This window comes from Arenimonas sp. (assembly GCF_022842045.1).
GTDB lineage: Bacteria > Pseudomonadota > Gammaproteobacteria > Xanthomonadales > Xanthomonadaceae > Arenimonas.
Window position 1 is genome coordinate 1 of record NZ_JALHQI010000019.1, and the last position, 44,872, is coordinate 44,872.

General features: G+C 71.1%; 41 protein-coding genes. 17 read left to right on the plus strand and 24 right to left on the minus strand.

The window, feature by feature from the left end; all coding sequences use genetic code 11:
- Window positions 1-862, minus strand: an 862-nt coding sequence (locus tag Q0C12_RS05980; protein WP_290887581.1) for a 5'-3' exonuclease H3TH domain-containing protein, incomplete at its 3' end; no start/stop codon positions are given.
- A gap of 100 nt (window positions 863-962) precedes the next feature.
- Between Q0C12_RS05980 and Q0C12_RS05985 the strand changes: the two genes are divergently transcribed.
- From Q0C12_RS05985 to Q0C12_RS05995, 3 genes are read left to right on the plus strand one after another with little or no spacing between them, the layout of a single operon-like run.
- The gene (locus Q0C12_RS05985) at window positions 963-1,280 is read left to right on the plus strand and encodes a DUF2782 domain-containing protein (protein WP_290887584.1); all 318 of its coding nucleotides are present in this window, start codon (window positions 963-965) and stop codon (window positions 1,278-1,280) included.
- Window positions 1,271-1,792: a TRAP transporter small permease subunit gene (locus Q0C12_RS05990; protein ID WP_290887587.1), complete on the plus strand. Its 522-nt coding sequence runs from the start codon at window positions 1,271-1,273 to the stop codon at window positions 1,790-1,792. Before Q0C12_RS05985 ends, Q0C12_RS05990 begins: the two co-directional genes overlap by 10 nt.
- Window positions 1,789-3,171 (plus strand): TRAP transporter large permease subunit, encoded by a 1,383-nt coding sequence (locus Q0C12_RS05995; RefSeq protein ID WP_290887590.1) that lies wholly within the window; start codon window positions 1,789-1,791, stop codon window positions 3,169-3,171. Before Q0C12_RS05990 ends, Q0C12_RS05995 begins: the two co-directional genes overlap by 4 nt.
- Window positions 3,172-3,235: 64 nt before the next feature.
- On the opposite strand, the gene Q0C12_RS06000 is transcribed toward Q0C12_RS05995, so the two are convergent.
- From Q0C12_RS06000 to Q0C12_RS06025, 6 genes are all read right to left on the minus strand, one after another.
- Complete coding sequence (locus tag Q0C12_RS06000) at window positions 3,236-4,330, minus strand: TRAP transporter substrate-binding protein (protein ID WP_290887593.1); 1,095 nt, start codon at window positions 4,328-4,330, stop codon at window positions 3,236-3,238.
- A gap of 51 nt (window positions 4,331-4,381) precedes the next feature.
- Window positions 4,382-6,556, minus strand: coding sequence for a DNA helicase II (uvrD, locus tag Q0C12_RS06005; RefSeq protein ID WP_290887596.1), 2,175 nt, complete (start codon window positions 6,554-6,556; stop codon window positions 4,382-4,384).
- Between the two features lie 29 nt (window positions 6,557-6,585).
- Window positions 6,586-7,149, minus strand: coding sequence for a TIGR00645 family protein (locus tag Q0C12_RS06010; RefSeq protein ID WP_290887599.1), 564 nt, complete (start codon window positions 7,147-7,149; stop codon window positions 6,586-6,588).
- 12 nt (window positions 7,150-7,161) lie between these two features.
- Complete coding sequence (locus tag Q0C12_RS06015; protein WP_290887601.1) at window positions 7,162-7,380, minus strand: hypothetical protein; 219 nt, start codon at window positions 7,378-7,380, stop codon at window positions 7,162-7,164.
- A gap of 88 nt (window positions 7,381-7,468) precedes the next feature.
- Window positions 7,469-8,512, minus strand: a complete 1,044-nt coding sequence (locus Q0C12_RS06020; RefSeq protein WP_290887603.1) for a saccharopine dehydrogenase NADP-binding domain-containing protein — start codon at window positions 8,510-8,512, stop codon at window positions 7,469-7,471.
- A gap of 1 nt (window position 8,513) precedes the next feature.
- Window positions 8,514-9,311 carry an SDR family NAD(P)-dependent oxidoreductase gene (locus tag Q0C12_RS06025; protein ID WP_290887606.1) on the minus strand — a complete coding sequence of 266 codons (798 nt, stop codon included), beginning with the start codon at window positions 9,309-9,311 and terminating at the stop codon, window positions 8,514-8,516.
- Window positions 9,312-9,411: 100 nt separating this feature from the next.
- Between Q0C12_RS06025 and Q0C12_RS06030 the strand changes: the two genes are divergently transcribed.
- Genes Q0C12_RS06030 through Q0C12_RS06045 form a run of 4 tightly spaced genes read left to right on the plus strand, consistent with a single transcriptional unit; the run spans window position 9,412 to window position 14,025 of the window.
- The gene (locus tag Q0C12_RS06030; protein ID WP_290887609.1) at window positions 9,412-10,173 is read left to right on the plus strand and encodes a glucose 1-dehydrogenase; all 762 of its coding nucleotides are present in this window, start codon (window positions 9,412-9,414) and stop codon (window positions 10,171-10,173) included.
- A 9-nt stretch (window positions 10,174-10,182) separates the two neighbouring features.
- Entirely contained in the window at window positions 10,183-10,869 is a 687-nt protein-coding gene (locus tag Q0C12_RS06035) for a glutathione S-transferase N-terminal domain-containing protein (RefSeq protein WP_290887612.1), read from the plus strand.
- A 25-nt stretch (window positions 10,870-10,894) separates the two neighbouring features.
- Complete coding sequence (locus Q0C12_RS06040) at window positions 10,895-11,809, plus strand: MBL fold metallo-hydrolase (RefSeq protein ID WP_290887615.1); 915 nt, start codon at window positions 10,895-10,897, stop codon at window positions 11,807-11,809.
- Complete coding sequence (locus Q0C12_RS06045; protein ID WP_290887617.1) at window positions 11,809-14,025, plus strand: S9 family peptidase; 2,217 nt, start codon at window positions 11,809-11,811, stop codon at window positions 14,023-14,025. Before Q0C12_RS06040 ends, Q0C12_RS06045 begins: the two co-directional genes overlap by 1 nt.
- A 20-nt stretch (window positions 14,026-14,045) precedes the next feature.
- On the opposite strand, the gene xth is transcribed toward Q0C12_RS06045, so the two are convergent.
- Genes xth through Q0C12_RS06065 form a run of 4 tightly spaced genes read right to left on the minus strand, consistent with a single transcriptional unit; the run spans window position 14,046 to window position 20,176 of the window.
- Entirely contained in the window at window positions 14,046-14,825 is a 780-nt protein-coding gene (xth, locus tag Q0C12_RS06050) for an exodeoxyribonuclease III (protein WP_290887620.1), read from the minus strand.
- Window positions 14,826-14,870: 45 nt separating this feature from the next.
- Window positions 14,871-16,019, minus strand: coding sequence for a beta-aspartyl-peptidase (iadA, locus tag Q0C12_RS06055; RefSeq protein WP_290887622.1), 1,149 nt, complete (start codon window positions 16,017-16,019; stop codon window positions 14,871-14,873).
- Entirely contained in the window at window positions 16,012-17,421 is a 1,410-nt protein-coding gene (locus Q0C12_RS06060) for a hypothetical protein (protein WP_290887625.1), read from the minus strand. The genes iadA and Q0C12_RS06060 overlap by 8 nt, the downstream gene beginning before the upstream one ends.
- A 4-nt stretch (window positions 17,422-17,425) precedes the next feature.
- A complete protein-coding gene (locus Q0C12_RS06065) occupies window positions 17,426-20,176 on the minus strand; it encodes a TonB-dependent receptor (RefSeq protein WP_290887628.1) in 2,751 nt (916 codons plus the stop codon).
- Window positions 20,177-20,479: 303 nt separating this feature from the next.
- On the opposite strand from Q0C12_RS06065, the gene Q0C12_RS06070 reads away from it, so the two are divergent.
- The 4 genes from Q0C12_RS06070 to Q0C12_RS06085 all read left to right on the plus strand — a co-directional run bounded on the left by Q0C12_RS06070 (window position 20,480) and on the right by Q0C12_RS06085 (window position 24,127).
- Entirely contained in the window at window positions 20,480-22,234 is a 1,755-nt protein-coding gene (locus Q0C12_RS06070) for a hypothetical protein (RefSeq protein WP_290887631.1), read from the plus strand.
- Window positions 22,234-22,383, plus strand: coding sequence for a cytochrome b/b6 domain-containing protein (locus Q0C12_RS06075; RefSeq protein WP_343212439.1), 150 nt, complete (start codon window positions 22,234-22,236; stop codon window positions 22,381-22,383). Before Q0C12_RS06070 ends, Q0C12_RS06075 begins: the two co-directional genes overlap by 1 nt.
- Window positions 22,384-22,446: 63 nt before the next feature.
- Window positions 22,447-23,463 (plus strand): low-specificity L-threonine aldolase, encoded by a 1,017-nt coding sequence (ltaE, locus tag Q0C12_RS06080; protein ID WP_290887634.1) that lies wholly within the window; start codon window positions 22,447-22,449, stop codon window positions 23,461-23,463.
- A 31-nt stretch (window positions 23,464-23,494) separates the two neighbouring features.
- Complete coding sequence (locus Q0C12_RS06085) at window positions 23,495-24,127, plus strand: methyltransferase domain-containing protein (RefSeq protein WP_290887636.1); 633 nt, start codon at window positions 23,495-23,497, stop codon at window positions 24,125-24,127.
- Window positions 24,128-24,152: 25 nt separating this feature from the next.
- Here the strand turns inward: Q0C12_RS06085 and Q0C12_RS06090 are convergent, their stop codons facing one another.
- Genes Q0C12_RS06090 through Q0C12_RS06105 form a run of 4 tightly spaced genes read right to left on the minus strand, consistent with a single transcriptional unit; the run spans window position 24,153 to window position 29,642 of the window.
- Entirely contained in the window at window positions 24,153-25,583 is a 1,431-nt protein-coding gene (locus Q0C12_RS06090; protein ID WP_290887637.1) for an MFS transporter, read from the minus strand.
- 19 nt (window positions 25,584-25,602) lie between these two features.
- Window positions 25,603-27,645, minus strand: coding sequence for a M3 family metallopeptidase (locus tag Q0C12_RS06095; protein WP_290887640.1), 2,043 nt, complete (start codon window positions 27,643-27,645; stop codon window positions 25,603-25,605).
- 39 nt (window positions 27,646-27,684) lie between these two features.
- A complete protein-coding gene (locus tag Q0C12_RS06100; protein ID WP_290887642.1) occupies window positions 27,685-28,227 on the minus strand; it encodes a protease inhibitor I42 family protein in 543 nt (180 codons plus the stop codon).
- Entirely contained in the window at window positions 28,224-29,642 is a 1,419-nt protein-coding gene (locus tag Q0C12_RS06105; RefSeq protein WP_290887645.1) for a coniferyl aldehyde dehydrogenase, read from the minus strand. Before Q0C12_RS06105 ends, Q0C12_RS06100 begins: the two co-directional genes overlap by 4 nt.
- A 58-nt stretch (window positions 29,643-29,700) precedes the next feature.
- Here Q0C12_RS06105 and Q0C12_RS06110 point away from each other — a divergent pair, with 58 nt between their 5' ends.
- Both Q0C12_RS06110 and Q0C12_RS06115 read left to right on the plus strand, forming a co-directional pair.
- Complete coding sequence (locus Q0C12_RS06110; protein ID WP_290887648.1) at window positions 29,701-30,228, plus strand: gamma carbonic anhydrase family protein; 528 nt, start codon at window positions 29,701-29,703, stop codon at window positions 30,226-30,228.
- Between the two features lie 31 nt (window positions 30,229-30,259).
- Window positions 30,260-30,643 (plus strand): hypothetical protein, encoded by a 384-nt coding sequence (locus Q0C12_RS06115; protein WP_290887651.1) that lies wholly within the window; start codon window positions 30,260-30,262, stop codon window positions 30,641-30,643.
- A gap of 7 nt (window positions 30,644-30,650) precedes the next feature.
- On the opposite strand, the gene Q0C12_RS06120 is transcribed toward Q0C12_RS06115, so the two are convergent.
- The 5 genes from Q0C12_RS06120 to Q0C12_RS06140 all read right to left on the minus strand — a co-directional run bounded on the left by Q0C12_RS06120 (window position 30,651) and on the right by Q0C12_RS06140 (window position 33,814).
- On the minus strand, window positions 30,651-31,469 hold the full coding sequence (locus Q0C12_RS06120; RefSeq protein WP_290887654.1) for a transglutaminase domain-containing protein: 819 nt from the start codon (window positions 31,467-31,469) through the stop codon (window positions 30,651-30,653).
- On the minus strand, window positions 31,466-31,696 hold the full coding sequence (locus tag Q0C12_RS06125; protein ID WP_034212656.1) for a DUF350 domain-containing protein: 231 nt from the start codon (window positions 31,694-31,696) through the stop codon (window positions 31,466-31,468). The genes Q0C12_RS06120 and Q0C12_RS06125 overlap by 4 nt, the downstream gene beginning before the upstream one ends.
- A 32-nt stretch (window positions 31,697-31,728) precedes the next feature.
- Complete coding sequence (gene aroE, locus Q0C12_RS06130) at window positions 31,729-32,571, minus strand: shikimate dehydrogenase (RefSeq protein WP_290887658.1); 843 nt, start codon at window positions 32,569-32,571, stop codon at window positions 31,729-31,731.
- 1 nt (window position 32,572) lies between these two features.
- Window positions 32,573-33,562: a porphobilinogen synthase gene (gene hemB, locus Q0C12_RS06135; protein WP_290887661.1), complete on the minus strand. Its 990-nt coding sequence runs from the start codon at window positions 33,560-33,562 to the stop codon at window positions 32,573-32,575.
- 93 nt (window positions 33,563-33,655) lie between these two features.
- Window positions 33,656-33,814, minus strand: a complete 159-nt coding sequence (locus Q0C12_RS06140) for a DUF3309 family protein (RefSeq protein WP_290887664.1) — start codon at window positions 33,812-33,814, stop codon at window positions 33,656-33,658.
- Window positions 33,815-33,937: 123 nt separating this feature from the next.
- Here Q0C12_RS06140 and Q0C12_RS06145 point away from each other — a divergent pair, with 123 nt between their 5' ends.
- Genes Q0C12_RS06145 through Q0C12_RS06155 form a run of 3 tightly spaced genes read left to right on the plus strand, consistent with a single transcriptional unit; the run spans window position 33,938 to window position 38,958 of the window.
- Entirely contained in the window at window positions 33,938-34,780 is an 843-nt protein-coding gene (locus Q0C12_RS06145) for an ABC transporter permease (protein ID WP_290887667.1), read from the plus strand.
- On the plus strand, window positions 34,777-36,279 hold the full coding sequence (locus Q0C12_RS06150) for an ABC transporter ATP-binding protein (protein ID WP_290887670.1): 1,503 nt from the start codon (window positions 34,777-34,779) through the stop codon (window positions 36,277-36,279). Before Q0C12_RS06145 ends, Q0C12_RS06150 begins: the two co-directional genes overlap by 4 nt.
- Before the next feature lie 51 nt (window positions 36,280-36,330).
- Window positions 36,331-38,958 carry an EAL domain-containing protein gene (locus Q0C12_RS06155; protein ID WP_290887674.1) on the plus strand — a complete coding sequence of 876 codons (2,628 nt, stop codon included), beginning with the start codon at window positions 36,331-36,333 and terminating at the stop codon, window positions 38,956-38,958.
- Here the strand turns inward: Q0C12_RS06155 and Q0C12_RS06160 are convergent.
- Both Q0C12_RS06160 and Q0C12_RS06165 read right to left on the minus strand, forming a co-directional pair.
- Window positions 38,955-39,929, minus strand: a complete 975-nt coding sequence (locus Q0C12_RS06160; RefSeq protein ID WP_290887676.1) for an NAD-dependent epimerase/dehydratase family protein — start codon at window positions 39,927-39,929, stop codon at window positions 38,955-38,957. The two genes, Q0C12_RS06155 and Q0C12_RS06160, sit on opposite strands and share 4 nt — an antisense overlap.
- A 4-nt stretch (window positions 39,930-39,933) precedes the next feature.
- Window positions 39,934-40,728 carry a hypothetical protein gene (locus Q0C12_RS06165; protein WP_290887680.1) on the minus strand — a complete coding sequence of 265 codons (795 nt, stop codon included), beginning with the start codon at window positions 40,726-40,728 and terminating at the stop codon, window positions 39,934-39,936.
- A gap of 54 nt (window positions 40,729-40,782) precedes the next feature.
- Here Q0C12_RS06165 and Q0C12_RS06170 point away from each other — a divergent pair, with 54 nt between their 5' ends.
- Window positions 40,783-42,411 carry a sensor domain-containing diguanylate cyclase gene (locus Q0C12_RS06170; protein WP_290887683.1) on the plus strand — a complete coding sequence of 543 codons (1,629 nt, stop codon included), beginning with the start codon at window positions 40,783-40,785 and terminating at the stop codon, window positions 42,409-42,411.
- On the opposite strand, the gene Q0C12_RS06175 is transcribed toward Q0C12_RS06170, so the two are convergent.
- Both Q0C12_RS06175 and Q0C12_RS06180 read right to left on the minus strand, forming a co-directional pair.
- On the minus strand, window positions 42,374-43,555 hold the full coding sequence (locus tag Q0C12_RS06175; protein WP_290887686.1) for a hypothetical protein: 1,182 nt from the start codon (window positions 43,553-43,555) through the stop codon (window positions 42,374-42,376). The two genes, Q0C12_RS06170 and Q0C12_RS06175, sit on opposite strands and share 38 nt — an antisense overlap.
- Before the next feature lie 97 nt (window positions 43,556-43,652).
- A complete protein-coding gene (locus tag Q0C12_RS06180; protein WP_290887689.1) occupies window positions 43,653-44,792 on the minus strand; it encodes a hypothetical protein in 1,140 nt (379 codons plus the stop codon).
- Window positions 44,793-44,872 lie beyond the last annotated feature (80 nt).

A 44,872-nucleotide genomic window follows, 5' to 3' on the forward strand; every position in this document is an offset into this window, starting at 1 on the left:
CACGCGCCGGCGCGCCGGCGCCGCCGTCCAGTTCGCGCAGTGCGCTGCCGAAGCCGCAGCGCGTGTAGAGCTCGCGCAGCGCCTCGACGTCACGCGGCCGCAGGGTGAGGTCGGACGGCGCCTGCCCGAGCGGGACGTCGGTCTTGATGGTCACCAGCTGCTGGCTCAGCGGCAGCCGGTCGAGCGCCGCGCGCAGGTTCTCGCCGATCTTGCCGCCGATCTTGTCGGCGCTGGCGATCACCGCCTCGAGCGTGCCGTACTCGCCCAGCCACTTGGCCGCGGTCTTGGGGCCGCACTTGTCCACGCCGGGCACGTTGTCCACGGTGTCGCCCATCAGCGCCAGCAGGTCGATGACCTGGTCGGGCCGCACGCCGAACTTCTCCATCACGCCGGCGTCGTCGAGCACGCTGCCGGTCATGGTGTTGGTGAGCGTGATGCCCGGCCGCACCAGCTGGGCGAAATCCTTGTCGCTGGTGGAAATGGTGACCGGGATGCCGGCGGCGTGGGCCTGCAGGGCCAGCGTGCCGATCACGTCGTCGGCCTCGACGCCCGGCACGCACAGCAGCGGGAAGCCGAGCGCCTGCACGATCTGCTTCATCGGCTCGACCTGGGCGCGCAGGTCCTCGGGCATCGGCGGGCGGTTGGCCTTGTACTGCGGATACATCTCGTCGCGGAAGGTCGGGCCGGAGGCATCGAGCACGAAGGCGGTGTAGTCGGGGTTCTCCTTCAGCGTGGCGCGCAGCATGTTGACGATGCCGTACAGCGCCCCGGTGGGCGTGCCGTCGGGCGCGGTGAGCGGCGGCAGCGCATGGAAGGCCCGGAACAGGTAGGACGAGCCATCGATCAGGACGAGGCGGGACATGGCGGGGCCTTTCTGGACGAGGCCCCGATTTTAAGCCCCGCGGGCCTTGAGCGCCCGCGCCGCATTTGCCATCCTCGAAGGCCCGCGCGAGGACACCCCCATGGCCATCCTGCTTCCCCTGCTGCTGGCCCTGTCGGCCCAGGCCGAACCGGCCCGCGACGAGGCCCCCATCCCCGAGAAGGTGCAGGCACCCGCACGCGCCGACGACGAGCTGCCCGAGGTCGCGATCCGGGTCGAGCGCAACGGCGACCGGGTCGAGGAGTACCGCCAGAACGGCGTGCTGTACATGGTCAAGGTCACGCCGGAGCGCGGCCCGCCGTACTACCTGATGGATACCGACGGCAACGGCCGCTTCAACCGCGACGAGCGCGATCCGCGCATCCAGCCCGTGCACTGGGTCATCTACGAATGGGATTGAACCGGGTGGCGATGCTGCTGCGCGCCGTGGATGCCGTCAATGAAGCCGCGGGCCGGCTGGCCGGCGTGCTCGCGGTCGCGCTGGTGGCGCTGGTGTTCGGGCTGGTGCTGGCCCGCTACGCCTTCAACGCGGGCTCGGTGGCGGCGCAGGAGGCGGTACTGTGGCTGCACGCGTCCCTGTTCCTGCTCGGCCTCGGGTACACGCTGCGGCACGACGGACACGTGCGGGTGGATGTGTTCTCGCAGCGCTGGTCGGCGAAGGCGCGCGCCCGGGTGACGCTGGCGGCGACGCTGGCGCTGCTGCTGCCGTTCTGCGTGTTCATGCTGGCGATCAGTTGGGATTACGTGGCCGCCAGCTGGTCGGCGCGCGAAGGCTCGCGTGACCCGGGCGGCCTGCCCGGCTGGTACCTGCTCAAGTCGCTGCTGCCGCTGTCGGCGGCGCTGCTGTTCCTGCAGGGCGTGGCGCTGGCGCTGCGTTCGCTGCCGGCGGCTTTCGCGCGCGAGGCCGGATGAGCCTGCACGACCAGCAGATCCTGATGCTCGTGTTGCTGCTGCTGGGCCTGTTCGCGGGCCTGGCCAGCGGCTTCCCGGTGGCCTTCGTGCTTGGCGGCGTGGCGCTGCTGGCGGCGGGCGCGGGCCTGCTGGCGGGCAGCTTCGACCCCAGCTTCCTCGAGGCCTTCCCGAACCGCGTGTTCGGCGTGATGACCAACGAGACGCTGGTGGCGGTGCCGCTGTTCGTGTTCATGGGCGTGATGCTGGAGAAATCCCGCATCGCGGAGTCGCTGCTCGAGGCCGTGGCCTCGCTGTTCGGGCAGAAGCGCGGCGGCCTGGTGGTGGCGGTGCTGCTGGTCGGCGCGCTGCTGGCGGCGTCCACCGGCATCGTCGGTGCGACGGTGGTGGCGATGGGCCTGATCTCCCTGCCGACCATGCTGCGCCACGGCTATTGCCCGCGCCTGGCCAGCGGCGCGATCTGCGCCTCGGGCACGCTGGGCCAGATCGTCCCGCCCTCGATCGTGCTGGTACTGCTGGGCGACCAGCTGGGCAATGCCTACCAGCAGGCGCAGCTCAAGCAGGGCATCTTCGCGCCGGAGTCGATTTCGGTCGGCGACCTGTTCGCCGGCGCGCTGGTGCCGGGCTTGGGGCTGGTCGGGCTCTACCTCGCGTACGCACTGTGGGTGGCCTGGCGGCAGCCGGCGCGCGCGCCCGCCATCACCTCGCTCGCGCCGCGCGGCAAGCTGGCGCTGGCGAAGGCGATCCTGCCGGCGCTGTCGCTGATCCTGCTGGTGCTGGGTTCGATCCTGGGCGGCTTCGCCACGGCCACCGAAGCGGCCGCGGTGGGCGCGGTCGGCGCAACGGTGTTCGCGGCGATATACGGGCAGCTCGGCTGGGCGCGCCTGCGCGAGGTGTCGGAGCAGACGGTGAAGGTCACCGCGATGGTGTTCGCAATCCTGCTGGGTGCGGCGCTGTTCTCGCTGGTCTTCCGCGGCTATGGCGGCGACGACCTGGTGCACGAGGCGCTCACCGCGCTGCCGGGCGGCAAGTGGGGCGCGGTGGTGGCGGTGATGCTGCTGATGTTCGTGCTCGGCTTCGTGCTCGACTTCATCGAGATCGTGTTCGTGGTGGTGCCCATCGTCGGGCCGGTGCTGCTGGCGCTGGGCGTGGACCCGGTGTGGCTGGGCGTGATGATGGCCATCAACCTGCAGACCTCGTTCCTGACGCCGCCCTTCGGCTTCGCGTTGTTCTACCTGCGCGGCGTGGCGCCCCCGGGGCTGGCCACCGGCGACATCTACCGCGGCGTGCTCCCCTTCATCGGGCTGCAGCTGCTGATGCTGGCGCTGGTGGCCGCGTTCCCCGCCCTGGCGACGGCGCTGCCGGACTGGCTCTACCGCTGATCAGGGCGTTGCCTGGCCGGGCAGCGGCGGCAGGTGGCGCCCAGCGCCGCGGTATCCCGCAAGGTCAGCCGCGGGTGGCGTAGTAGGCCTCTTCCGACACCGCATGCCAGGCCTTGGCCTGGGCGCGGAAGGCCTGCATGGAGTCGAGCGCGCGGCGCGCCAGCGGATCGGCCGCGGCGGTTTCCTCCAGCACCTTGTCCGAGGCGCGGCGCAGCGCCAGCAGCACGTCGTCGGGCAGCTGGCGCAATTCGACGCCATGTTCGCGCACCAGCACGTCCAGCGCCTGCTGGTTGCGCGCGGTGTACTCGGCCAGCATCGCGTCGTTCACAGCGCGGCAGCACAGCGCGACGATCTCGCGCAGGTCCGGCGGCAGCGTCTCGTAGGCGGCCTGGTTGACCATGCACTCCAGCGTCGGGCCCGGCTCCTGCCAACCCGGGTAGTAGCAGTACTTCGCGGCGCGGTGCAGGCCAAAGGCCAGGTCGTTGTACGGCCCCACCCACTCGGCGGCGTCGATGGCGCCGGACTGCAGCGAGCTGAAGATCTCGGCGCCCGGCAGGTTGACCGGCGTCGCGCCCACGCGCGCCATCACCTCGCCGCCCAGGCCGGGGATGCGCATTTTCAGGCCCTGGAGGTCGGCCAGCGCGGCCAGCGGCTTGCGGAACCAGCCCGCCATCTGCACGCCGGTGTTGCCCGCCGGGAACGGCACCAGGCCGAAGGGCGCGTAAAGCTCGCGCCAGAGTTCGAGCCCGCCGCCCTCGTAAAGCCAGCCGTTCATTTCCTGGGCATTGAGGCCGAAGGGCACCGCGCAGAAGAACGGCGCCGCGGCGGCCTTGCCCTTCCAGTAGTAGCTGGCCGAGTGGCCCATCTCGGCCGTGCCGCGGCTGACCGCATCGAACACTTCGAAGGCCGGCACCAGTTCGCCGGCGCCGTAGACTTTCACCGTGAGGCGGCCGCCGCTGGTGGCGGTGATCATCTCGGCCAGGCGCGCGGCGCCGGTGCCCAGGCCCGGGAAATTCGTCGGCCAGGAGGTGACCATCTTCCAGACGAACTTTTCGGTGGGCGCCGCACCGGCTTCGCCCGCCGGCTTGGCACCGCAGGCCGCCAGCCCGGTCGCCACCGCGGCCACGCCGGCACCGCGCAGGAGTTCACGTCGCTTCATGGTTCCAGTCCTTTCCCGACAAGGCGCCAAGTATGCCCCAGCCCCCCCGGCTCAGGCTGGGGTGAGGTTGGCGTAGCCGAGGACCAGCCACTTGGCGCCGCCGCGCTCGAAGTTGACCTGCACGCGGGCGTGCGGACCGCTGCCCTCGGCGTCCATCACCGTGCCCTCGCCGAAGCTGGGGTGGGTGACGCGCTGGCCCAGGCGCAGCGAGGGACCGGACGCCACGTCCAGCGCCGCCGCGCGCGGCGGGCCGTAGGACGGGCGGCTGACGCTGACCTTGGGCCGCACCTCGCGCACCAGCGCCGGCGGGATCTCGCGCAGGAAGCGCGAGGGCGTGCCGTACATCTCCATGCCGTGCAGGCGCCGCGATTCGGCGTAGGTGAGCACCAGCTTCTGGCGCGCGCGCGTGAGGCCGACGTAGGCCAGGCGGCGCTCTTCCTCCAGCCGCCCGCTTTCCTCGATGGACTTGCCGCTCGGGAACAGGCCCTCCTCCATGCCGACCAGGAACACCTGCGGGAACTCCAGGCCCTTGGCGCTGTGCAGCGTCATCAGCTGCACGCCGTCCTCGCCGGCCTCGGCCTGGCCTTCGCCGGCCTCGAGCGAGGCGTAGCTGAGGAAGGCGACCAGCTCGCTCATCTCGGCGCTGGCGTCGTCATCGCGGCGTTCGAAGCGGCTGGCGACCGAGACCAGTTCGTCCAGGTTCTCGGTGCGCGAGTCGAGCTGGCCCTTCGACTCCTGCGCGTAGTGCGCGCGCAGGCCGGAGGTAGCGATGACGTGGTCGAACACCTCGTGCAGCGGCTGGTCGGCGGTGTCGGCCTGCAGCGCCTCCACCAGGTCGGCGAAGGCGCGCAGCGCGTTGCGGGCGCGGCCCGGCAGCGCGCCGCCCTCCGACAGCGCCACGGCGGCCTGCCAGAGTGGGACGGCCTGCTCGCGCGCGTGGCGCCGCACTTCGTCCAGCGTCTTGCCGCCAATGCCGCGCGGCGGCGTGTTCACCGCGCGCTCGAACGCCGCATCGTCGCTGCGGTTGGCCATCAGGCGCAGATAGGCCAGCGCGTCCTTGATTTCCATGCGCTCGAAGAAGCGCTGGCCGCCGTACACGCGGTAAGGCAGGCCGGCCTGCACCAGCTGTTCTTCGATCGCGCGCGACTGGGCGTTGGAGCGGTACAGCACGGCGTTGTCGCCGGCGCTGCCGCCGTCGCGGATCCAGGCCTGGATGCGCTCGATGACGAAGCGCGCCTCGTCCACCTCGTTGTAGGCGGCGAACAGGTCGATCGGCTCGCCCTCGCCGTCGGCCGTCCAGAGCTGCTTGCCGAGGCGGTCGGGGTTGTGGGTGATCACGGCGTTGGCGGCGGCCAGGATGTTGCCGGTGGAACGGTAGTTCTGCTCGAGCTTGAGCGTGCGTGCGCCCGGGTAGTCGCGCAGGAAGCGCTGCACGTTCTCGACCTTGGCGCCGCGCCAGCCGTAGATGGCCTGGTCGTCGTCGCCGACCACGAACACTTCGCCGGTGTCGCCGGCCAGCACGCGCACGAAGGCGTACTGGATCGAGTTCGTATCCTGGAACTCGTCCACCAGCAGGTGGCGGAAGCGCTGCTGGTAGTGGTGCAGCAGCACGGGGTGCTCGAGCCAGAGCTCGTGCGCGCGCAGCAGCAACTCGGCGAAGTCCACCAGGCCCGCGCGCTGGCAGCGGGCCTCGTAGGCTTCGTAGACCTTGAGCATGGTCTGGCCGTAGAAGTCGCCGCCGGCCGGCTGGATGTGTTTCGGGCGCCGGCCCTCGTCCTTCTGCGCGTTGATCCACCAGGCCATCTGCCGCGGCGGGAAGCGGCCCTCGTCGAGCTCGAGGTCGGCGCTGATGCGCTTGAGCAGGCGCACCTGGTCGTCCTGGTCGAGCACCTGGAAGGATTCGGGCAGGCCGGCCTCCTGCCAGTGCAGGCGCAGCAACCGGTGCGCCAGGCCGTGGAAGGTGCCGATCCACATGCCGCGGGCCCCGTTGCGCAGCAGCGCCTCGACCCGGCCGCGCATCTCGGCGGCGGCCTTGTTGGTGAAGGTGACGGCGAGGATGCCGTGCGCCGGCACGCCCACGACCTCGTTCAACCAGCCGATGCGGTGGGTGAGCACACGGGTCTTTCCCGAACCGGCACCGGCCAGCACCAGGGCATGGCCCGGCGGCGCGGAGACGACCTCGCGCTGGGCCGGGTTCAGTTCATCGAGCAGGTGGGAGACATCCATGGCGCCATTCTACCGGCGCCGCCGGAGGTTCAGTGCTTCTTGCTGACGGACACCGACTGCGCCATGAGCTTGTCGGTCCAGGCGATGCCGATCGCCGACAGGATGAAGATGGTGTGGATGATGGTCTGCCACATCACGCCCGCCTCGGTGAACTTGGAACCCGGGGCACCCAGGTCGCCGATGGCGATGAAGGTCTTGAGCAGGTGGATCGAGGAGATGCCGATGATGGCCATCGCCAGCTTCACCTTGAGCACGGAAGCGTTCACGTGGCTCAGCCACTCGGGCTGGTCCGGGTGGCCCTGCAGGTTCAGGCGCGAGACGAAGGTCTCGTAGCCGCCGACGATCACCATCACCAACAGGTTGGAGATCATCACCACGTCGATCAGGCCCAGCACCAGCAGCATGATCAGCTGCTCGGTGAGGCTGTTGGCGCCTGCAATCAGGTGCCACAGCTCCTTCATGAACAGGAACACGTAGACGCACTGGGCCAGGATCAGGCCCAGGTACAGCGGCAGCTGCAGCCAGCGCGACGCGAAGATCAGGGTGGAAAGCGGGCCGAGCTTCGGCGCCGCGCTGGATCCAGGCTGGTTCATGGGTTCGTCCGTTTACTTCTTGCTGGCCACGCCGACCACGACCGCGATGGCGCCCGCGCCAAGCAGGATCCAGCCGAGGTTGATGGGCGGGGTCTTGGTGTCGGTCTTGCTGATCTCGATCGGGCCGATGTCGGCGACCTTCTCGGTGCTCTGGAACTTGAACACGCCGCCGGCGATGAGGCCGCCGATGACGAGCAGGATGACGCCGATGACGATGGCGGGCATGCGCATGGTTCTACTCCAGGGTTGGCCCGGGGACCGGGCACGCGAAGGGTAGAGGCAACGCGGGGCGCTGCCAAGCGCCGCCGCCCGCCGCCGTTCAGTCCAGCGCCACCCCGGGCAGGGACAGTACGTAGTCGGCACCCATCAGGGCCGAGGGCGTGTAATAGCCCCCCTTCGGCGCCGGGCCGGCCAGCAGCCGGGCGACGATGCCCAGGGCCGCGGTGACGGTGATCTCGTAGCCGTTGGGCGTGCGCATCCGGCGCTTGACCTCGTTGCCGGCGGCATCGCGGGCCTCGCCCCAGACCACGCAGCCGGTCTTGCCGCGGGTGGCATCGGACGGGCCGCGAACGCGCTTCTCCACCTGCTTCTTGAGCAGCGACTGCACCGGGCCCAGGCCCAGCAGCGGGCCCAGCAGGCGCAGGCGGCGCAGCTTCTTGGCCGTGTCGGGCGGAACGCCCATGTAGACCTCGACGTTGCCGATGCCGGTGGACACGTAGGCGGTGTAGACGTCGCCCCAGGGAATGGTCATGGCGAAGCGCTGCTCGCCGTCGCGCTCGAAGGTGCGGGTCTTCCAGGCCAGCGGCACCCGCGTCATCTCGCCGTTGATGCGCGCGCGGCCGCCCTTGCCCAGGCCCTCCACGCTGGTCTTGGCGGTGCCGGGGCTGGGGCCGCCGCCGGCCTCGAAGGCCAGCACCAGCGAGTCGGCCGTCGGCAGTTCGCGCTTGAGCTGGGCCGCCAGGCAGTCGGTGGGCACCACGTCGAAGCCCGAGCCCGGCAACACCACGATGCCCCTGTCGCGGGCGCGGGCATCCTGCGCGTGGCAGTGCGCGAACACGTCGATCTCGCCGGTGATGTCGAGGTAGTGCGCACCCGCGTCCAGGCACGCCTCGAGCATCGGCGCGCAGGTGGCCGAAAACGGGCCGGCGCAGTGCATCACCAGGCCGATGCCGTTGAGCCCGCAGCGCAGCGCCTGTTCGTTGTCGAGCGCGAAGGCGCGCACCGGCAGGCCGTGCTTCTTCGCCAGCGGCTCCAGCGACGCCGCGCTGCGGCCCGCGAGCACCGGGCGCAGGCCGCGCTTGACCGCCTCCTCGACCATCATGCGGCCGGTGTAGCCGTTGGCGCCGTAGATCATCCAGTCCATGTCAGTGCCCCGCCGCGCGCGACTTGACCATCTTGAGCAGCTGGCGGAAGTAGGTTTCCGGCAGCCAGCGCTTCAGCCGCCAGCGCATCGGCTCGCGCTTGGTGGGCAGCACCAGGAACTCGCCGCGCCCGAGCGCCGCGAACACGTGGTCGGCGACCGAGTCGAGCGTGTCGGGCGAGGTGTCCATCATCCGCGCCGCGAAGTCCTTGAGCTTGGGGTTGCCCTGCCAGCTCTCGAGCAGGTTGGTGCGGAAGAAGGCCGGGCACAGGACGCTGACGGCGACGCCCTTGTCGTGCACCTCGGCGCGCAGCTGTTCGGACAGCGCGACCACCGCAGCCTTCGACACGCCGTAGCTCATGATGCTGGGCGCGCCCGCGAGGCCGGCGAAGCTGGCGGTGTTGACCACGTGGCCGCGGCCGGCGGCGATCATGCCCGGCAGGAACAGGCGGCAGCCGCGCACCACGCTGAGCACGTTGACGTCGAGCACGGTGCGCCACTCGGCCATCGTGGTCTCGACCATGGCGCCGCCGGTGGCCATGCCGGCATTGTTCACCAGCACGTCCAGGCCGCCCCACTCGCGGGCGACGGTTTCGTGCACCTGCTCCATCGCCTCGTCGCTGGCGACGTTGGCGGCCATGGTCAGGTGGCCACTGCCGGGCAGCGCGGCGCGGGTGAGTTCGGCGCGCGCGGCGTCGATGTCGACGCAGGCGACGCGGTCGCCGGCCCTGGCGTAACGCATCGCCAGCGCCTGCCCCAGCCCGCTGCCCGCTCCCGTGATCAGTACCCGACGCTGCGACATGGATCGTTCCCCCGGTGTGAGCCAGGCCTCGACGGGGCCTGTGCTAGATTCGGGAGCATACCAAGCCGTACGTCAATCACACGTTCCCGTGGAGTCCACCGTGTCCGATCCGCTTTTCGACCTCTCCGGCAAGACGGCCCTAGTCAGCGGCGCGTCCCGCGGCATCGGCGAGGCCATTGCCCACCTGCTGGCGGCGCACGGCGCCCACGTCATCTGCACCAGCCGCAAGCTCGAGGGCTGCGAGGCGGTGGCCAGCCAGATCCGCGCCGCGGGCGGCTCGGCCGAGGCGCATGCGGTGCACGTCGGCGACCCGGCCGCGATCGAAGGCCTGTTCGGGCAGCTCGACGCAGCCGGCCGCGCCGTGGACGTGCTGGTGAACAACGCCGCCGCCAACCCCTACTTCGGCCCGGCCATCGACATGACGCTGGACGCCTACGAGAAGACCGTGGAGGTGAACCTGCGCGGCTACTTCTGGACCACCGTGCAGGCCGCGCGCCGCATGAAGGGCCGCGGCGGCAGCATCGTCAACATCGCCTCGGTGAACGCCGAGCGCGCCGCGCCGGGGCAGCTGGTGTACTCGATGACCAAGGCCGGCATCGTCAACATGACCGAAGGCTTCGCCAAGGAACTGGCGCCGCTGGGCGTGCGCGTGAACGCGGTGCTGCCGGGCCTGACCGACACCAAGTTCGCTTCGACGCTCACCGGCAACCCCAAGATCATGGCGATGATGCTGCAGCTGATCCCGCTGGGCCGGATGGCGCAGCCGGGCGAGATCGCGCCGGCGGTGCTGTTCCTTGCCTCACCGGCATCCTCCTACCTCACCGGCGTTTCGCTGCCGGTGGATGGCGGCTACCTGGCCTGAGGTGCGGACGTGATCGACCTTTACTATTGGCCGACGCCGAACGGCCACAAGATCACCCTCTTCCTTGAGGAAGCCGGCCTGCCCTACCGCATCGTGCCGGTGGACATCGGGGCCGGCGACCAGTTCAAGCCGGAATTCCTGGCGATCTCCCCCAACAACCGCATGCCGGCGATCGTGGACCACGCGCCGGCCGACGGCGGCGAGCCGATCAGCGTGTTCGAGTCCGGTGCCATCCTGCAGTACCTGGCGGATAAATGCGGCCAGCTCCTGCCCCCCGCGGTGCGCGAGCGCAAGGCCGTGCTGGAGTGGCTGTCGTGGCAGCTGGGCGGCTTCGGGCCGATGCTGGGGCAGAACCACCACTTCACCCGCTACGCGCCCGAGAAGGTGCCTTACGCCATCGAGCGCTACCAGCGCGAGACCGCGCGGCTGTACGGCGTGCTGGACCGCCATCTCGCCGGGCGCGGGTTCATCGCCGGCGACGCACTGTCGATCGCGGACCTGGCCTGCCACCCGTGGGCGAACGCGCATGCCTGGCACCACGTCGACCTGGCCGACTACCCCGAGGTTCGGCGCTGGCATGCCGCGCTGGCGGCGCGGCCCGCATTCGTGCGCGCCTATGCGCTCGAACAAACCTACAAGCGTCCCGCCGACATGACCGACGAGATGCGTCGCAACCTGTTTGGGCGCCCCGCCTGAACCCCTGACCGCTCCGGAGCCCACCATGCACCGCACCGCCCTGCTTCCCGCCGCGCTCGCGGCCCTGCTGCTGGCCCTGCCGGCGGCCGCCCAGGATTTCTCGAAGGTCGAGGTCGAAAGCACGAAGGTCGCCGAGGGCGTGTATGCGCTCAAGGGCGCCGGCGGCAACCTTGGCCTGGTGGTGGGCGCCGACCGCGCCTTCCTGATCGACGACCAGTACGCGCCGATGGTGCCGAAGATCCGCGCCGCGATCGCCGCAATCACCGACAAGCCGGTCAGCTTCGTGCTCAACACCCACTGGCACGGCGACCACACCGGCGGCAACGAGGCCTTCGCCGAGTCCGGCACCCTGGTGGTGGCGCATGACAACGTGCGCACGCGCCTGTCCTCGGACCAGGTGATGGCCGCCTTCGACCGCACCGTCCCCGCCGCGCCCAAGGGCGCATTGCCGGTGATCACCTTCAACGACCAGGTCACCTTCCACGTTGGCGGCCACACCGTGCGCACGATCCACATCCCCAGCGCCCACACCGACGGCGACGCCATCGTGCACCTGCCGGAAACCAACGTGATCCACACCGGCGACCTGGTCTTCTACGGCCTCTACCCGGTGGTGGACTACAGCAACGGCGGCAGCCTCAAGGGCATGGCCGACGCCACCGCGAAGCTCATGGAAATGTCCAACGAAGACACCCGCTTCATCCCCGGCCACGGCCCGGTGGTGATCACGCGCCGGCAGCTGGCCGAGTACCTGCAGATGCTGCGCGTCGTGCACGCGCGCCTCGAGACGCTGATCGGCGAAGGCAAGACGCTGGACGAAGTGATCGCGGCCAGGCCCACCGCCGAATTCGACGAGCAGTGGGGCAAGGGCTTCCTGCCGCCCGAGCGCTGGGTGCGCATCAACTACCAGGGCATGGCCCCGGCCAAGGACGCGAAGTGATGAAGAGCCTGCTGCTGGCCACGATGATGTCCCTGACCGCCACCGCCACCGCACAAGACAAGCTCAGCCTGGAGGCGATCACCGGCGGTGCGCCGCTGTCGGGCCCGAGCCTGATGAAGCCGGCGATTTCGCCGGACGGGTCGCGCGTCACCTTCCTGCAGGGCAAGGCCGCGGACCGCTTCCAGCTCGACCTGTGGGAGTACGCCATCGCCGACGGCGAGCGCCGCCTGCTGGTGGATTCGGCGGTGGTGCTGCCGGGCGACGAGGTGCTGTCGGACGAGGAGAAGGCGCGGCGCGAGCGCCAGCGCATCGCCGCGTTCCGCGGCATCGTCGAGTACCAGTGGGCGCCGGACGGGAAGTCGCTGCTGTTCCCGCTGGGCGGCGAGCTTTATCGCTATGACCTCGGCGAGGGCGTGGCCGACCCGGTGCGCAAGCTGACCTCGGGCACGGGCTTCGCCACCGATCCGAAGGTTTCGCCGCGCGGCGGCTACGTCAGCTTCGTGCGCGACCGCAACCTGTGGGTGATCGACCTGGCCACCGGCCGCGAGCGCGCGCTCACCACCGACGGCAGCGAGGTGATCGGCAACGGCGTCGCCGAGTTCGTGGCCGACGAGGAAATGGGCCGCCACACGGGCTATTGGTGGGCGCCGGATGATTCCGCCATCGCCTTCGCGCGCATCGACGAGTCGCCGGTGCCGGTGCAGAAGCGGCCGGAGGTGTACGCCGACCGCACCGAGATCGTCGAGCAGCGCTACCCGGCCGCGGGCGATCCGAACGTGCGCATCAGCTTGCACGTGGCCTCGCTGCGCGACGGCCGGGTCACCGACATCGACCTCGGCAAGGAAACCGACATCTACCTGGCCCGCGTGAACTGGCGCGGCGCCGATCGCCTCACCTTCCAGCGCCAGTCGCGCGACCAGCGCCGCCTGGACCTGGTGGAGGCCACGCTGGCCAGCGGCCGCCAGCGCGTGCTGCTCACCGAGACCAGCAAGACCTGGGTCCCCCTGCACGATGGCCTGCGCTTCCTGGCCGATGGTCGCTTCCTGTGGCTGTCCGAGCGCAGCGGCTTCGAGCACCTCTACCTGCACGATGCCGACGGCAAGCCGCTGCGCGCGCTGACGGCCGGCGAGTGGACGGTCGAGGCGCTGCTGGGCGTGGACGAGGGCGCGGGCTACGCCTACGTGGCGGGCACCCGCGATTCACCGCTGGAGAACCACGTGTACGCCGTGCCGCTGGCCGGCGGCGAGCCGCGCCGGCTGACGCGCGAAGCCGGCATGCACCAGGCGGTATTCAGCGCCAACGCCGCGGTTTTCGTGGACCTCTGGTCGAACTCGGAAACGCCGCCGCAGACCGAGCTGCTGCGCGCCGACGGCACCCCGCTGGCGACGCTGGTGGCCAACGACCTCGCCGACCCGGCGCATCCCTATGCGCCCTACCGCGCGGCGCACCGCCCGGTCGAATTCGGCGAACTGAAGGCCGCCAGCGGCGAAACCTTGCACTACAGCCTCATCAAGCCGGCCGGCTTCGACCCGTCGAAGAAGTACCCGGTGGTGGTGTACGTGTACGGCGGCCCGGCCGCGCAGACCGTGACCCGCGCCTGGCCTGGCCGCGCCGACGCGCTGTTCAACCAGTACCTGGCCCAGAACGGCTACGTGGTGTTCTCGCTCGACAACCGCGGCACGCCGCGACGGGGCGCTAAGTTCGGCGGTGCGCTGTATGGCAGGCAGGGCACGGTGGAGGTCGAGGACCAGAAGCTGGGCGTTGATTTCCTGCGCCGGCAGCCTTGGGTGGACGGCGCGCGCATCGGCGTGCACGGCTGGTCCAACGGCGGCTACATGACCCTGATGCTGCTGGCGCAGGCCAGCGACCACTACGCCTGCGGCGTGGCCGGTGCGCCGGTCACCGACTGGGCGCTGTACGACACCCACTACACCGAGCGCTACATGGACCACCCGGCCGCGAACACCGAGGGTTACCGCGTCGCCTCGGTGTTCACCCACCTCGACGGCCTGCGCTCGAAGCTGCTGCTGGTGCACGGCATGGCCGACGACAACGTGCTGTTCACCAACTCGACCAAGCTGATGTCCGAGCTGCAGAAGCGCGGCACGCCGTTCGAGCTGATGACCTACCCCGGCGCCAAGCACGGCCTGCAGGGCGCCGACGCCCTGCACCGCTACCGCCTGTCCGAATCCTTCCTCGCCCGCTGCCTCAAGTAACCGCCTCCTACAGGGTGGCGTCAGCGCGACAGCTGGACGATCGCAGGCGCATGGTCGCTCGGGCGCTCCCAGGTGCGCGGTTCCCTGTCGATGCTGGCGCCCACGCAACGTTCGCGCAGGGCGTCGCTGACCAGGCACAAGTCGATGCGCAGGCCCAGGTTTCGGCGGAAGCCGGCGGCGCGGTAGTCCCACCAGCTGAACACGCCACCGTCCTCGTTGTGCAGGCGGTAGCTGTCGTGCAGGCCCAGCGCCAGCAGCCGCTGCAGCGCGGCGCGCTCGGCGGTGGAAGTGAGGATGCTGGCGTCGTTCCACACCGCCGGGTCGTGCACGTCGCGGTCGTCAGGGGCGATGTTGAAGTCGCCGAGCACGACCATCCGCGGGTGCGCCTTCATCTCTTCGGCCAGCCAGCCGTGCACGGCGTCGAGCCAGCGCAGCTTGTAGTCGTACTTGTCGGTGCCCACGTCCTGGCCGTTCACCACGTACAGGTTGACGATGCGCAGACCGCCGACGGTGGCGGCGATCACGCGCTTCTGCTCGTCCTCGAACCCCGGGATGCCCACCTGCACGTCGGTCGCCGGCTCGCGCGAGACGATGGCGACGCCGTTGTAGGTCTTCTGGCCGGCGAACACGCTGCGGTAGCCCAGCGCCGCCAGCGCGTCGTCGGGGAAGCGGGCGTCCTCGAGCTTGGTCTCCTGCAGCGCGACGATGTCGGGCGCGCGCAGCTTCAGCCATTCCTCCAGGTGCGGGAGGCGGACGTTGAGGGAGTTGACGTTCCAGCTGGCGATCGTGGTCGTATCCATGCGCGAATGCTAACGGTTCGCGCCGCACCCAGCCACGGCGGGGACTCACCCGCCCGTGCGCAGCCGTCCGCCGGCGACCACGGCCTCGATCGCAAGGGTCCGCGGCGACAGCAGCAGCAGGTCGGCGTCCATGCCCACGGCCAGCCGGCCCTTGCGTCCGAGGCCCCAGATCGCTGCCGGCGTTGCGGTCAAGGCGGGCAGCACCGCCTCGAGCGCCATGCCGGACTGCTGCACCGCGGACACCAGCGACGCATGCAGGCTGGCCATCGACGCCACCTCCAGTCCGAGCAGCCTTCCTTCCGCGTCGAAATGCGGCAGGCTGGCCTGGCCATCGGAACTGAGGCTGATGCGCGCCACCGGATGGCCTGCCCGCAGCAATTCCACCAGCGCCTCCGCCGCCGGCACTTCGCCCGCCGCCAGCAGGTCCTCGCTGGTGCTGGTGGTGAGGTCGATGCTGCCGCCCCGGGCCAGCCACGCCGCCGATTGGTCGAGCAAGGCGCGGTTCCGGTTGAGATGGGTCGGATGCCACTGCGAAGCGGGCACCGCATGCCGGGTGGTGACGTCGTGCAGCAGGGCCAGGCCCTCCGCGCTGTCGCCAACGTGCACGAGCACCGTGCCGCGCTTGCCGGCGAGCAGGCCGCCCACGCGCGCATCGGCGGCGATTCGCGCCAGCTCGTCGACATTGGGCTGCGAGCCGCGATGGTCGGCGATGGCGATCTCGCCGACGCCAAGGAAGTCGGGCACCAGCACCAGGTCGTCGCGGACGCTGCCGGTCAGCGTGCGAACGGGCACCCGGTAGCTGCCGGTCAACGCATAGGCGCTCAGTCCGTGCGCGCCCAGCGCGCGGCAGGAGGCCAGCAGATCGGCGTGGCTGCGCGTCACGTCGTCGGTGCCCAGCGCACCCACCAGCGTGGTGACGCCCGCCGCGATCGCATCCGCCGGCTGCAGCGCCGGCGTGCGCGTGCCGAAGCCGCCTTCGCCGCCGCCGCCGCTGACGTGCACCAGCGAGTCCACGAAGCCGGGCACGGCCAGCCGGCCGGCCGCATCAAGCTCGACGACTTCCAGCCCCCGGCCCGGCTCGATCCGCGGCGCGATCGCGACGATGCGCCCGCCCGCCAGCAGCAGGTCGGCCATGCCCCGGTCCTCGGGCACGTACATCCGCGCGTTGCGCACCAGCAAGACCGGATCAGGCATATCCCACTCCCAGGGCCAGGGCGACGGTGGCCGCCGCCATGGCCATGAACAAAACGAAAAGCCGCCAGATCATGCGCAGCCACTCACCCCAGCCAATCCCGGCAACGCCGATGGCGCCCATCATCACCGCCGAGGTCGGCACCACCAGGTTGGTCAGGCCGTCGCCCAGCTGGAAGGCGAGCACCGCCACCTGGCGCGGCACCTGCAGCAGGTCGCCCAGGCCCGCCATCAGCGGCATGGTGATCGCGGCCTGCGCCGACCCGGACGTGACGAAGAAATTGAAGACCGACTGGAACACCAGCATGCCCTGCGCCGCGGCCCAGGTCGGCCAGCCCTCCAGCAGGTGGCCGATGCCGTAGAGCAACGTGTTGAGGACGGAGGGCTGGTGCGGATCGGCGCCGCCCAGCAGCCACAGCATGCCCTTGGCCGCGGCGATCACCAGCGCCACCGGCACCAGCTGCTTCACGCCGTCGGTGAAGGTTTCAGCCAGCGTGTTGGCATCCATGCGCCGGTCGAGCCAGGCGACGACCGCCGCGAACAGGCCGAGCGCGAAGAACTGCGCCGACAGCTCCGGCAGGTAATACTGGCGCTCGGTGACGCCCCAGACGATCCAGGCCACGGTGGCCACGAGCCCCAGCAGGATCACGCGGTCTGCCCAGCCCAGCGCGACGCGCGAGACCTCCACCGGCGCGTCCGCGCGCGGCCGCCGGTAGCGGCGGGCGTACCAGATCGTGAACGCCAGGCCGGTCGCGGTGAACACCGCCCACATGCCGATGCGGAAGCCCGCGCCCGACAGCGGCGGCAAGCCGGCGATGCCCTGCGCCACCAGCACGCTGAAGGGATTCATCCAGGACGTGGCGAAGCCGACCTGGCTGGCGAGGTAGGTGGCCATCACCGCGCATTCGCGCGGCAGGCCCAGGCGATCCACCAGCGGCAGCAGCAGCACGATGAAGGCGATGGTTTCCTCGCCCATGCCGAAAACGGCGCCGCCGAGCGAAAACGCCACGAACAGGCTGCCCAGCAACCAGGCCGGACGATCGCCCGTGAGCGAGACCAGCTTCATCAGGCCGCGGTCGACCGCGCCGGTGGCGCTGACCACCGCGAAGGAGCCGCCGACGATGAGGATGAGGGCGATGACGCCGACCGCGGCGCCGTTGCGCCCGCCCGACACCAGGCCTTCGAAGAGGAAGTTCAAAAAACCGCGCCCATCCTCGGTGCCGAACAGGACCGAGGTGGGCGCGCCGGGGACCCACGAGAACCGCTCCAGCGCCACCGGGGCACCGGGCTCGAACACGCCGGCCGGCACCCAGGGCACCACCAGCGCCGCCAGCAAGGCGATAGCCAGCAGCACCAGGAAGGTATTGACGCCCTTGCCGGACGACGCGGGAGCGGGTGTGGTCAAAGGCTCAATACCGGTAGACGTAGTCGAGGGTGATGAAGCGGCCGAGCGAGTTGTGGTTGTAGTCGTCGAAGTTGCTGGCCGAACCCAGCGCCCGCGGCGGATCGCGGTCGGCCAGGTTGCGCACCACCAGGCCCAGCGACTGGCGATCGTCGAGGTCCCAGCCGACGCTGGCGTTGAGCGTAGTCCAGGACCCGATGCGGCGCCCGGCCGGCACGTTCGAGAGCTCGTCGTCATCATAGAAGCCATCGACGTGGTTCGCCCAGAAGCGCGCACTCCAGTTGCCGCCGCTCCAGGAAATGCCGGCGTTCACCAGCCACTCCGGGTAGCGGAACTCGCCCACGCGTTCGAACAGGCGCACGCCATCGTTGCAGGCACCGGCGCCGCGCCGGGTGCTGGTGTCGCCCGGCGAGCAGGATTCGCTGCGCTCGAACGAGCGGGTCCAGGTGGCGTCGACGTAGGCGCCGAACTGGCCGGAGGCGCCTTCGGCGAAGCGATGGTCCAGGCTGATGTCGACGCCGTCGGTGCGCTGCTGGCCGATGTTGATCAGCTGCAGCTGCACGTCCTCGATCGGGTCGCCGATGGCGCCGCCGCGGGTGACGATGCCGATCACACCCGGCGGCAGGTCGCCGCGGTCATAGACCAGGCTGGGGTCGGCCAGCGCCTGGCGGAAGAGCTCGAGCGGGTCGATGTCCACCAGGTCGCGCTGGTCGAAGTTCCAGTAGTCCACCGTCAGCGTGGTGCGGTCGCCGAGGCTGAACACGCTGCCCAGGTACCAGGCGGTCGAGGTTTCGGCCTCGAGCGCGGGGTTGCCGTAGATCTCCGAGAGGTAACCGTCGTCGCCTTCGAAGCCGCCGCAGAACGTATCGAAGAACTCGCTGCCCGCCGAGCACGGCAGCGCACCCGAGCTGAGCGAGGTGCCGGCGCCGACCTGGGCCAGCGAGGGCGCGCGGAAGGAGGTGTTCCAGCCGCCGCGGAACAGCACGGCGTCGCTCACCCGCCAGCGCAGGCCGATGGCCGGGTTCACGTCGCCGCCGAAGTCGTCGTAATGGTCGTAGCGCGCCGCCAGCCGCACGTCGAAGGTCGCGGTGACCGGCAGGTTGGTTTCGGCATACATCGCCCACTGCGTGCGCGCCGCCTCGACGGCGGTCGAACCGAAGCCATACACCGGCACTTCGCCGGTATCGCGATCGATCTCGGCCAGCGGAGACGGCTCGTCGGTGATCTTCTCGCGGCGGGCCTCGGCGCCGAAGGCCCAGGCGATGTCGCCGCCGGGCAGGCTGCCGAAGCTGCCGGCGACCTTGCCGTCCCAGGCGTAGAGCGTGGAGGTGCCGTCGCGCGGCACGCGCTCGCGAACCAGGTCGAGCACCTGCTGCGAATTGCCGGCTTGCGCGTTGAACGGGTCGTACCACAACCCACCGGCGCCCGGACTGCAGTTGGTGGCACCGTCGGCACACAGTTCGCCGAGCAGGCCGGCGCGGATGCGCGCCACGTTGTAGATGCCGGCGATCGCCTCCTGGCGCGATTCGCTGCGCGAGGCCGAGACGGTGGTTTCCCAGTCCCAGTTACCGGCGACGCCGCGCAGGCCGTTGAGCAGGCGCCAGCTGCGCGTGGTGACCTCGAGCGTGCGCGCGTCGGGGAAGCGGCCGATGCCCACCAGCGCCGTGGTGTCGAAGCCCTGGTCGATGAAGCGCTGGCGCAGCTCCGCCGGCATGCCCGGGTGGTCGAAGGCGATGAGCTCTTCGGTCCACGGCGCCGGTGAAGAGTCGGCGCGCGATTCATTGCGCTGCAGCGCCAGCTCGGCGAAATACTCCAGCCCCCCGTCGAACTCCACCGACAGCGTGCCGTAGCCGCCGAGGGTCTTGAGCTGCGGGTCGGTGGCGGTGAACGCGTTGCGGTTGACCTCGCAGTACTCGCCGAACCGTCCGACGCCGAACTGGTCCGCGGGGCAGGCGGCCTCGACGATGTCGTCCTGGGCGAAGTCGAGGTCGTTGAAGCTCGGGTAGATGCCCTGCTGCGACGGCCGCGGCTCGACCGCCGAGATCGCGCGGTCGCGGTCGTACAGGGCATTGCGCTGGAAGGCATCGACGATCAGCATGCCGCGCACGCGGTCGCGGGCGAAGCCGGCCACGAGGTTCGCGTTCATGCGGCCCTCGTCGGTGCTGCGGGTCGAATCGCCGTAGCTCGCCGACAGGCGCACGCCCTCGAAGTCGCGCCTGAGGATCAGGTTGACCACGCCGGCGACCGCGTCGGCGCCGTAGATCGCGGACGCGCCGGTGGTCAGGATCTCGACGCGCTCGATCGCGGCCATCGGGATCGCGTTGATGTCGACGAAGTTCTCGGAGCCGTTCGCGAACGACGAAGCCGCCACGCGGCGGCCGTTGACCAGGGTCAGCGTGGACGAGGTGCCCAGGCCGCGCAGCGATGCGCCGGCGGTGCCCGCGGGCGCATCGGCCTGCAGCGCGCCGGAATTGGCGGTACTGAAGTTGCCGGTGCCGCCGCCGGTCTCGGAGACCTGCTTGAGCAGGTCGCCGACACTGGTGGCGCCGAAGGCCTTGATGTCCTCGGCGTCGATCACGATCACCGGCTGCGCTTCCTGCAGGTCGATGCCGCGCAGGTTGGAGCCGGTGACGTTGACGGCATCGAGGCGCACGGCCTCGTCGCCGGCCGGCGGCGCCTCGGCTTCGGCCTGGGACTGGGCGACCGCGACTGGCGCGGCCAGGACCATCGCCACGGCGACGGCGAGCGGTTTGAGCATGGATTTCATGGTGTTCCCCCGGACGGCCGCGGGCGCGCCCGGTGGCGCGGTTGGCGGCGCTGGCTTGGATGTTTTCGCCGTCGACGACGGCGGCTCACCGACCCAGGCAGGTCGGCGTGGGGCCCGGGGATGGCCCTACTCGTCCCACCACTCGCTGAGGTAGTAGGTCCGGCAGATATGGCGGATGTGGGCGTGCGTCTTCGGCATGTCACCAACTCTTGCTGCGGGGCAAGGTTTACTCCCGGCCACGCGCCCGCGTCAAGTGCACTTGCCCGGCCAGCGGCCAGACACTAGGGTCGGCGCATGCCCAGACTCCTTCCCCTGCTGCTGTTGCTGGCGTCCCCGCACGCCCTGGCCACGCCGCCGCGCGCGAGCGAACTCTTCCTTGCCGGCGGCTCCCTGCGCACCTGCTCCGACCTCGCGCCCCAGGCCTGCCGCAGCCCGCGCACCGACCCCACGCGGCGCCAGCCCGCGCGCTATCTCGTCGACGACGAGTCGATCGCGCGCGCGCTCGACCCCCTGCTTTGGCGGGCCAGCGCCGGTGCGCCACCGGCCTCCGCGCTGGCGCCGATGCTCGCAAGCGCCGCGCGCGACGCCGACTGGAGCCGCGACCAGCTTGAAGATCACTTCAGCGCCTACTGTCCACGCGCGACCTGCGATGGCGTCGCCTTCGGCTCGCCCTGGCAGCGCCTGCTGGACGACGAACAGGCTGCCCTGCTGAGCGCGCTCGAACGGCCGCAGCGCCACGGGGACGGCCGGGCGCGTGAACGCGCCGACCTGGCCGACAGCCGCGAACAGGCGGGCGTGGCGATCCTGCGCGCCTTCGTCGCCGCCGCGGCCGCGCGTGCCGACGGGCGGCCGCCGCGGATCGCCGTGGTCACCGCCTCGGCGGTGGATCCCTTCGACCCGGTGGACTTCTACCTCGATGCCTTCCGCGAGCTCGGCGCCGACGCCGTGTGGTGGCCCGTGGACGCCGCCCTGAAAGCCGCGGTTTCCAGCGGCGACTGCGACGCGCTGGAGTCGCTGCGCCGCGAGCACCTGCAGCTGGCGGACCGCGACCGGATCTACCCGGACCTGGCCGAACAGCAGCGCCAGGCCTGCCTGGACCCGGAAGCAACGGCCGCACTGCCGGGCCAGGTGCAGGGCATGTTCTTCGCCGGTGGCGACCAGTGGCGTCACCGCGCGGCCTTCTTCGATGCCGCCGATCGCCCCAACGCCTGGCTTGTTTCGCTGCGCGCTTCGCATGCCAGCGGCGCGCTGGTGGTGGGCGGCACCAGCGCGGGTACGGCGGTGCAGGGCGGCGCGGCGATGCTGAGCAACGGCACCAGTGCCCTGGCGCTGCGCGAAGGTGCCCGCGCCCGCGCCCCGATGGCGCCGGGCTGTGCGCGCGCCGGCCGCTGCGCCGACGGACTGGACGAAGACACGCTGACCTACTGGGATCGCGGCGGCCTGGGCCTGCTGCCCGGCTGGACGATGGACACGCACTTCTCGGAACGCGCCCGCGAACTGCGGCTGCTGGCGCTGATGCATGCCGCCAAGGTCGACCATGCGCTCGGCGTTGACGAGACCAGCGCCATCCGCGTGGTGAAGCAGGACGGCGCCCTGCGCTTTGAGGCGCTTGGTGCGCAAGGCGGCTGGCTGTTCGAGCGGCAGCCGGAAACCCCGGACGGGGCCATGGCCGCGCGCGTCCACTACCTCGCGCCGGGCGCGGAATTCTCGCTCGAGGCAGCCGGGCTGAAGCCGCTCGCGCCCCTCGGCAACGTCGTGTCGGACGCCGCAGCGCCGCGCGGCGCGGCCACTCGGCAAGCGGCCGAGGCGAACGCCGCGTCGGGGCACGATGCCCTCGCCCCGGAGAGCCTGCGTGCAGCCGCCCGTGTCGCCGCGGACTGCAGCCGCACACTTCGACCGCTGTCGGCCGGCGACGGCACGGCGACGCTCGCCTGCACCGACGCCACCTTCGCCTGGCCCGCACCGGGCACCGGATCCCGGACCACGCGCGGCGTGGGCAACCTGCTGCTGCGCTACGCCCCGGGCGCGGAGGAAGAGCGTTCGCGCTGATGGCGCCCGACGCGGCCCTGGCCGCCCGGCTAGAGGATCTGCACGAGCTGCTCGGCACGGCGTTCTACTACGTGGTCGGCCTGCACGTCGCGGCGGCGCTCTACCACCACTTCGTCCGCCGCGACGACACCCTGCGCCGCATGGCCTGAGCGTTGCCATCGCGCCCCGGCTCGGCCAGAGTGGCGGCTCGCTTCCCGCCACCGGACCCGCGCATGCCCTGGGTAGACCTTCGCAGCGACACCGTGACCCGCCCCACCGATGCGATGCGCGAGGCCGGGCTGCGCGCGCCGGTCGGCGACGACGTGATGGGTGACGACCCGAGCGTGAACGCACTGCAGGACCGGCTCTCGGGCGAACTCGGCTTCGAAGCCGGCCTGTTCGTGCCCAGCGGAACCCAGAGCAACCTGCTGGCGCTGATGGCGCACTGCGAGCGCGGCGACGAATACCTGGTGGGCATGGACGCGCACACCTACAAGTACGAAGGCGGCGGCGCCGCCGTGCTGGGCTCGATCCAGCCGCAGCCCATCGTCAACGCGCCCGACGGCACGCTGCCGCTGGATGCCGTGGCCGCCGCGATCAAGCCCGCCGGCGATCCCCATTTCGCGCGCACGCGGCTGCTGGCGCTGGAGAACACCTGGCACGGCCGCGTGCTGCCCCTGCCCTACCTCGCGCAGGCGCGCGACCTGGCCAAGGCCCACGGCCTGGGCTACCACCTCGATGGCGCGCGGCTCTACAACGCGGCGGTCGCCGGCGGCACCAGCGCGGCGCACATCGCCTCGCATTTCGATTCCGTGTCGGTGTGCCTGTCGAAGGGCCTGGGCGCGCCGGTGGGCTCGGTGCTGCTGGGCACGCACGCACTGATCGACAAGGCGCGCCGCTGGCGCAAGGTGCTGGGCGGCGGCTGGCGCCAGGCCGGGCAGCTGGCGGCGATGGCTTCGCATGCGCTCGACCACCACGTCGCGCGCCTGGCCGACGACCACCGCCGCGCCGCGCAGCTGGCCGACGCGCTGGCGGCGCTGCCCGGCGTGCAGGTGGAGACGCCGCAGACCAACCTGGTCTTCATCACCGTGCCCGATGGCCGGCAGGCCGCGCTGGCCGCGCATCTTCGCGACGAGGGCGTGCTGGTTTCGGTAGGTCGCGGCCCGCGCATCCGACTGGTGACCCACCTGGACGTGGATGACGCCGGGCTGGCCTGCGCGATCGCGGCCTTCCGAGGCTTCTTCGGGTGATGGTGCGCGCCGGGCGGGGCATAATCGGGCCATGAGCCTTCCCGACTGCCACCTCGACCTCGGCTGCGGCACGCAGCCGCGCAATCCCTACGGCCGCGGCACGCTGTATGGCGTGGACATCCGCGCCCCCGAAGGCCCGGTGGACTACGAGCACCGCGTCGCCAACCTGGTGCTGCAGCCGATTCCGTTCGCGGACGACAGCCTGGGGTCGGTCTCGGCCTTCGACTACCTCGAGCACGTGCCCCGCCTGTTCCCGGACGGGAAGGGCGGCACCTGCTTCCCCTTCGTGCGGCTCATGGACGAGATCTGGCGCGTGCTCGCGCCGGGGGGGCGGCTGTATGCGCTCACGCCGGCCTATCCGCACCCGGAGGCCTTCGTCGACCCGACCCACGTCAACATCATCACCGACGAAAGCCATACCTACTTCTGCGGCGAATCGCCGCTGGGGCGGATGTACGGCTTCCAGGGCCGCTTCCGCGCGCTCCGGGTGGTGCGCACCGAACGCGCCAGTGCCTACAGCGCGCTGGCCAACTCGCCGCAGAACCACGGCCCCGCGAAGCGCATCGCCCGCAGCCTTCGCCGCTGGGTCCGCTTCCTGCGCGGCAAGCGCGCGCAGCTCTCCCCCGCCTGGCTCCTCTGGGAACTCGAGGCCATCAAGCCCTGAGCCATTCCCTTGTGGGAGGGGGCGCTCACGTGTTCGGCCGCTGCGCGGCCTTGGGTTCGGTGACTTCGTGACCGGGTTCCGCGCGGCCGGCCATTTCGGCGCCCGCGTCGCGCGGCAGGCGGAACATCACCCAGGCCGACAGCGCCGAGATGGTGCCCACGGTCAGGAAAGCCCAGCCGAAGTTGCCCGCGTCGGCGTAGTCGTTGCCGGTGAGCGCACCCGCGATCTGCAGCGCATAGCCGCCGATCGCCACGCCCAGCGCCAGCGAAAGCTGCTGCATCATGCCCGACAGGCTGCTGGCCTGGCCCATGCGCGCCGGGTCCACTTCGGCGTAGCTGATGGCGTTGAGGCTGGTGAACTGCAGCGAGCGGAAGCAGCCCGACACCAGCAGCACCGCCATGATCACCCAGTGCGCGGTGTCGGCGCGGAACAGGCCGAAGCCCGCCAGCATCGCCGAGGCCAGCAGCGCGTTCACCCACAGCACGCGCCGGAAACCGAAGCGCTTGAGTACGCTGGCCGCGATCGTCTTCATGAACATCGCGCCGACCGCCGACACGAAGGTGAGCAGGCCCGAGGCCAGCGGCGTCAGTCCGAAGCCAAGCTGCAGCATCAGCGGCAGCAGGAAGGGCGTGGCGCCGATGCCGATGCGGAACAGCATGCCGCCCATCACGCCGGCGCGGAACGTCGGCAACTTCAGCAGGCGCAGGTCGATCAGGGGATGCGGGTGGCGCAGCGCGTGCCAGACATAGCCAGCCATTCCGCCGAGCCCGAGCAGCAGGCAGCCCACCGCCACCGGCGTCGACACCATGTGCCGCCCGAGGCTGGAGAACCCGAACAGCGCCAGCGCCAGGCCCAGCCCCGACAGCGCGAAGCCGGTCCAGTCCAGCGGCTTCACCGGCTCGCGCAGGTCGGGCACGAAGCGCCAGGCCAGGAACAGGCCGAGCAAGCCCATCGGGATGTTCACCAGGAAGATCCAGCGCCAGTCGCTGTAGGTCGCGATCAGGCCACCGAGCGGCGGGCCGATGATCGGCGCCACCAGCGCCGGAATCGTGAGCCAGCTCAGCGCCTGCACCAGCTCGCTCTTGGGCACCGTGCGCAGCAGCACCAGACGCCCCACCGGCACCATCAGCGCACCGCCCATGCCCTGCAGGAAGCGCGCCGCCACCATCTGCTCCAGCGTGCCGCTGGCCGCGCAAGCCAGTGACCCCAGCAGGAACACCGCGATCGCCGCCATGAAGGTGCTGCGCGCCCCGAACCGGTCCGCCACCCACCCACTGACCGGGATGAACACCGCCAGCGCCAGCAGGTAGGCCGTGAGCGCGAGCTTTAGCGCGATCGGCTCGGTGCCGAGGTCTTGCGCGATCACCGGCAGCGACGTCGCGATCGCCGTCGAGTCCATGTTCTCGATGAACAACGCACACGCGACGATCAGCGCCAGCCGACGACCGGGGTTCATCTTCGTCGCTTTCGTCGTATCAGGCCGCCAAACCGTAGGAGCGGAGCAGGGCGTCGGGCTGGGGTTCGCGGCCGCGGAAGGCGACGAAGCTTTCCAGCGCCGGGCGCGAGCCGCCGACCGCGAGGATCTCGCGCCGGTAGCGGGCGCCGGTGTCGGCGTCGAAGACGCCGGCTTCCTCGAAGGCCGCGAACGCATCGGCGCTCAGCACCTCGGCCCACAGGTAGCTGTAGTAGCCGGCCGCGTAGCCGCCCGAGAAGATGTGGGTGAAGGCGTGCGGGCCGCGGTGCCAGGCCGGCGGCGGCAGCACGGCGACTTCGTCGCGCACTTCGTTGATGAGTTCGAGCGCGCGCGCGCCGCGCGCCGGGTCGAACTCCAGGTGCAGGCGGAAATCGAACAGCGCGAACTCCAGCTGCCGCACTAGGAACAGGCCGGCGTGGAAGTGGCGCGCCTGCAGCATCTTCGCGTACAGGTCGTCGGGCAGGCGCTCGCCGGTCTGCCAGTGGCGCGCGAACATATCCAGCGCCTCGCGCTGCCAGGCGAAGTTCTCCATGAACTGGCTGGGCAGCTCGACCGCATCCCACTCGACGCCGCTGATGCCGCCGATGCTGGGCCAGTCCACCTCGGTGAGCAGGTGGTGGATGCCGTGGCCGAACTCGTGGAAGAGCGTGATCACGTCGTCGTGGGTCAGCAGCGCGGGCTTGTCGGGCGCCGGCGGTGCGAAGTTGCAGGTGAGGTAGGCCACCGGCTTGAACAGCGACTCGCCGTCGTCCATGCGCGAGCGGCACACGTCCATCCAGGCGCCGCCACGCTTGCCGGCGCGGGCGTAGTGGTCGAGGTAGACGCCGGCGCGCACGGTGCCGTCGTGGTCCACCACGTCGAAGTAGTGCACGTCGGGGTGCCAGGCATCCACGCCGTGGCGTTCGACCAGCCTCACGCCGAACACGCGCTCGGCCACGGTGAACAGGCCCTGCATCACCGCCGGCAGCGGGAAGTAGGGCTTGAGGTCTTCCTCGCTGAAGGCGAAGCGGCGCTCGCGCAGCTTCTCGGCGGAATACGCGACATCCCAGGGCTGCAGGTCGGCGATGCCGAGCTCGGTGGCCGCGAACGCGCGCAGGTCCTCGAGCTCGCGCGCCGCGACCGGCCTGGCCTTCGCGGCCAGTTCGCGCAGGAAGCCGAGCACGCGCTGCGGCGTGCCGGCCATCTTGTCGGCCAGCGACAGGTGCGCGCTGGACTCGAAGCCGAGCAGGCCGGCGGCTTCGTGCCGCAGCGCCATGATCTTCTCGATGCGCTCGCTGTTGTCGCGCGTGCCGGCCTGCGGGCCCTGGTCGGAGGCGCGGGTGTTGTAGGCGGTGTAGAGCTGCTCGCGCAGCGCGCGGTCGTCGGCGAAGGTGAGGATGGCCTGCACCACCGGGCCCTTCAGCGTGGCGAGGTAGCCGTCGACGCGCTTGTCCTTCGCCATCGTGCGCAGCATCTCGCGCGCGGATTCCGGCAGGCCGGCGAGCTCGGCGTCGGTCACCGGGCGCGTCCAGGCATCGGTGGCGTCGAGCACGGCCTCCTCGAATTCGGTTTCCAGCTTGCTCAGCTGGGTCTGGATGTCCTTGAAGCGCGAGCGCGCGGGCTCCTCCAGCGCCACGCCCGAGAGCCGGAAGCCGCGCAGGCTGTCCTCGACCACGGTGCGGCGGGCGCGGTCCATCGCGTCGAAGCCGGGGGCCTCGCGCACCGCTTTCACCGCCTCGTAGAGATCGCGGTTCTGGCCGAGCTCGGTGCCGTGCTCGGTGAGTTTCTCCAGCGCGGCCGAGTACGCGGCGCGCAGTTCGGGCGAATCCTTGACGCCGTGCAGGTGCGACACGGGCGCGAAGCAGCGGCCGAGGCGCTCTTCCCAGCGCTCGAGCGGCGCCATCAGGCGGGCGAAGTCGCGGGCCTGCGGGTCGGCGACCAGGCGCGCCACTTCGGCGCGGAAGCCGGCGAGCACTTCGTCGATGGCCGGGTTCACGTGGTCCGGCGTGATGGCGGAGAAGGCGGGCAGTTCGCCGGCGGCGAGGAGGGGGTTTTCAGTGTTCATGCGTTTCCAGATGGCGTTGCGGGCCGTGGATTCCAAGCCTCAGCCGGCGGGCGTGACGGTCACATCGAGGTTGAAGCTGTCCAGCGCCGAGGACTCGGGCTGCCAGGCGCGGCCGTAGAAAAGATAGAGGAAGGCGCGGCCGGGCGCGGCGGCGCGGAAGCAGTAGCGGGCCGTGCTGCCGGTGCCGACCGGCGGGGCGGGCTCGCCGGCCTTCACCAGCGGTTCGCGCACCAGGCCTTCGCAGGGCACGGAATCGAGCACGGCGCCGAAGGCGTCGCGGCGCTGCCACTCGCTGCCGGTGCTGTAGTTGGCATCCAGGTCCACGCGCAGCACGGCACCGACCGGCAGCGTCAGGCGGCGGCCGCTGTCGGCGGCGAACAGGCGCAGCGGCGAGGCGGCGGTGGCCGTGGCCAAGGGAACAACGGCGTCTTCGGTCCCGGGATTCGCGTCGGACCCGACGACGGAAACTGCCGGGCTGACGGCCGGCGTCGCGGCGACCGGCGCGACCGGGCTCGCCGCCGAAACCGCGGCCGCCACGAGCGCCGCCAGCGCCCCGCCCGGACCCGTGAGTCGCGCGTTCATCGCGTGAACAGCTTCACGACGAAATCGGCCAGCTTGCCGAACGGCGGGTCGAATACCGACATGCCGTTGAGGCGGGACTGGTACAGCACCGGCATGGATTTACTGAAGGCCAGGAAGCCCGCATGCCCGTGATACTCACCCATGCCGCTGGGCCCGACGCCGCCGACCGGCAGCGAGTGCTGGCCGAACTGGATCAGGCAGTCGTTCACGCAGACGCCGCCCGCGACCACGGCGTCGAGCGTGCGCTGCAGCCGCGCCCGGTCGCGGTCGAAGGGATAGAAGGCCAGCGGGCGGTCGCGGCCGTTGATGTAGGCGATGGCGGCATCGTGGTCGTCGTAGGACTTCACCGGCAGCAGCGGGCCGAAGATTTCCTCCTGCATCACCTTGGCCTCGTCCGGCGGGTCGAGCAGCACGGTGGGCGGGATGACCTCGACGCCCGGGGGCGGCGGCTCGCTGTCGGGGCGGTACTGGATCACCGACACGCCGCGGTCGCGGGCGTCGTCGATCCAGTCGCGCAGGCGGTCGGCCTGGCGGTGGTTCACCACCGCGGTGTAGTCGGGGTTGGCGGCCAGCGTCGGGTAGCGGCGGCGCACGCTGGCCAGGTAGGCGCGCACGAACTCGTCGCGCTGGGCGCGGGGCACCAGCACGTAGTCGGGCGCCACGCAGGTCTGGCCGGCGTTGAAGCACTTGCCGGCGGCGATGCGGTCGGCGGCCTGTTCGATCGGGTAGCCCGGGGCCACCAGCGCGGGCGACTTGCCGCCCAGTTCGAGCGTGAGCGGCGTCAGGTGGTCGGCGGCCGCGGCCATCACGGCCCGGCCCACCGTGGTCGAGCCGGTGAACACCAGGTGTTCGAAGGGCAGCCGGGTGAAGGCCGCGCCGATCGCGGCGTCGCCCTGCACCACCGCCACGCGCTCGGACGGGAAGGCCTCGGCCAGCAGGCGGGCCAGCAGCGCCGAGGTGCGCGGGGTGTGCTCGGACGGCTTCACCAGCACGTGGTTGCCGGCGGCGATGGCGTCGGCCAGCGGGATCAGGGCCAGCTGGATCGGGTAGTTCCAGGGCGCGACGATGCCGACCACGCCCAGCGGCATGCGACGGATCTCGCCGCGGGCGGGCAGGAAGGCCAGGTTCAGGCCGCGGCGCTCGGGGCGCATCCAGGCGCGCAGCTTGCTCCGCAGGTACTTGATCTCGTCCAGCGTGACCATGACGTCCGCGGCCAGGGTCTCGTGCCGGGAGCGGCGGCCGAAGTCGGCCGAGACGGTTTTCACCAGTTCGTCCCGGTGCGCGCGGATCACCTCGCCCAGCCGGGCCAGGTCGTCCATGCGCTGCCGGTAGGACGGCGGCTGGCGGCGGTGGGCGGCGCGGACCTGCTCGAGCAGGGGCCGCAGGTCGTGGTCGGGGTGCGCGGGGGTATCCATGGCCCCAGTTTATGCCCTTCACGGCGGGGCGGTGCGAAGGGATGGTTAGAATGCCGGCATGCACATCCGACCCTTCCGGGGCATCGTCCCCACCCTCGGCGCCCGCGCCTACGTCGACCCCGCCGCCTGCGTCATCGGCGACGTCCACCTGGGCGAGGACAGCTCGGTCTGGCCCGGCTGCGTGGTGCGCGGCGACGTCAACCACATCCGCATCGGCGCCCGCACCAACATCCAGGACGGAACCATCGTCCACGTCACCCATGAGGGCCCCTACACCCGCCCGGGCGGCTGGCCGACCCTGATCGGCGACGACGTCACCATCGGCCACGGCGCCATCATCCACGCCTGCACCCTCGGCAACGCGGTGCTGATCGGCATGGGCGCCACGGTGCTCGACGGCGCGGTGGTCGAGCAGCACGGCTTCGTCGGCGCCGGCGCCGTGGTGCCGCCCGGCAAGACCGTGCGCAGCGGCGAACTCTGGCTCGGCAACCCCGCCAAGCCCGTGCGCCAGCTCAGCGACAAGGAAATCGAGCAGCTCTACTACAGCGCCAAGCACTACGTCCGCCTGAAAGACGAGTACCTCTGACCCCTTGTCCCACCCCACCAGGATGCCCACGATGCGCCAGTCACTCCGCAACTGCCTCGCCCTCTCGCTCGGCTTGCTGCTGGCTTCGGGCGCCGTGCTTGCCAAGCCCTCGAACAAGTGGCGCCTGGAGTTCAGCGGCGCGGCGGAATCGCCGGGCGAGATCGTGCTGCGCGTGCAGCCCGTCGGCGGCGAGCCGGTGGACGTGACGGTGGCCATCGAAGGCAACGACGGTGAGAACCGCGTCGCCGGCAAAGTGCGCGATGCACTCAAGGCCGCACTGAAGGCCGACTACCGCATCGACCGCGACGACGGCGAGGACGTGCTGGTCAAGCGCCGCTGGGGCCGCCCGCCGTTCGAGGTGAGCCTGGCCAGCAGCACGGTGAAGGACGTGCGGATCAACTTCGACCGCGAGTGATCGAGCCTCACTCGCGGCGGAAACCGGAGCGTCGCTGCCAGCGGTCGCCAGTGTAATCGGTGGTCAAGGGCGTTCCGGCGTTCACCCAATAGCTCTCGCGGTTGAACATCGCCTCGGGCCGGTAATCGGGCAACTGGCTGGCCAGCGGCAGCGCGCGGCCGGGGCGCTTGTGCGTGGCTTCGAGCAGGTAGGTGCGGGTGCCGTCCATCACCACGACCCAGGCGTGGCCCTCCTCGCGTAGCTTGCCCAGCACCACGCGCGCGTCCAGGCCCAGTCCGATCAGCCAGTCGGCCAGGGCGATCGCGTGGTCCTCGCAGTCGCCCTGCGGGTAGAAGAAAGCCTCGCGCGAGGTCTGCCAGAGCTCGGGCATGCCCGGGTACTGGTCGTGGTCGTAGGCGTACTTCTTCTGCTGCGCCAGCGACACCAGCGGCACCCAGGCATCCACGCCCTCGAACGGCACGTAGCCCACCAGGTAGGCGTTGGCGAAATGGTGGCGTCGGTCCAGGCCCGGCGCGACCGTGGTGACGGTCTCGCCGCCGAACAGCCAGCCGAAGGACATCCAGGTTTCCGCGTGACCCGCCTCGCGCAACGCCTGGGCCACCTGCCCTTCGTGCACGCGGTAGCCATTGACCAGCTCGATGGCGCGGGTTTCCGGCGGCGCGGCGAAGTCCTCGCCAGGCGTGGCGGGGCCAGCAAAGCCGGGCAGCGCGTCCGCCGCAGGCGATGCACTACCCTCGGGCGATCCGTCGCAGGCCCGCAGCGACATCATCGCCAGGCCGATGAACAGCAGCCACAGCCAGGATGAATTCTCGCCGCCGCGAATCATCCGCGCAGGCCGAACACCGTCACGATGGCCACGAACAGCAGGATGGTGGACGCGAAGATCGCCACCGCCAGGTTGCCCTTCTGCAGCTCCTGCTCGATGTCGATGTGCTTGAGCAGCTTGCGGTCGATGAACTGCAGGCCCAGCACCGCCACCACCAGCGCGATCAGCGTCTGGATGATGTTCAGGCCCAGATTGAAAAAGGTGGCAATCAGGAAATCAGTGGTCATGGAAAGTTCCGGCGGAAGAACGGGGTCTCGTTTTAGTCGGCGGTGTGGAGGGCGTCGGCGTGGGCGCGGAGTTCGGCGTAGACCTCGTCGGTCTCCGGGCGGTGGCCGTGCCAGAGCGCGAAGCTTTCGGCGGCCTGTTCGACCAGCATGCCGAGGCCGTCGATGCGCGGCTCGCAGCCGGCGGCCTGGGCCCAGGCCAGGAACGGAATGGCGGCCTCGCCGTAGCTCAGGTCCACGGCGAGCGCGCGCGCCTCGGCCAGGCGGAAGGGCAGCTTGAACCCGGCGTCGCTGCGGCCGGCCGAGGTGGCGTTGACGATCATGTCGTAGTTGCCGAGGTTGGGCAGGTCCGAGAGGTAGCGCGTGTGCACGCGGTCGGGTTGGCCCAGGGCATCGGCCAGCGCGTCGGCCTTCTCGGGCGTGCGGTTGACGATCCACAGCTCCTGGATGCCGGCATCGAGCAGGGCCGGTGCCACGCCGCGGGCGGCGCCGCCGGCGCCGAGCAGCAACACGCGGCGCGCACGCAGGTCCTGGCCGTGGCGGCCGGTGAGGTCGCGCACCAGGCCTTCGCCGTCGGTGTTGTCGCCGTGCCACTGCAGGCCGACGCGGGTGAGCGTGTTCACCGCACCGGCGCGGCGGGCACGCTCGCTGAGCTGGCTGCACAGGGCGACGGCGCGCTCCTTGTGCGGCAGCGTGACGTTGGCGCCGCGGCCGCCCACGGTGGCGAAGGCGCTGATGGCGCTGGCGAAATCAGCCGGGCTGGCATCGATGGCGACGTACTCCATCGCGATGCCCTGCTGCTTCGCGAACGCGGCGTGGATGCGCGGCGACAGCGAGTGCGCCACGGGGTGTCCGAAGACGGCGTAATGCGCGGTCATGTCATTCCTCCTTGAGCCAGCGCGCCGCATCGAGCGCGAAATAGGTGAGCACGCCGTCGGCGCCGGCGCGCTTGATCGACACCAGGGCCTCCAGCGCGCAGGCGCGCTCGTCCAGCCAGCCGTTCTGCGCGGCCGCCTTGAGCATCGCGTACTCGCCGCTCACCTGGTACACGAAGGTGGGCGCGCCGTAGTGGTCCTTCACCCGCCGCACGATGTCGAGGTAGGGCAGGCCCGGCTTGATCATCACCATGTCGGCGCCCTCGTCGAGGTCGAGGCCGACTTCGCGCAGGGCTTCGTCGGAGTTGGCCGGGTCCATCTGGTAGGTGTATTTGTTGCCCTTGCCCAGCGCGCCGGCGCTGCCGACGGCATCGCGGAACGGGCCGTAGAAGCTGGACGCGTACTTGGCCGAATAAGCAAGGATGCGGGTGTTGAGGTGGCCGTGCTCCTCCAGCGCCTCGCGGATGGCGCCGATGCGGCCGTCCATCATGTCGCTGGGCGCCACCACGTCGGCGCCGGCGTCGGCGTGCGACAGGGCCTGCAACACCAGCGCCTCGACGGTTTCGTCGTTGACGACGTAGCCGCTGTCGTCCACCAGGCCGTCCTGGCCGTGCGTGGTGTACGGGTCCAGCGCCACGTCGGTGATCACGCCGAGCTCCGGGAAGCGCTGCTTCAACGCGCGGATGGCGCGCTGGGCCAGCCCGTTCTCGTCCCAGGCGGCCACGGCATCGAGCGACTTGGCCTCGGGCGCCGTGACCGGGAACAGCACGATCGCCGGGATCTTCAGCGCCACCGCCTGCTCGGCGGTGCGCAGCAGTTCATCGATGGACACGCGCTCGACGCCCGGCATCGACGCTACCGCCGCGCGTCCCTGCAGCTCGTGGATGAACACGGGCAGGATCAGGTCGTCGGCGCCAAGCCGGTGCTCGCGCATCAGGCGCCGGGAGAAATCGTCGCGGCGCATGCGCCGGGGGCGGGTGTACGGAAAGGACATGGCGGGTCGGCAGGGGAACGCGGATCGCGTGCCCCTGATGATACGCCGACCGTCGCGAAGGGACGGGGGCCGGACGTGCCGCGCGCCGGCTCGCTATATTTTGCCCATCAGCAGCAGGACGATGATGATGATGACCACCAGGCCGAGGCCGCCGGTGGGTCCATAACCCCAGTTCTTGCTGTGGGACCAGTTGGGCAGGACGCCGATCAAGAGCAGGATGAGGATGATGAGGAGGATGGTGCCGACGGTCATGGGAGGCTCCGGGGTCGAGGGGGAACGGTCGGCGCGTCGCGCGCGCCGCCGCTACCGCAGCATGGGCGCCGCCGGCAGCCGGCTCCGTGCGGCATCGCACACAGCCGACGGCGGCCTTTGCCCGTGACGGCCGCGTCGCCCCTCCGCGCCCGCGTGCCGCGCCAGGTGCGCGCCTGCCTCTGGCTGCTCGGGGGGCTGGCCGCCGCCTGCTGGCTGTCCCTGCTGCTGCCCGGCCACGACCCGCACCAGCCGGACTGGAACGCGCTGTCGTCGCCGCCTTCGCTGGCCAGCGGCCATTGGTTCGGCACCGACGCGATCGGCCGCGACATCCTGGCGCGCACGCTGGCCGGCGGCCGGCTATCGCTGACGGTGGGCGCACTGGCCACGTTGATGGCGCTGGCGATCGGCCTGGCCTACGGCGCCATAGCCGGGTACGCCGGCGGCCGTGTCGAGCGGGCCATGGTGCGCGTGCTGGACCTGATGTCGGCCCTGCCCTTCCTGCTGATCGTGATCCTGCTGCTGGCGCTGTTCGGGCGCTCGCTGTGGCTGCTGCTGGCGGCGATTGGCGGCTATGTCTGGATCGATCTCGCCCGCGTGGTGCGCGCCGAGGCCGCACGCCTGCGCGAGGCGCCCTTCGTGCTGGCGGCGCGCGCGGCCGGCGCGCGCTTCGACCAGGTGCTGCGCTGGCACCTGCTGCCCAACCTGATGCCGCTGGCGCTGGTGTACCTGGGCCTGATCCTGCCGCAGGCCATCCTGGTCGAGAGCTTTCTGGGCTTCCTGGGCCTGGGCGTGGATGAACCCGCGGCCAGTTGGGGCAGCCTGCTGCACGAGGGCAGCCAGGAACTCGACACCGCGCCGTGGTCGCTGCTGTTCCCGGCCGGCTTCCTGGTGGCGACGCTGGCCAGCTTCCAGTTCCTTGGCGACGGATTGCGCGACTGGCTGGACGTGCGCGGGGCCCCGGCATGAGCGCGCTGCTTTCCCTGCGCGGGCTCGAAGTCGCCACCGGCGAACGCCGCCTGCTGGGCCCGCTCGACCTGGACCTGGCGGAAGGCCAGTGCCTGGGCCTGGTCGGCGAAAGCGGCAGCGGCAAGAGCCTCACGGTGCTGTCCCTGCTGGGCCTGCTGCCGCCGGGTCTGGCCGCGCGCGGCACGCTGCACTGGCAAGGCCAGCCCCTCGCCATCGGCAGCCGCGAACACGCCGCGCTGCGCGGCCGCGCCATCGCCTGGATGCCGCAGGACCCGCAGGCGAGCCTGCACCCCCTGCGCCGCGTCGGCGCACCCCTGGTGGAAACCCTGCGCATGCTGCGCGGCCTCGACGCCGCATCGGCGCGGCGCGAAGCCATCGCCCTGTTCGAACGCCTGCAGCTGCCGACCCCGGTCGAACTGCTCGACCGTTACCCGCACCAACTCTCCGGCGGCCAGCGCCAGCGCGTGCTGCTGGCCCTGGCCCTGGCCGGCCAGCCGCGACTGCTGCTCGCCGATGAGCCGACGTCCGCGCTCGACCCGCGCCTGGCCCGGGAATCGCTGGACCTGATCGACGCCCTGCGCCGCGAGCTCGGGCTGGCCGTGCTGCTGGTCAGCCACGACCTGCCGCTGGTGGCCGCCTACGCCCAGCGCGTCGCCATCCTGCGCCGCGGAGAATGCGTCGAAGCGGGCGACGCGGCCCGCGTGTTCGCCCACCCTGCCCACGCCTACACCCGCGAACTGCTGGCCGCCGACCGCCTGCCCGCACCCGCGCCCTCCCCGCCCGGTGCGCGCCTGCTGGAAGTCGACGCGCTCACCGTGCACTACCCGCGCGCGCCGGCCCCGGCCCTGCATGCGGCCAGCCTGTCGCTGCACCGCGGCGAGTGCCTGGCCCTGGTCGGTGAAAGCGGCAGCGGCAAGAGCACGCTCGGCCGCGCCCTGCTGCGGCTGATGCGCGGCGGCACCCGGGGTCGCATCCTGCTCGACGGCGAGGACTTGCTGCAGGCCGGCCGCGGCCGGCTGCGCGCGCTGCGCCGACGCATCGGCGTGGTGTTCCAGGACCCCTACGCCTCGCTCGACCCGCGCATGCGCATCGGCGACATCGTGGCCGAGCCGCTGCGCATCCACGGCCTGGGCGAGCGCGCCGGGCACCCGGCCCGCGCGGCGGCGCTGCTGGAGGCCGTGGGCCTGGACCCGGCCCTCGTGGCGCGCTGGCCACACCAGCTCTCGGGCGGCCAGCGCCAGCGCGTGGCCATCGCCCGGGCCCTGGCCACCGACCCGGACCTGCTGGTCTGCGACGAGGCGGTCTCGGCCCTGGACGCCCACCACCGCGCCGGGGTCCTGGCCTTGCTGGGCCGGCTCAAGCGCGAGCGCGGCCTGGCCCTGCTGTTCATCACCCACGATTTCAGCGCGGCGCGAGCCCTGGCCGAACGCACCGCGGTCATCGCGGGGGGCCGCCTGCAGGCCTGCGGGGACACGGCGGCGGTCCTGGGGGCGGCGTGAAGATCGGCTGATACACTCCCGCCGTTCCCCCGGGGAGGGGATGGAAACCCGATGCCGCAAACGCCACTAGCGCCCAACTTCGCGCCCACCGCCCTGCCGGCGGCGACGCGCGGCGACGACACCGCCGCCCTGGCCGCCGAGGTCCAGCGCCTGCGGGTGGACGTCGAGCGGCTGGGCCGGGCCGAGCGGCTGCAGCGCGCCCTGTTCGCCATTTCCGACCTGGCCAGCTCCGACGAGGATACGGCCACGGTGCTGCGCGGCCTGCACGAAATCGTCGGCCGGCTGATGTACGCCGAGAACTTCTACATCGTCCGCTACTCGCCCGAAACCGAGGCGATGCGCTTCATCTACTTCGCCGACAGCCTCGACCCGGTCTGCCCCGACCCGGAGGAGGAGTTCACCGCCGAGAAGATGGCCAACAGCCTCACCCTGGCCCTGATCCGGCACGGCAAGCCGATGCTCGGCCCGTCCTGCGACGTGCGCGCGCAGCTCGACGTGCCGCGCGACGATGCCCTGGGCCCGGAAAGCGAGGACTGGCTGGGCGTGCCCATGGTGGACGACGGCGTGGTGCGCGGCGCGGTGGTGGTGCAGAGCTACGATCCCGACTCGCGGTACACCGAGGACGATCGGGCCCTGCTCGGCTACGTCGCCCAGCACATCCTCACCGCGCTCGCCCGGCGCGAGGCGCAGGAAGAGCTTGAGCGCCGCGTCGAACAGCGCACCCGCGAGCTGCGCGAGCAGGTCACCGAGCGCGAACGCAGCGAGAGGCTGCAGGCGGCGCTGTTCCGCATTGCCGAACAGGCCGGTCGCCGCGACAGCATCGAGGTGTTCTACGCCGAGGTGCACGGCATCGTCAGCGACCTGCTCGACGCCCGCAACTTCTTCATCGCCCTGCTCACCGACGACCGGCAGGAGCTCGACTTCCCCTACTCGGTGGACGAACGCGACCAGAAGCGCCCGCGCCGGCGCGTGGCCCGCGGCCTTACCGAATACGTGCTCACCACCGGCGCGCCGCTGCTGGCCGACCGCGAGCAGGTGCGGGCGCTGGTGGCGCGGGGCGAAGTGATGTCCTTCGGCACGCCTTCGGTGTGCTGGCTGGGCGTGCCGCTGCACCTCGACGGCAAGGCCGCCGGCGTGATCGCGGTGCAGAGCTACACGCCCGATTACCTCTACACCCGGCGCGACCAGGAGCTGCTGAGCTTCGTGTCCTTCCACATCGCCCAGGCGCTCGACCGCCGCCGCGCCAACGAATCGCTGCGCCTGGCCTACGCCGAGCTGGAGCAGCGCGTGGCCTCGCGCACCAGCGAACTGGCCGACGCCAACCGCGAGCTGCTCGACCAGATCTCGGTGCGCGAGCGCATGGAGCTCAAGCTCAAGCACGAGGCCCTGCACGACACCCTCACCGGCCTGCCCAACCGCAGCCACCTGCTGGGCCGGATGGGCCAGGCGCTGTCGCGCTACCGGGCCGACCCGCGGCAGCTGTTCGCGGTGCTGTTCCTCGACCTCGACCGCTTCAAGGTGGTGAACGACTCGGTCGGCCACCTGGTCGGCGACGAGCTGCTGAAGGAGGCCGCGCGCCGCATCGGCGGCTGCGTGCGCGACCCGGACATGGTGGCGCGCCTGGGCGGCGACGAGTTCGCGATCGTGCTCGACTTCATCCACACCGCCGACGACGCGGTGGCGGTGGCCGAGCGCGTGATCGTGGCCCTGGCCGAGCCGATGCGCATCGCCGGCAAGGAGCTCTACACCTCGGCCAGCATCGGCATCGCCCTGGTGGACGGCCGCTACCGCCGCCCGGAAGAGCTGCTGCGCGACGCCGACGTAGCCATGTACCGCGCCAAGGCCACCGGCCGGCAGCGCTACGCGATCTTCGACGAACACCTGCACGAGGCCGCGCTGAAGCTGCTGGAGCTGGAGGGCGACCTGCGCCGCGCACTGGCGCGGCAGGAGTTCGAGCCCTACTACCAGCCGATCGTGAACCTGGCCGATGGCGGCCTGGTCGGCTTCGAGGCGCTGATGCGCTGGCACCACCCGGCGCGCGGCCTGAGCTCGCCCGGCGACTTCATCGCCATCGCCGAGGAAACCGGCAGCCTCGAGCACATGGACTGGCAGATCTACGACCTGGTCTGCCGCGACACCAAGCGCCTGTCCACGCGCAACGCCTACACCACGCTCAACGTCTCGCCGCGCCACCTGCGCGCGCCCGGCTTCGACCAGCGCCTGCTGGAGCTGATGTCGCGCCACGGCGTGAAGCCCGGCCGCCTGCGCCTGGAGGTCACCGAAGGCGCCCTGCTCGAGCAGCCCGAGGAAGTGAACGCCTGCCTGGGCCGCCTGCGCGAGGCCGGGGTGCTCACCCTGCTCGATGACTTCGGCACCGGCTATTCCTCGCTCAGCTACCTGCACCGCTTCCCGCTGCACGGCCTGAAGATCGACCGCAGCTTCGTGGCCGAACTGCGCAGCGGCGAGAGCGGCGGCAGCACCGCGATCGTGCGCGCCATCCGGCTGCTGGCCGATTCGCTGGGGCTGGAGGTCATCGCCGAAGGCATCGAGACCGAACAGCAGCGCTACCAGCTGCGCCTGCTGGGCCTGAGCCTGGGCCAGGGCTACTTCTTCGCGCAGCCTGCCTCGGCCGGCGACATCCTCGCCCAGTACGGCATGGCCGAAGGCGCCCCGGGCTAGCCCGACAGCAGGCCTTCGGCGCGCAGCCACGCGATGGTGTCGGCCAGCAGCGCCGGCAACGGCGTGCTGCGATAGCCGAGTTCGCGTTCTGCCTTGCCGGAATCGACCTTGAGGTGATGGCAGGTGAACGCGACCGCGGCCGGCGTGAGGTCGGGCCGCTTGCGGGTGATGCGCGAGGCCAGGTCCAGCGTGCGGGCCAGGCCGCGCAGCAGCCAGGCCGGCATCGGTTTCGTCGGCGCGGGCTTGCCGAGCTGGCGGCCGATCTCGGTGACCAGCGCCTGAAAGCTGGCGTGCTCGCCGCCGACCAGCCAGGTCTCGTCGCGCGCGGGCTGGCGCCACGCCCGCACCTGCGCCCGCGCGATCTCGCGCACGTCGGCGAAGGCGCCCGAACCCGGCGGCGCACCCGGCAGCTTGCCGGCGTCCACCAGGCGGATCAGGTTCGACCAGTTGTTGCGGTCGCCGGGGCCGAGGATGTGCGAGGGCTGGAAGATCAGGAAAGGCAGGCCGGACTCGCGCACCAGGCGCTCGGCGGCGTACTTGGTGCGCTCGTAGTTGATCCAGGAGTCGGCGCCGCGCTGGTGGACGTCTTCGCGCAAGGTCTCGTGCACGAGGTGCGAGTAGGCCGACACGCTGGAGGTGTGCACTACGGTGGTGACACCCGCGGCGCGCGCGGCTTCGAGCAGGCGCGCGGTGCCGCCGACATTGGTTTCGGTTTGCGCGGCGTCGCCCGGGCCCCAGTTGTTGGTGTCGGCGGCGGCGTGGAACACCGCCGAGACACCGTCCATCGCAGCGGCCAGCGACGCGGCATCGCCCAGTTCGCCGCGCACCGGCACCGCACCCGCCGCGGCTACCGCGGCATCGCCGCCGGCGCTGCGCGACAGGCCGCGCGCCTCGGCGCCTTCGGCCGCCAGTTCGCGCAGCAGGTGTTGGCCAAGGAAGCCGGTGGCGCCGGTGACAAGGACGGCGGCCATGCGGTCAGTCCGGCTGCGGTTCGGTATGGACCGTGTCGCGCGCGTTCCAGTACCAGTAGAAGAATCCCTTGCGCGCCTGCAGCAAGGTGTCGGTGAGCAGGCTTTCCTGGCTCAGGCTGCCCCAGCACGCCCGCGCGGAATTGCGGTTGTTGTGCAGGTCGATGCACTCGGCGTCGGGGTGGGCGGGCTTGGGCGGGATGTAGAGCGCGCTGCCGCGCGGCACCCACAGGTCGGCCAGGCAGATCTTGCCCAACCGCGGCCAGTAGCGGCCCACCGACGTGACCAGCGGCAGGTGCGGGTCGACCGAGGCGAAGACGTGGGGAAAGTCGTGGTGCTCGAGGTCGGTGCAGACCACGCTGAGCAGCCGGTTGCCCGTGTCCTGGTAGGGCGACCAGTGCCCGGCGAACACCCCGTACTCGTACTGGATCTGAGAAAGTTTCAGCACCGGGCTTTCCAGGCGCACCGCCTCCCCCGGCTCCACCAGGGTGATGCCGAAGGCCGCGGCGACGTCGCGCGTCGCCCACATCGGCGTATACACGACCTGGTCGGCAACGAACCCGAGCTGGGTCTCGATGCCGTAGGGCGGCGTCTTCTTGACGCCTTTTACCCGGGAAACCACGTGCGGATGGCCCATCTCGACGCGCGGGTCGGTGGGCGCGGCCTCGATCAGCCGGGCCCGGCGCGGCGGTGCCTTGGCGTACCGTGGCCGGCCACCGTCGTTGAAGAAGTACGGGGTCCGCGCCAGGTCGATGGCCGCCTCGCTCTTCTCCCGGATGAAAACCGGTGTCGCGAACTTCATTTCCGCCATGGCACCCCCGCCCTCTCTGCGCTTACAGGCAACTATACTGGCCCGATGCCCGCCAGCCCCACCCCGCCCGACCAACTCCTTCGGCTGTTGCCGGACGTCGTCGTCCAGACCGACGCGCAGTGGCGTGTGACCTTCCTCAACCCGGCCTGGCAGGCCATCACCGGGCACCCGCTGGCCTCATCGCTGGGCCAGTCCCTGCTCGACTTCGTGCACCCCGACGACCGCGGCACCCTGCGCTCGGGCATGCCGGTGTTCCGCCTGCGCTTCGCCGACGGCGATTTCCGCTGGGTGCGGCTGCAGCTGCAGGCCGACGTGGACGACAAGGACCGCGTGCTCAGCCGCCAGGGCCTGCTGGTCGAGATCACCGAGGTCACCGAGCAGGTGCTGGTCGAGGTGCGCCAGCGCTTCCTGCGCCTGCTCGAGACCATCGACGGCGTGGTGTGGGAAGCCGAACGCGGCGTGGGCAACACCTTCCTCAGCCCGCAGGTGGAACGCTTGTTCGGCTACACGGTCGAGGAGTGGCGCTCCGACCCGGGGTTCTGGCGCGCGCGCGTGCATCCCGACGACCTGGCCGAGGCGCTGGCCATCGACGATGCGGCCTACCACGCCACCCACAGCTACGCGTACGAGATGAATTACCGCCTGACCGCCAAGTGCGGCAAGGTCGTCTGGGTGCGCGACCTGTGCCGGGCGATCGTCGAGCCGGGCCGGCCCAACCGCATGATCGGCCTGATGATCGACGTCAGCCAGCAAAAGCAGACCGAGCTGGCGCTGGTGCAGTCCGACGACCGCTACGCGCTGGCCACGCGCGGTTCCAACGACGGCATCTGGGACTGGAACCTGAAGCAGGACGTGCTGCACGCCTCGCAGCGCTTCCACGAGATCCTCGGGCTGGCGGGCCCCGGCGACCATCATGACGATGGCTGGCGGTTCCTGGAGTCGCTGATCGACCCGGACGACCGCGAGCGCGTGCAGGCGGCCTACCAGCGGCACCTGCAGGGCATCAGCCCGAACTTCTCGGTCGACTTCCGCGCGCTGCATGCGTCCGGGCGCCCGGTGTGGGTCAACTGGCGCGGCGTCGCGCAGTTCGAGCAGGGCGTGCCGGTGCGCATGGCGGGCTCGTTGAGCGACCTCGCCGAGCGCGGCAGCTCCTACGATTTCCTGACCAACCTCCCCGGGCGACCGCTGTTCCGTGATCGCCTGGAGCATGCCATCGCGCTGCAGAAGGGCGCGGCGCCGGGCGATGCGACGACCTTCGCGGTGCTGCTGCTCGACCTGGACCAGTTCAAGGCGATCAACGACACGCTGGGCCACCACGCCGGCGACCAGTTGCTGCAGCAGGTCGCCCGCCGGCTGGAGGCCAGCGTGCGGCCCTCGGACCTGGTGGCGCGCATGAGCGGCGACGAATTCAACGTGCTGCTTGAATCGGTGGACCAGGCCACGGCCAATGCGCGGGTGCAGCAGCTCGCCGCCGCGCTCGCGGCGCCCTACCGGCTCGACGGGCAGGAGGTCACCGTGGGTGCCAGCATCGGCGTGGTCGCCAGCCAGCCGGGGCTGGCCAGCACCGACGACTACCTGCGCGCCGCCGACGCCGCCATGTACAAGGCCAAGAGCGAGCGCATGGGCGTGTGCCTGTTCAAGCCCGATCGGATGGGTCCGCGCCGGGTGGGATGAACGCCGCCGGCCGGCCTTCGGCCCGGCCGTGCTGCTCGAAGTGCTGGCGCGGATCGGTGCCCGCGCGCAGCACGTCCGGATGCATCAGCAGGTAGTGGACCGGGTCGAAGGCATCGGCCGTGCGCGCCAGGCCGGCGCTGTAGTCGAGCAGCCCGCGATGCAGGGCGGCGTCCTCGATGCGGGCATTGAAGTGCTCGCGCAGCGCGCGCAGCGCCACCTCCAACTCATCGGCACCCAGCCGTTCCGGCGCGGCTTGCGCGGGCGTTGCCGCGGACGCTTCGTCACCGGGTGCGAACAGGATCGCCTTCACCTGATCCATCACCGGCCCCGGCAGCTCGTCGAGCTGGCGCGCGAAGTCGGCGGCGAACGCCGCGAACGCCGATGCGCGGTCCGCGGGGAAGCGGGCGCCTTGGCGCTCCGGCCACCGGCGCGCGAAGGCATCACTGACCGCGCGGCCCAGGGCCTCATCGGCGAACACCGCATTGATCGCCCGCAGCACGCCGAGCTCTTCGACGGCGAGGCTGCGGTTGGCCACCGTGTCGGGCACCTTCGCGGCCAGCGCTTCGTCCTCGCCGACCAGGCCGAGGAAGTGGCGCAGCAGGTCGGCGTGCCGGTAGCGGAAAACGGTGGTGTCCACGCCGAACCGATCGAGGTTGCGGAAGTACCAGAGGAAATCGCGGGCGTGCCCCCGCAGCCATTCGGCATCGAAGTCCGCGGCCAGCGCGTGCGCCTTCACCAGCTGCAGGTACACCGAATAGCTCCACGGCCGGAACGGACGCACCGCGACCAGCAGCCGGACCGACCGGGCGTGGTCCCGCAGCACCTCGCGCAGCCGCGAGAACTTCTCCACGTCGGCATAGCAGAGGTCTTCGCTGGAGATCAGCAGGTTCGGTGCGCGGCCGGCGTTGGCCGCCACCAGCTCGCCGACCAGGGACTGCAGGCGCCCGGTGGGCGTCGGTGCCGGGTTGGTGAAGATCAGCTCGCGCGCCAGGGCCGTGCCGTTGCCGGCCCCCGCCGCGGGATCCGGGCAGGGGTAGCCGACGCGCGCCAGCAGGCCAGCCCGGGACAGGCTGCGCAGGCCTTCCTGGATCGCACTGGTGCCGGTCTTGGGCAGGCCGGCATGGAGGAAGATCGTGTCGAGCAAGCCGGGTACCGGTCGGTGGGCGAAGGCCACGAGGATACGGGATGCGCGTCCGGGGCGGTGCCCGGACCCGGCGCGCATCCGCGACCCCGGCGCCGCCTCAGCGACCCGGGATGCGGCAGCAGATGCTGCCGCCGAAAACCTGCTGCGTGGACGCCGTCGTGTTCTGCCAGGCGCAGAACGTCGCCAGGCCGACCGTGTTGCTGTTCACGCCGCTGCCCCGGCTGTAGACGCCCGAGGCGTTCGTGTAGCAGTAAGGCATGACCTGGCTGTACCCGGCGGGGCAAAGCGGGTTGTTGATGAAGGTGGCGGTATTGGCCGCGACGGTGAACGTGCTGATGGCGGTCTCGGTGCACTGCAGGTTCGTGGCCTGTGGCGGCGAGAAGTAGCCGACGACGTCGATGACGTAGTTGGCTTGCGCGAAGGTGTAGACCACGAAATCGGTGATCGTGAGTGGGTTGGGCACGCCCACCACCACCGAATTGTTGACGACCGCGCCCGCGGTGTAGTTGATGCTGGCGGCCAGGGGGCGGGCCTCGCCGGATTTGTGCACCGTGGCGAAGCCGGCGCCCGATGGCGCCACGGCGGTGACGTTCAGCACCAGCGCGCTGGCGCCCACCGCCGCCACGTTGCAATTGGTGGCACTGCCGCCCTGGCTGGTGAAGTTGGCCCCGGCGTCGACGGCCACGCCCAGGAAAGACCGGCTGCTGTTGGCGGCGATCGGACCACCGGCCACGCGCGTGTCGGCGATGCGGCAGGGAGTGACCGCGGTGAACACGAGGTCGCCGGTGGTGGAGCCCAGCGCCTGCGTGCCGATGGCCTTGGCTTCCTGGGCGGAAAGGTCCGCGGGCGCCATCGCATAGCGGTCAATCACCGCGGCGTCGGACAGGCGGTGGCCGGTGCCGGTGAGTTCGGCCACTGCACCTTCGAAGGTGTCGCGCAGAAGCGCGTTGCGCAGGTTCGTGGGATCGGCGGCGATGAAGGTCGGCACCATGCGTTGCGCCCAGTCGCGCACCGGCACGTCGTACACGCGCTGCACGTAGCCGCCCCACTTGAGCACGAATTGCCGGGTCAGCGCGCCGCGCTCGGCGGGCGCCAGCGCGTCGGCTTCGACGAAGACAGCGGCGGGCGACGCCGGGGCGGCCAGGGCCGGCTTGGTCGCGGCCACGGAGACGATCCCGGCGGCCAGCGGCAGCATCGCCAGGCGGGAAACCAGGGAGGAATGCTTCACAAAGGGCATGACGGGGCTCCGGTGGGTTGGGCGGCGGTTCGCGATGTAAAGCACGCTGAATCACCCGGGACTCGGCCAGCCCACCCGCC

Coding starts and splice junctions, on each gene's coding strand:
- Q0C12_RS06120 (WP_290887654.1), bottom strand. CDS start 31,469: ATGATTCGCGGCGGCGAGAATTCATCCTGGCTGTGGCTGCTGTTCATC.
- Q0C12_RS06105 (WP_290887645.1), bottom strand. CDS start 29,642: ATGGATACCCCCGCGCACCCCGACCACGACCTGCGGCCCCTGCTCGAG.
- Q0C12_RS06075 (WP_343212439.1), top strand. CDS start 22,234: ATGGCGCCCGACGCGGCCCTGGCCGCCCGGCTAGAGGATCTGCACGAG.
- Q0C12_RS06020 (WP_290887603.1), bottom strand. CDS start 8,512: ATGGACTGGATGATCTACGGCGCCAACGGCTACACCGGCCGCATGATG.
- Q0C12_RS06160 (WP_290887676.1), bottom strand. CDS start 39,929: ATGGCCGCCGTCCTTGTCACCGGCGCCACCGGCTTCCTTGGCCAACAC.
- Q0C12_RS06025 (WP_290887606.1), bottom strand. CDS start 9,311: ATGTCGCAGCGTCGGGTACTGATCACGGGAGCGGGCAGCGGGCTGGGG.
- Q0C12_RS06010 (WP_290887599.1), bottom strand. CDS start 7,149: ATGAACCAGCCTGGATCCAGCGCGGCGCCGAAGCTCGGCCCGCTTTCC.
- Q0C12_RS06180 (WP_290887689.1), bottom strand. CDS start 44,792: ATGCCCTTTGTGAAGCATTCCTCCCTGGTTTCCCGCCTGGCGATGCTG.
- Q0C12_RS05985 (WP_290887584.1), top strand. CDS start 963: ATGGCCATCCTGCTTCCCCTGCTGCTGGCCCTGTCGGCCCAGGCCGAA.
- Q0C12_RS05990 (WP_290887587.1), top strand. CDS start 1,271: ATGGGATTGAACCGGGTGGCGATGCTGCTGCGCGCCGTGGATGCCGTC.
- Q0C12_RS06040 (WP_290887615.1), top strand. CDS start 10,895: ATGCACCGCACCGCCCTGCTTCCCGCCGCGCTCGCGGCCCTGCTGCTG.
- Q0C12_RS06165 (WP_290887680.1), bottom strand. CDS start 40,728: ATGAAGTTCGCGACACCGGTTTTCATCCGGGAGAAGAGCGAGGCGGCC.
- hemB (WP_290887661.1), bottom strand. CDS start 33,562: ATGTCCTTTCCGTACACCCGCCCCCGGCGCATGCGCCGCGACGATTTC.
- uvrD (WP_290887596.1), bottom strand. CDS start 6,556: ATGGATGTCTCCCACCTGCTCGATGAACTGAACCCGGCCCAGCGCGAG.
- Q0C12_RS06065 (WP_290887628.1), bottom strand. CDS start 20,176: ATGCTCAAACCGCTCGCCGTCGCCGTGGCGATGGTCCTGGCCGCGCCA.
- Q0C12_RS06015 (WP_290887601.1), bottom strand. CDS start 7,380: ATGCGCATGCCCGCCATCGTCATCGGCGTCATCCTGCTCGTCATCGGC.
- Q0C12_RS06085 (WP_290887636.1), top strand. CDS start 23,495: ATGAGCCTTCCCGACTGCCACCTCGACCTCGGCTGCGGCACGCAGCCG.
- Q0C12_RS06110 (WP_290887648.1), top strand. CDS start 29,701: ATGCACATCCGACCCTTCCGGGGCATCGTCCCCACCCTCGGCGCCCGC.
- Q0C12_RS06140 (WP_290887664.1), bottom strand. CDS start 33,814: ATGACCGTCGGCACCATCCTCCTCATCATCCTCATCCTGCTCTTGATC.
- Q0C12_RS06070 (WP_290887631.1), top strand. CDS start 20,480: ATGCCCAGACTCCTTCCCCTGCTGCTGTTGCTGGCGTCCCCGCACGCC.
- ltaE (WP_290887634.1), top strand. CDS start 22,447: ATGCCCTGGGTAGACCTTCGCAGCGACACCGTGACCCGCCCCACCGAT.
- Q0C12_RS06100 (WP_290887642.1), bottom strand. CDS start 28,227: ATGAACGCGCGACTCACGGGTCCGGGCGGGGCGCTGGCGGCGCTCGTG.
- Q0C12_RS06115 (WP_290887651.1), top strand. CDS start 30,260: ATGCGCCAGTCACTCCGCAACTGCCTCGCCCTCTCGCTCGGCTTGCTG.
- iadA (WP_290887622.1), bottom strand. CDS start 16,019: ATGCCTGATCCGGTCTTGCTGGTGCGCAACGCGCGGATGTACGTGCCC.
- Q0C12_RS06155 (WP_290887674.1), top strand. CDS start 36,331: ATGCCGCAAACGCCACTAGCGCCCAACTTCGCGCCCACCGCCCTGCCG.
- Q0C12_RS06125 (WP_034212656.1), bottom strand. CDS start 31,696: ATGACCACTGATTTCCTGATTGCCACCTTTTTCAATCTGGGCCTGAAC.
- xth (WP_290887620.1), bottom strand. CDS start 14,825: ATGGATACGACCACGATCGCCAGCTGGAACGTCAACTCCCTCAACGTC.
- Q0C12_RS06090 (WP_290887637.1), bottom strand. CDS start 25,583: ATGAACCCCGGTCGTCGGCTGGCGCTGATCGTCGCGTGTGCGTTGTTC.
- Q0C12_RS06095 (WP_290887640.1), bottom strand. CDS start 27,645: ATGAACACTGAAAACCCCCTCCTCGCCGCCGGCGAACTGCCCGCCTTC.
- aroE (WP_290887658.1), bottom strand. CDS start 32,571: ATGACCGCGCATTACGCCGTCTTCGGACACCCCGTGGCGCACTCGCTG.
- Q0C12_RS06045 (WP_290887617.1), top strand. CDS start 11,809: ATGAAGAGCCTGCTGCTGGCCACGATGATGTCCCTGACCGCCACCGCC.
- Q0C12_RS06150 (WP_290887670.1), top strand. CDS start 34,777: ATGAGCGCGCTGCTTTCCCTGCGCGGGCTCGAAGTCGCCACCGGCGAA.
- Q0C12_RS06170 (WP_290887683.1), top strand. CDS start 40,783: ATGCCCGCCAGCCCCACCCCGCCCGACCAACTCCTTCGGCTGTTGCCG.
- Q0C12_RS06000 (WP_290887593.1), bottom strand. CDS start 4,330: ATGAAGCGACGTGAACTCCTGCGCGGTGCCGGCGTGGCCGCGGTGGCG.
- Q0C12_RS05995 (WP_290887590.1), top strand. CDS start 1,789: ATGAGCCTGCACGACCAGCAGATCCTGATGCTCGTGTTGCTGCTGCTG.